Genomic DNA, 57,671 nt, shown 5'->3' with positions numbered 1-57,671 from the left:
GAGCGATCGCAGTTTACAAAACTCATTAATTTAGAGCCTGTAGCTTCATCAAGCCCTCTGCTTTAAATCCGTATTCTGTGCATGGATTTAGCCATAAATCATATTCCGCTCCCGGTATGCAGAGCGATTATAGAAGGAGAGAATCTCGTTTTTGCAAATATTAGGAAAAACCCGGAATTGGGGGGTCTCCCCCCAAACCCCCCGTTGGGGGACGGGTGCGTCCCCCAAACCCCCTCCACATAAAATTCGCGTTTTGTAGTCAGGATTTTCAGGGGTATATCGGTAATGCTAAGTCTTTTAGAATTTATGAGATTACAAAAGTGAGATGCACCCCCTTATAAAAATTACGATTGAACTCCGCAGGTGAAATTTTTAAGGAATATCCTTTATCAAAAATATTATTTTTATTCAAAATAATATCTTAGCTTAAAAAATAAAATAGACCGCTATACAATTTTGCTTAAACATCCGCAAAATATTAATGGTTAAAACCCTACCTGTTAAGGTGTATGTTCCGCACTGAATATGGCTTATAAGTCATTGTTGCAGACGTTAAAATAAAGATAAGTCAACAAAGAAACATCAAGCTTAATGAAGATACAATCATCCGTGCTGGTACATCTCGGATTCGGCAAATATGTTCGCTCCGATCAGGTGACAGCGGTGGTACCGATTGAGGAAGATCGCGGGCCAGGACGACGGACTTTTGTGCATCTAGAAGGACAAACAAATCCCGTCATTGCTTCGCGGGCTGAAGACACTATTGTGCGCGACTTGGTGCAAGAGCCGCGAGAGGTTACGCAGGCGCGTCAGCAGCAGGAAATCCTGCAAGATTTATTGACAGATCTAAACAACGTCAACGCGACTGTACGCCGTATCAGCCGCGATGAAGGAGGCTTGGATCTAGAACGTTTAGAACGGCGCATCCGCCACGTTTTAGAAGCGTAAGTTAGAGATAGGGTTTAGCATTCCTACCTAGACCCTTTTTTTTTAGGCGATCGCTATCCTAGCTCTCTTTGAAAAACCTCTTCTACACTTGGTAAAGTAAGAGCGAATATCACTTCTGCTTTCCGCTGTTTTTCGTCAAGGTCAGCAAGATCGTTGACACAATAAAACGGCGACAAGCGGGCTATGACTTCAGGGGGGAAATCTCGGCTAAAGTATTTCGTTTTAAAATCGTATCTATTCGGTCGGTGCAGCATTCCCAACAGTTCAATTAAAGGTTGAAGAGTATAGTTGTGGTAGTTAGCGCTCGCTTCTATCAACCGCCCCCGATTTATCTCCTTTTTAACAAATACTTGCAAAAAATCAAAGTTGTTCTTTAGAGTCTCAAATCTGGCTTTCATTTCCTCAAAATGTTGGCGCCGATTCAGAGCTTTTGGAATTACAAGATTAGCTTTATCAAATGCGATCGCGGCTGTTCCATGTCGCTCCACCTCTAAGAAATTATTAGGGCTGCTTCGCTTCATAACGACAAAATCAATCATCAAAAAGGGACTCGCTTCCTCTAATTGATAAAAGCATTGCGAATGGCCGTGCCAAGTCGGTTCAGGAATTCGCCATCTGAATTGAATACGAGAAATAGTTTCAAGAGATTTTTCAACTATATCGAATGTCTCTTGAACGCAATTATCCTCAGCGATCGCTACAATGTCGATATCTGACCACTCATCTGTATATCCATGTGCGGCAGAGCCTCCTTGCCATAGCGCTAAAATAAAATCTAATGGCTGTAAATTATTGATGAGCGTTTCAATAATTATTGCTCTCATGGCGTTACCAGTTTAATGAGGTACGATTGATACTTCGTTATATATATCGCTACTAAAGCGTTTATGATATCTTACTTTTCGTTTTAACGCACTGACCCTATTATTGTTAAGGTGTAAGTTTCCCTGATGCTGTTAATTTCGCAATAAATAAAATTGATATTACCTATTTTTTATTCTGCTTACAAAAGTAGATTCAAGGAAAAAACTGAATAATTTTTTACATTTGATTGCAGGCAAAGAATATTTAAACATCAGATAAATACTAAAGTTGGCTGCCGAAATTAATTGGCTTGCACTCATCGAATAAAGGGAAAATATTAAGGTTAGGCAACAGCAAAATGCGATAATAGCAGTGCATGCAAACACCGTTACCTATGGTTAGTCCCTCACCGCAATTATCGGATATTCAACATCATTGGGCACGCCCTTTTATTCAAGGCTTGCTGACAAAAAACGTCGTCAACGGATTTCCCGATGGCACGTTTCGACCGGATCGAGCCATGACTAGGGCTGAATTTGCAGCTATATTGCAAAAAGCATTTAGCCAACCAAAAGTGCGCCAGTATGTCCCCTTGGTGGATGTTCCCTCTAACTTTTGGGCAACGAGTGCGATTCAAAAAGCTTTTGAAACTGGGTTTATATCGGGTTTCCCCAACAAACGCTTTCTGCCAAACGACAACATTAGCAGGGTGCAAGTTTTGGTTTCCTTGGCAAGTGGCTTAGGAATAGCAGCGCCAGCAGGGATAACTCTTAAAGCACTTTTTTTACCAGAGATTTATCAAGATGCAAGTGAAATTCCTGGGTATGCAATAGATGCGATCGCCCTTGCTACTCGTGCTAAATTTGTTATTAACTACCCCAGGATTAAAATACTCAATCCTAACCGAGGGGCGACGCGAGGCGAGGTAGCAGCTTTTATATATCAAGCCTTAGTTTTTCTAGAGCAATTACCAGCGATCGCGTCCGATCATATAGTAGAAATTTCTACCCCTAAAATCGTTCGTCAAGGAACAAATCTTTCTTTAAATGGTAAATCTATAACCGCCCCTTGGATTCAGTGGGTTTCTGGCTTGTCTTTACGCACAGCGATCGCTGATGCAGTTAAGCAAATTATAGGAATAGAGCTACTCAATACCAACGATGCAACTAAACAACCTGTAGAATGGTTTTCCCTATCTGCTAACCCCCCAATATTAGCAACACGGCGGGAGGGTGCATATCGCTATTTGGATATCAGCGATTTAGCTAATGCTGCTGATTGGAAAATCGAGTTTAAAGACAACATTCTCAGTCTTGTCACAGGCGATGCGCTAGTACAAAACGTCACCTTTATAGAGCAATCTCCAGGCTCTAAAATTGTAGTTGACTTGAATCGTGCTACTCCCTGGCAAATACGTCAAGAAAAGCAGCAATGGATAGCCACAATCGATGCTCTGCCCGCTCCAGCTATTCTAGAACGTTTTAAACCTCGTCCGGTCGAACCGCAACCAAATCCAGTCAATATAAATCACCAGCCAACTGGTGATAAGAATGAGGGAGAAACAGGGATTAGCAAAGACCAATCATTACCTCCAACTGTTGAAAGCGATCGGAATAAAACCATTATTCGAGGAAATCTTCCGGATGGTTTGGGAGTTCGCACTTCAATTTTAGATAACCCGAATCGTGCAGTTATAGAGTTGCGATCTGATGCTTTGGTAGAACGAGATATTTTGTGGAGTTCTGGGCTGCGTTGGCGACAGCAGTATCTCACATTAGGGAAAGATCGCTTTCCTGTATTTTGGCTAAGTCTGAATTTGCGCTCTTCTGGAATTACCCTCAGACCAATTTGGCTCGCTCAAAATAGCGTGACGGGAACTGCTCCGTTAATCCAGATTGCAAATAAATCTCAGGTATCAGCAGCAATCAATGGAGGATTTTTCGATAGGAATAGTTTATTACCTTTGGGAGCAATTCGTAGCGAGGGGCGGTGGTTATCCAGCCCAATTCTCAACCGAGGCGCGATCGCGTGGGATGATTCAGGCATTGTTAAAATGGGTCGTCTTACTGTTCAAGAAACTCTAATTACTTCATCTGCACAGCGCTTGCCCGTTGTGTTGTTTAATAGTGGCTACGTTCAGCGTGGAATTGCTCGTTATACGCCTGATTGGGGAGCTACTTACACGCCATTGAACGCGAATGAAATTTTAATAGTTGTCCAGAACAACCAAGTTACCAATCAGATACCAGGAGGCGCAGAAAATCGAACTGCGATCGCCATTCCCCGCGACGGTTACTTACTGACTCTGCGTTCCACTCCTGAAACAGCAAATCCTTTAGCTGCGGGTACAAAATTGCAAATAGAAAGCAGCGCTGTACCTGCTGATTTTAATCAGTTTCCTAACATTCTAGGTGCAGGGCCATTGCTAATGCTTGGGGGTCAAATTATTCTAGATGCTAAGGCTGAAAATTTTAGCGATGCTTTTGTAAAACAAGCTGCTATTCGCAGCGCTGTCGGTACTACAGCAGCAGGTGAATTGCTCGTCGTTACCGTTCACAACCGCATCGGCGGGGCTGGCCCAAACTTAACAGAAACTGCCCAACTCATGCATCAACTAGGGGCTGTTGATGCCCTAAATTTAGACGGTGGTAGTTCTACAAGTTTGTACTTGGGGGGTCAACTTTTAAATCGTTCTCCTGATACGGCGGCGAAGGTTCATAATGGCCTCGGCATCTTTTTGGCTTAATGGTTATAGTGAAGATTGAGGGTGGCGATCGCTACTCCAGTAGCTCTCTATAATACTCTTCTTGCTTGTCAGGAAGATAGACCGTAGTTTGCAAAGCTTTATGTTTAATTTTAAAAGCCTTAGTTATTTGAACTTTGCTCAAGAAATCTAGGTCGTGTGAGATAACTAAAATAGCCCCCTCATACTCAGATAAAGCTTCGACAATTTGAGCAACTGTTTCTAAATCCAGGTTGTTTGTAGGTTCATCCAAAACGAGCAAATCAGTTTCTGAGATACTAATCGTAGCCAGCGCCAGCCTAGCTAACTCACCCCCGCTCAACAGGTCAGCCTTTTTATTTACTTCATCGTTGAAAAATAGAAAGTGACCCAACTGTTGTCTTAAAAGCTGATATTCCAGATTTGAGTTAGCTGTTTGCATATTACCCAAAACCGTTAAATTTCTGTCTACCAAATCATAAGTTTGGTCAAGATATACAACTTTTATATCTTTTGACATTAAAACTTTACCCGCCTCAAGGGTAGCTGGGCAATTTCCCTTACCACTACTTAGAATTGCTTTAACCAAACTTGACTTTCCCGAACCATTAGCGCCGGAAACTGCAATTCGTTCTCCCGATGAGATGTGAAACTGTATATCTTTAAGCAAAAACTCGTCGCCAATTTTGAGATCTGCACCTTGAATATCAATCAAGCTTTTTCCCTTTTTACTACTTCCTTCTTCCAGATGGACAAGAGTGGCTTTATTGGTTTGAATTTTCGACTCTATTAAGCTTTGGGTAGCTTTAGCTACTGCTGCTTCATGTTTTTTTGATGCACTTCCAGCAGTAGCTGATGCTCTTGATTCAAAGTAACGTTTTGCGCTTTTACCCATACTTCTGTCATGAGCTTGCAAGCGTCCTTCTCTTTTAGAGCGTGCAGCACGTTTCTGTTCTTCTAAGGCTGATTCTCTGGCACGTTTGAGTTCTTTTTTGGCTAGTTCGTGCGTCCTTAAGGCTACTTCTAATTCTGTTTCTTTTTGAGTTTTGTATGCAGAATAGTTACCGCCGTAAACCTTAAGTCCAGATTCGCTTAATTCCCAGGTTGTATTTACAACTTGGTCTAGAAAAAAAGGTTTGTGCGAGACGATTACGAAAGCTCCGCTGAATTCAATAAGAAACTTTTTTAAAGTCTCTAGAGCCGCGAAATCCATGTGGTTGGTTGGTTCATCCAACAATAGCAGGCTAGGCTTTGTGGATAGACCAATCGCTAAAAATAGCTTAGTTAGCTCTCCGCTGCTTAAACTTCCGACAGGTAGGGACATATCAAGCGATGTTCCTAACTTCGCCTCTAATATATTCCCGATTTCCCACCATTCTTCTGATAAGGAGCTGAGAAAGTTTAAGACGCTATTTTCTTTGATATTTTGTGCAATTGTACTGATTTGAGGAAGGTAATAAACAGCGCGATCGCGAACTATTTCGCCAGAAGTGGGTAGAATTTGACCAGCCAAAATTTTTATAAAAGTTGACTTTCCTACACCATTAGAGCCAATAAGCGCAACCTTATCCCCAGAAGCGATCGCGGCTCTGATTCCTTTAAATAGCGTTCTTCCTGAAGCGAATTCGTAAGTTATGTTATCAGCTGATAACAAAAATTTTCTATCCATACTAAAAACCTCTAACTAGCAGTATTAGGGTGGGCGGCGCCACCTCTGATTCTAATAGGGGGCGCTACCTACACTACGAGTTAACTAAACTTAGATGTGGCAGTCCTCAATTCTTTATTTAGAAAGTCAACTTTTAAATCATTTTTCTAACACTGCTCTAAAGCTTCATCACGGATGCTATATCTTTTTGCCCTAATTTTTTCTTATCCTAACAGGCTGTGATGCGACATTTTCGGGTATAGCCTGCGGGAGAAATTACCGTTTTATAAACATCCTTAAAAAAATGAAATTTTCTACCATAATGTCTAAAGCCGAGGGAGGGAATCGAACCCCCGCCCGCGAATTACATTACGCGGTTGCCCCTTGGCAACAAATAAAGCCCTCGCACAGTTCCCACCCATGCTTTAAGAGCTGGGAATTTTAATTCGGGATAAGCGGCTTGCACTTCAAGTGTCGAGATCCTCGGCATTCACAATCTCTATACTACACTATACTACGAAATACTAAAAGCGTCAAGTTTGGTTCGTCGTTCTTTTAGCGGCGCAACTTTCAATAAAATAACGCTCTAAACGTTTAGTGCTTGATTTTTAAACATTTTTGCAGCCTGGAAGACCCAAGGAATAATTTTATATAAATAGGACAGCTTTCTGCAAAGCAACATTCCTGCGCTAGTTTTGGCTGGAAGGTTGCACCAGAAAAACTGTCCCCAATCTGGCAACGAAAATTGTTTTCACTCCTCGTACCCTACACTAATTTCCATCCAGATAGTTTTGCAGTTGTGATTGCAATTTAGCTCTAGCTCTCGCAATTCTCGACTTGACGGTTCCTAAAGAAACGCCCGTAATTTGAGCAATTTCCTCATAAGCCATCCCCTCGATTTCCCGCAGAACTATAGTCGTGCGGAACGCATGCGGCAAAGTGGCTATAGCTTCGCGCAACTGCTCGTAAAATTCCCGCCTTGTCAAATCTTCGTTTGGGGTGGTATCTTTGGAGGCAATTTCCCATCCTATATCGCCGTCCTCCGTGATGTGCGGCGCATCCAGGGATAGGGGATGAGACAGCCGTTTTCGTTTACGCAGTTCATCGTAAAACAGGTTTGTGGCAATGCGACTCAACCAACCGCGAAATTTTTCGGGTTCGTTTAAGCGATTGACGTTGCGATAAACTCGAATCCAGACTTCTTGCGCTAAATCTGCCCGATCCTGCCAGTCAGGAGCCAAGTGATATAAAATTTTATCGACGTGGGACTGGTATCGGCGCATAAGTTCGCTAAAGATTGCGCGATCGGGACGTATACCCTCTCTAGCTCGCAAAATCAAGTCATAGTTAGAGATTTTGTCGGTTTGCAGTAATGTTTGAGGCAATTGTTCCTCAACTGGTGACTCATATACAGAAATTGATTGGCTCATAGATGTAATGGGAGTTTCCGTAAGGATGGTTTAGCAGAACTAACAGCAGTGTTGAGCTGGGTCTGCCATTTGCTTAATACTGGCCAACTACACTGATTTCAGTTAAATAAAAATAGCTTTCTTGGTGTGGTGAGAAGTTACCAGTTTGAGGATTCGTCCGCGTGCAATCTGCTAAGACCTGGTTTTTTGGTTGGTGGTAGTAATTAAAGTAGTGGTCGCTTGAGAAATTGGCTGATTTGGCGGGGGTGATTAATTTTTTCACGGCTTGCGATCGCGCTTTTGTGGGATATTCTCGCTAGAGAAAGTTAAGCGATCGCGCTCTTAATTAATCAGCCAAATGCCGCTTGACTAAGAAACTATCGCGGGCGATCGCTCCCCATAAGGCAAAACAGGGTTTCCTAGACCGATAGAGAGCGATCGCTCAAAACTAGCAAAACGCAATCAACCACCCCCCACAAAGCAACCCCAACAATCGTTTCTATGCGCTCATCCCTCAAAACGGTAAACTCAGATGTTGCAGCATATTGTTTTACCTAATGTTCGGAGATCAAAATCTTGGGTATCGAACTACGCAGTTATGTATTTTTAGACAGCTTGCAGCCTCAGCACGCAGCATACATGGGCACAGTCGCGCTGGGGTTCTTACCCTTACCCGGTGATACATCGCTGTGGATTGAAATCTCACCGGGCATAGAAATTAACCGAATTACTGATGTAGCCCTTAAATCCGCCTCTGTAAGACCGGGCGTGCAGGTTGTCGAACGCCTTTACGGGCTTCTAGAAGTTCATTCCAGCAGACAGGGAGAGACGCGGGCAGCAGGAAAAGCAATACTCGAGGCGCTGGGAGTCCGTAAAGAGGAATGTCTCAAACCGCGTGTCGTTTCTAGCCAAATTATCCGCAACATTGATGCCCACCAAACACAGCTGATCAACCGCACTCGGCGCGGGCAGCTACTTTTGGCAGGGCAAACGCTTTACGTGTTAGAAGTTCAGCCTGCCGCTTACGCAGCACTGGCAGCAAACGAAGCGGAGAAAGCCGCTTTAATTAACATACTTGAGGTTCAGGCTGTCGGAAGTTTCGGACGCCTTTACTTGGGTGGAGCAGAACAGGATATTTTAGCGGGTTCTAGTGCGGCACTCGTAGCAATTGAAAACGTGGCTGGTCGAGAAGAAACTGTCGGCGGGCGTAAAGAATAGCCGTTTCAATCGCTTATTTTCAATTGCTTATAAAGATTTTCAAGCCGCACTTTACCCCAAGCTGCGTACATTCTAAAACAATCACCAAGCCAGCATATGTCTAAAGAACATCTTGCCCTACTTAATTTGGGTGCAGTTAGATGGGTTGAGTGGAGAATTAACAACCCGCAGATAGAACCAGACCTTAGCGAAGCTAACCTCAGAGGAGCTAATCTCAGAGGAGCTAACCTCAGCAGTGCTAACCTAAGAATGGCGGATCTAGGCCAAGCTTTACTTATTGCCGCTAACCTCAGCCTTGCTAACCTCAGTCTTGCTAACCTCCACCAAGCTGAACTCATCGAAGCTAACCTGATCGAAGCTAATTTGATCGGGACTAACCTGATCGAAGCTAACCTTAGAGGGGCGGATCTAACTGATGCTAATTTGATGGGAGCCGATCTTAGAGGGGCTAATCTTAGAGGAGTCGATCTGGGTAATGCTAGCCTGGTGGGGACTGGCTTGATTGCCGCTAATCTTATTGGCGCTAATCTTAGCAATACTAACCTTAGCAATGCCAACCTCCATGAAGCTGAATTGGTTGAGGTTTATTTTTATCAAGCTGACCTGCACAAAGCTAATTTGAGCAAGGCTCACCTCAACGGCGCTTACATTTTTAGGGCTAACTTAAGCGAAGCTGAACTTTTTGGGGTTGACTTCAGATGGGCTAATCTCAGCAAAGCTAACCTCAGCAAAGCTAACTTGACAGGGGCTAATCTTAGAGGGGCTAACCTGACAGGGGCTAATCTTAGAGGTGCTAACCTGACCGATGCTAATCTCAGGGGCACTAATTTAACAGGTACTAACCTTCAAGGGGCAACTATGCCTGATGGCACAGTTCACCATTAGTTTGGGTTAGGTGCAACTGCATTAGAAGGACTATCCAATGTAGTTGCATTCAGGTTGATTTGTTGCAAAAAATTTTAAGGGCATAGGCTGGGCGATCGCGCTCTTGATAGTCAGTTCTAAATGTGCGTTGAATTGGGGAAATATGCCTATAATTTCTCCTAATCATATTTGCCTTTACCCAAATTTCATTAGAGAAAACCAGGACTTGGGGGGTCTCCCCCAAAAAAACCTCTTCATAAAACTCGCGGCTGTCAGTAAGTGTTTGGAGGGATTTAGAAATGATGCTAATTTTTTAGTGCATTTCAGTTTTGTAAAAACTCAGATGAACTGGAAAATATAACTGCTATTGGTATTTTGTATTCCCATTAACAGATTAATTTAACATGAGAGTGTGCCGCAAGTAAGATGAGCGGACGAAATAGCAGAGCTAGCCTTAATAAAGGATTTGTTCAAGTATAGGAATCTTAAATTATTTGTAAAACTCTCTTTGCCGCTCTTTCCTTCGCGCTCTAACGCGCTGACGCGCTTCGCTCCGCTGGTGCGTCTTTGCGGTTCCACAAATCCGCATAAAAGTACGGGATTAGATTGCAAGATATGAGTTACAGCGATTTTACACAAAATAAAAATCAAAGCTTATAAAACTTGATATTAAGACTCTTCTCAATGCTTAAGAAGAATAGAATTATGTCAGATGCAAAAAATACGAAGTTAATCGATGCAGTGCGCGATCGCGCTCATCCACTCACAGGCAATCCTCAAGACTACGATCCATTAATGGATTTAATCGGCGATTCCCGCTTTGTTCTAATCGGTGAAGCATCGCACGGCACCCATGAATTTTATCGAGAACGAGCTGAAATCACCAAACGGCTGATTCAAGAAAAAGGCTTTACCGCTGTTGCAATTGAAGCAGACTGGCCTGATGCTTACCGCGTTAATAATTACGTTCGGGGTATGAATGATGATGCTACCAGCGAACAAGCACTAGCTGGCTTCCAAGGCTTCCCAACTTGGATGTGGCGCAATACTGATGTAGTTAACTTCATTGACTGGCTGCGTCAATACAATGATGCACTTCCTGAAAATGCTACAAAAGTTGGCTTTTATGGTCTTGACCTCTACAGCATGTATGCATCAATGCAAGCTGTACTCGATTACCTGGGCAAGATCGATCCAGAAGCAGCTAAACAAGCAGGGGAACGGTACTCGTGCTTTGAGCATTTTGGCGAAGATACTCAAGCGTATGGGTATGTAACCAGTTCCGGACTGAGTGACTCGTGCGAAGAGGAAGCGATCGCTCAACTGTTGGAACTGCAACGTCGCACTGGCGAGTATGCTAAACGGGATGGTCGTCGGGCGGAGGAGGAATTCTTCGACGCCGAGCAAAATGCACTTCTGGTGAAGAACGCTGAGGAATACTACCGTTCGATGTTTCGGGGTCGGGTTTCGTCGTGGAATTTGCGCGATCGCCACATGGCTGAAACCCTCGATCGAATTGTTGCCCATTTAGACAAACAAGGCGATCGCGCTAAGGTTGTCGTCTGGGAACACAACTCGCATTTGGGTGATGCGCGAGCAACGGATATGGCTGACGCGGGGGAAATTAATGTCGGTCAGCTTGTGCGCGAACGCCACCAGGGCGACACGTTCATCATCGGTTTTACGACCTACAGCGGTACTGTCACGGCGGCTTCCAAGTGGGATGCGCCAGCCGAACTTAAGCGGGTTCAACCAGCATTGTCTGGGAGTTACGAAGCGCTATTCCACGATACGGGGTTGCCCAGTTTTATGCTTAATTTACGCGATCGCGAAGGGGCGATCGCATCTCTGCGCGAGGGTCGATTGGAACGGGCGATTGGTGTGATCTATCGGCCTAAAACAGAACGTACCAGCCACTACTTCTATGCCCGCTTACCCGACCAATTCGATGCCGTACTCCATTTTGACCAAACGCGGGCTGTAGAACCCCTAGAACGCACTCCCCGCTGGCAATCAGAGGAAGCACCAGAGACATTCCCCTCTGGTTTGTGAATCAACTATAGAATTTTCCAAGATTAACATTGGCTTCCAAACGCAGCCGATGAATCTAATCTTGCTTTGGCTGCGTACTTTTTTATAAGCAGGTTTTCAATAAAGCGTCTCCCCCAGTCAGGCAACTTACAAGTTTTGTTGACTGTTTGTACCTTAGTATTTTTGATAATGTGAGGTTAGCAGGGTTTTAACAAAGCGTTGTTGCTGCTGGCAATGCCCTGGTAAGCTTGACCTTCGGTTACAATTTTCATCTTCTTAAAAGTGACATAATGATTAATCTTGAATCAATTCCTTCAACCCTAACGCCATTTAAAGATAAACTTGGTCAGCCTTTAACTAAAAGCCAAATTAAGGTTTTACAAATTAATCTAGGAAAACGCTGTAACCTCGCCTGTACTCACTGCCATGTAGAGGCTAGCCCAAAACGCACTGAAGAACTCAGCCCAGAAGTTTGCGAGCAATTAATTGAGGTTATCTATAAATTTCCGGAAATCAAAATAGTTGATCTCACTGGCGGCGCACCGGAAATGCTCTACGGGTTCAAGCGAATTGTAGAAGCATCGCGAAATGTTGGCAAACAAGTAATAGTGCGTTCTAACCTCACAATTTATTTTGAGAAGGGGTTTGAAGATATTCCGGAATATTGTGCTAAATATCAGACGAGGATTGTTGCTTCCCTTCCATGCTACTTAGAAGACAATGTAGATAAAATGCGAGGAAATGGCGTTTATGAGGCTTCGATTCGGGGATTGCAAATCTTGAACAAACTTGGTTATGCACAAGATCCCAATTTAATACTAGACTTGGTTTTCAATCCGCCAATTCCCACAACGGAGAAATTTTCCCTAACTCCAGATCAGATAAAATTAGAACAGGATTATAAAAGCTTTTTGCACGAAAAGTTTGGTATTTGCTTTAACAATTTATTCACCATTACAAATCTTCCGGTTGGTCGCACTAAGTTTCAGCTGGAACACAGAAAATTACACAAACCTTATTTGCACTTTTTAGAGTCTAACTTTAATGCAGGTACGGTTGAACATTTAATGTGTCGGGATGAACTTTCAATTGACTATCTGGGTAATATCTATGATTGCGACTTTAACCAGATGTCGAACCTACCTGCAAAAACTCGCGACGGCGAAAAGCTGACGGTTGCAAAGTTACTCGCCGCCGGAACTTTAGACTTGATTGACGAGATACAGACTGCACCATATTGCTACGGCTGTACGGCTGGTTGTGGTTCTAGTTGTGGTGGCGCTTTAGTTTAAAGTGGTGGATAATTGGCTAACTCGAAGGAATACTCAGCCAATGTCGAAATGGATGCGACTGTTTATTGGGGCAGTTATTTTGGTAACTGCTTTAATTATCTTTAAGTTCACACCAATTAGTTCTTGGCTGCAACCGCAAAACTTACAAGCCTGGAAAGAACAAGCTGGTGTTTTTGCACCGCTGGGGTACATTGTCATTTACTTTGTAGCAACCATTTTGGTTTTTCCGGCTACAATTTTGACGCTTTCAGCTGGTGCTTTGTTTGGGCTTTTCTGGGGTACGCTGTGGACAATAATTGGGGCAACTTTGGGAGCAACGGGGGCATTTTTAATCTCACGCTTCGTTGCTGGAGATTGGGCGAAGCAGCAGTTTGAAAAGGGCGATCGCTTGCGTAATCTTAGTCGAGGAATTGAACAAGATGGGTTTTGGTTTGCCTTATCTCTTCGCCTTGCACCAGTTTTTCCCTTCACTGCGGTTAACTATTTATTAGGTCTGACACCGATTTCCCTAGCTGCTTATTTTCTGGCAACTTTTGTAGGGATTATACCGGGAAGCTTTGCATATTGTTGGCTGGGACGCGGTGGGCTGGAAGCAGCTACGGGTGGCCCTCCTTTACAGCTATTGGGTGCTTTGGCTGTGCTAGCGGCACTTTCTGCTATGCCTATTATTCTTAAGCGATTTAAGGGCGATCGCGCCAAGAATTAATAATGCTAATTGATTCCTAATTTGGATTCTAAACAATAGCTAATAATCGTAGGATGGGCGCTAACCCACCCTACAAAACATTTGCGTAAATTTACCCCTTGATGCACACAACTTGCTTCAGTGTTGCCACAACTTCAACCAAATCTGATTGGTTAGCCATGACTTCCTCTATTGGCTTGTAAGCACCGGGAATTTCGTCTAAAACTCCCTCATCTTTGCGACACTCCACGCCTTTAGTTTGTTGAATTAAATCATCCAGCGTGTAGACATTTTTCGCCTTATTCCGAGACATCAAACGCCCTGCGCCGTGAGAGCAAGAACAATAACTATCATGGTTTCCCTTACCTTTAACGATGTAAGATTTTGCTCCCATCGAGCCAGGAATAATGCCATAATCTTCCTCACGCGCCCTTACTGCACCTTTGCGAGTGACGTAGACTTCTTCCCCGAAATGCACCTCTTTTTCGGCGTAATTGTGATGGCAATTTACCGACAATAAAGGCTTAGTTGCCTTACCTCCTGCAATATGTTTTTCTACAACTCGCTTGAAACGATTCATCATCACATCGCGATTGAAACGAGCATAATCCTGCGCCCACTGCAAGTCGCGCCAGTATGCCTGGAATTCTGGAGTACCAGCAACAAAGTAGGCTAAATCTTTATCTGGTAGGGGAGTTTCTGCCAGCTTTGCTAATTCTTTAGCCGTGTCAATGTGGCACTGCGCTAGCATATTGCCAATGTTGCGCGAACCAGAGTGCAACATCAGCCAAACTTGCTCGTTAGTATCGACGCAAACTTCAATAAAGTGATTTCCGCCGCCTAGCGAACCTAGTTGTTTCATTGCTTTATTCTCAAGGCGCTGCACTCCTTGATGCAGTTCCTTGAAATCTTCCCAAGCCTGCCAGTTTGCTACAGTTTTTTCAATATCTTTGTTCTCATTAAATCCAACTGGAATAGCTGCTTCAAGATCCAGACGAATTTTCTTTAACTTACCCTCTAATTTGTCAGCATTAAATGGGGTTTTGATTGCCATCATGCCGCAACCAATGTCTACGCCAACAGCAGCGGGCATAATAGCTTCTTTAGTGGCAATTACAGACCCCACTAATGCACCTTTCCCCAAGTGAACGTCTGGCATTAAGGCTACGTGCTTGAATACAAATGGTAGCGATGCAACGTTCCGCGCCATCTTGGTTTCGTCTGCGCCAAGTGGGTGTCCTGCCCAAGATAGCACTGGCTTTGGGGTTGAGATTTCTAGCTGTTCGTGAGGCATACGGATGTTTGGTTATTTATAATACTTTTATACTACAACATAATACTTGCAATTCCAGAATTTGCTCGCATGAGGCAACATCAGGGAGAAATATATTAAGATTTGTGAAGATAGTACAAAATTGCTTGATAAAAGCCGCCTCTAGAGGATAGTCATATGGCAGTTGGTAAAGACACGATTTGGGAACGTTTTTTACAGCCAGTTGTGCGACTGTTTATAGATGAGCCAGCGTTGCGGCGTTTCTATGAAAGCGTGGATTGGGAGAAGGAGAGCGATCGCTTCCGCAACCCGACTCTTACAATCCCCTCTTACTACAGTAGCCAAAACTTTCATGGCATCCAGAACGGATATTTCAACCCCAGCGCAGCGGTTTCCTACGATCCGATTACTCAGTATGTCTTAGCTCCCAACGAAACCTGGGTGCGTCAAAGCTTGATTGACGCCATCCGCTGCAAGCCTAAAAGGATTCTCGACTTAGGCTGCGGTACCGCAACGACGACGCTAATGTTAAAACAAGCTTTCCCGGAAGCGGAAGTCATTGGCTTGGACTTATCGCCATATATGCTAGTTATGGCTGAACACAAGGCCAATAAAGCGCAGCGAAACATCCAGTTTAAACATGGCAATGCGGAACAAACCGGGTTTCCTGATGGCTATTTTGACCTAGTGACAGCTTCGTTGTTATTTCACGAGACACCGCCAGCAGTATCGCAAGCCATTCTGCGGGAAAGCTTTCGATTGCTGAAGACTGGGGGAGAAGTTTTAATCCTGGATGGTAATCAGAAAACTTTGCGCCAGACGGATTGGCTGAATGAGATTTTTGAGGAGCCGTATATTAAAGCTTACGCCTCTGGTAATCTGGATGCATGGATGGGATCGGCGGGATTTGAAGCGGTGCAGACGACTGATGTATGGTTAATTCATCAGGTAACGCAGGGTGTCAAACCCATTGCAGGGGAAGCAACGCGAAACTCCGCCGCGCGATCGCGTTTCCACGCGCCCGATACTACTGATATGGGTGAAGATTTGCAGGGTTTCCCAGCCCCAGCTTTTGGCATAACGGCATGACTTTAAAGGCAGTTTTGTTTGATTTCAACGGCGTCATCATCAACGATGAACCGCTACACCGCGAACTGATTAATGAAATTCTGATTGCGGAAAATCTGCGCTTTAACCCAGCGGAATATCAGCAATTTTGTCTGGGAAGGAGCGATCGCGCCTGTCTGAGAGATTTACTCGCCAATCGCGGTAGAGTTGTCAGCGATTCCTACCTAACCCAGCTAATTAGCCGCAAGGCGCAAGCATACGAACAAAAGCTGGAAAGCGTAGAAAAATTGCCAATTTATCCAGGGTTGGACGACTTGATTTTTAAGATCCGCGCCGCCCAAGTTAAAATTGCTGTTGTGAGCGGCGCTCTGCGCTCGGAAGTGGAACTGGTGTTAAATCGTGCCAAACTTGCTCAGTACTTCAGTGCGATCGTTGGCGGTGACGACATAACAGCTAGCAAGCCAGAACCCGATGGCTATCTGCTAGCCGTAGAGCGTTTGAATCAACAGTATCCCAGTCTTAACCTCAAACCCGCAGAGTGTTTGGCGATAGAAGATACCCTGGTGGGGATTCAAGCAGCGAAACGAGCGGGTGTTAAAGTTGTTGGTGTAGCGCATACCTACCCGTTTCATATGCTCCAACGCTGGGCTAATTGGGCGGTAGATTATCTTTATGATTTAGAAATCGAGCGCGTGCAGCAAGTATTTTCCCGAACCGCGCCGCCCCAGCCAGTTAAATAGGCCAAGAGGCTTGATGGTATAATGTTTAGGCTTAAATTTCGGGCGGGGAATTAGCTCAGTTGGTAGAGCGCTGCGATCGCACCGCAGAGGCCAGGGATTCGAGTTCCCTATTCTCCATATATTTCTGTCGATTGACTAATTATTTGTCATCGTTGTCCAATCGCGATCGCTCAAAGCAATTGAACCAGTTGATACCCTTGTGGTTGGATAAGATTCATCAAGGTTTAAGCGCGATCGCATCTTTGGGCAAAGGTAACTTTATCGGCGTCGGTTGGCTGCAATTTAGCTGCTATTTGTGGCAAGACTAAAAGAGTTGGTAGCTGATAACTAATTAGACAAAACGCCCCTAGCCATCGGCTACCAAAACATTACTCACGCAGCGCTTATCTCGAAAAACGCTCCACCATTCCCAAAACTGGCGTTACTTCCGACTCTGCAACTTTAGGAGTTAAAAATCTCTGAGCAAAAATCTGGGGATTTACTTCAGCGATTTGGGTATAAGATTCGCGAACCTGAGCATTCACCGCAACAGTTTTTGCATCGTACATCTGCATAGCCATCTTGGGGTATACGCCAATGCCGATAATCAGCGCTAGAAAACAAGCAGCAATAAACACCTCACGAGGTCTAGCATCCGTAAATTCGGCATCGATAGGTAAGGTACAGTTTGTACCGAAGCAAACCGCTTCTTGATTTCCCTGATTCTGCAAGTCTGCATCTGTAAGGTCGCATGTAGGTGCAATGTCACAGGTAGGTACTTCACCAGAATTGTAAAATACCTGTCGCAGCATGGAAAGCAGATAAATCGGCGTGAGGATGACACCCACAGCAGCTAGGAAGACTGTAACGGTACGGAAGGTTGAGCTGTAGATGTCGCTAGTCGTCACGCCCACAAAAACAGACAGTTCGCTAGCAAAGCCGCTCATCCCCGGCAAAGCCAACGAAGCCATCACACCCATTGTAAACAGGGCAAATACTGTGGGCATTGCCTGAGCAATACCGCCCATTTCTTTCATCGACATCGTGTGAGTGCGATCGTAAGTCACTCCGGCTAAAAAGAATAGTAATGATGCAATTAAACCGTGAGAAATCATTTGCAGCATTGCGCCGTTTATGCCCAAGTCGGTAAAAGACGCAATCCCCAACAGAACAAATCCCATGTGAGAAACCGACGAATACGCTAGGCGACGTTTCATATTCGTCTGAGCAAACGAGTTAAACGCACCGTAGATAATATTGACAACGCCCAGAATCGCTAGAACGGGTGCAAAGTAAACGTGTGCATCAGGAAGAAGTCCTAAATTTAGGCGAATCAACCCGTATCCGCCCATCTTCAGCAGTACGCCCGCTAATATCATCGATACGGGAGAGGAGGCCTCGCCGTGTGCATCTGGCAGCCACGTGTGCAGGGGGAAAACAGCTAGCTTGACGCCAAATGCAACCAACAATCCTGCATAAAGCAGCAGTTCTAACGCAAGCGGGTAATCCTTCAAGCCGAGTTCGACCATATCGAAGGTCACGTTGTCGCCGTAGAATGCCATTGCCAGACCAGCAACCAAAATAAATATAGAAGCAGCAGCGGTATATAGTAGGAACTTCATCGCGGCGTACTGGCGCTTCTGACCACCCCAAATCGAGACGAGTAGGTATACAGGAATGAGTTCGACTTCCCACATAATGAACAGCAGCAGCACGTCTTGCGCGACGAATACGCCTACCTGTGCTGAATACAGCACAAGCATCAGGAAATAAAAGAGGCGGGGTTTGAGATCGACTTGCCACGCTGCAAACATTGAGAGTGTCGTCACTAATCCTGCGAGAAGCACCAGCGGGGCTGAAACTCCATCGACGGAAACTGACCATTTCAGTCCTAACTCAGGCACCCACGCATATTGCTCTACCATTTGGAAACCAGTGTTGCTGGGATCGTAATGCTTCCAAAAGCAGTAGCACATCAAGACCAAATCTGCGATACCCACTCCTAGTGCATACCACCGCACGCGCTTGCCATCTTTATCAGGCACAAAAGGGATAAGCAGTGCAGCAACGAGTGGCAGCAGGATAATCGCGCTAAGCCAGGGAAATTGATCCGCTATCATGGCGTTAGGAAAAAATACTTATTTGTGTATGTGATTATCTTATTCAACTTTGTTAACACTTATTCATAAATATTTCTTGTAGCTCGCTATAGACGGATCTATAGGCACAGGTTAAGAACCTTAAGCGTATGGTATGAGGCGGCAGCAGATTCAAGGCGATCGCTTCGATGTCAGCGTGAGGGAAGGCGAGAATTTCCAGCAAGTCATAATTAGCGATCGCCTTCATCCGCCATCAAACGCATCAACTTCAATGACAACGGCAACTCTTGGCTTGATGATTCCCAAGTAAATGCAGCAGTCAGCCCAGTCAGCTAGACCTTCTGTAGATTGCGTATCGTCCGTTACCCCAAAATTACCAGGATGAACTATAAATTTTGTAAAGGGCGATCGGCGTCTGGCAACTTTTATTATTGCTTGAGGTCAAGTTACTCTGCGTTTTGTTAAATATTTGGTAACTGTTGTTGCAACTTGTGCGATCCCGGATTTTAGTCTATCTAAATCGGTTATGGTGGAAAACTAAAGGAATACTTAAGGATAGGCAGCCTGCCTACCTGCCCACCTGCTCTCACCCCATGAGTAAGATCAGTTGTCATCCACTCTGCTAGACCGCCCAGGTATCCGCAAGACGGAGGTTTTATGACTCCCACAATGCTACGTCAGCTTTGGTTTTTAATTGAAACTACTCAGGCCAATATGCTGTTGAAGTTAGACGATGCCAGCTTAGTACAGTGGCTTCTCAAGCAAATAAAACAAGAGCGATCGCTCTCGGGTCACGAAATAGACATTCTGAGCGACTACATTCTCTCAAAGACCTCCCTGATTCGGGACTTGGCTCACGATCGCGCCTGAAGGGGGGAGGGGGGCGCTAGAATCTTCTTCAGCCGGACGAATCGGGCACTCAACTAAAAAGTCAAAAGGCAAAATTAAAAACAACAGATTCCTTATAAATGCCTTTTGACTTTTCAATTTCCGCAAGTGCCATCGCCTATGAGTTATCAGCATTATCAAAACCCCTGACCGAGAAAAGGGTGCGATCGCGATCGCCTCAATACTCTCCCGATGGAAGTTTCGGCGATTGCTCTGGTGGTGACTGCTGCTTAAGAGTTGGCGCAGGTGTTGTATTGCGATCGTTGGCAAGCATCGCCGTCACCAAGGAATAGCCAATGACAGCCGGAAGAAATATAGCGATCGCAGCCGCGAATCCGAGCAACCATGTACGCCGCGTCACCCCTGGCCCGTAATGGCAGCGGTAGGCATCGAAAGAAATTGATTCGGGTTGAAGAAGCTCGCGCATGGCAAGCGGTCGCTTGAACCGGACGCGACTATCGTCAAGTTTTTCTAACATAATCCACCCAGCTTGCGCCTCTTCTTCACACAGGTGTTGAAATACAGCTGGGTTGCGAAACAGAGTGCTGTTCGCTCGCACGATCTTAAATTCCCAACCAACTAAGCGCGGATCTTTTGACCCCAGTGGAACTGAACCGTTGGACTGCGGTTCGGCTGCAACAGGGTCATCTTTTGATTCATAACGGGTCAAAGTTTCTTCCTCCTCCTCATCTAGCTGGCTGCTAATGGCCTGCCACCAACGCATCCATCCACTTAGTATTAACGCCTCGACGCCAATACTGCCAACCAGCACCATCCTCAACATCATCACTTCGAGCATATTCTTGCTTTATGCCTCAATCAAGTAGCTAGGGGGGTTGGGAATGCAAGGATGCCGGGATTTTCGATTTTCAATTTTGGATTTTAGCGAGAGTGGGTTTTCTCGAACAGCCTTTAGCGAGTACCATGACTCAATCTAAAATCTAAAATCTAAAATCGCCTATTGCCGCAAATAACCTTCCACCACACAATCCGATCCGACGGTTCGCCAGACGACTCGTTCCAAGGTAAGTGCTTCCGTCATTGTTGCAAACCCCAAATCCCCCACTGGTGAAGGAGCTGCTTTACCGCCGACAATTTTGGGAGCAATAAAGGCGAGAATTTTTTGCACCGCGCCTTCTGCGATCGCACTTGCTGCTAAAGTACCCCCACATTCCCACAGGACGGAGAGTAACCCTCGGTCGTACAAGTACGCCATTGCTTTCTTAGGTGTCAGCGGATTAAGCTCTACTACTTCAACCCCCTTTTTCGCCAACATCTGCTGAAAATCCGGAGAAGAACCAGGCTCGGTAAGCACTAAGGTACTCGCCTCATCTGTCTCCCATAGATGCGCTTCAGATGGCAAATTCAAGCTACGACTCATTACTACGCGCAGAGGATTGCGAGCATCTTTTTGATGACTTGTCAGATGGGGGTTATCCAGCAGTACGGTGTTACCACCCACAATTACAGCATCGCAGGCACTCCGCAGACTGTGTACTTCATTGCGAGCTTCGAGGCTGGATATCCAAGCGCTGTGACCCGTAGTTGTGGCAATTTTGCCGTCTAGGGTCATAGCGTATTTTAAAATCCCAAACGGCTGTTTGTAGAGAATGCGATGGATAAAAGCTTCATTGAGTTGCTTGCAGGCGTCTTCTTCCACTCCCACCACTACTTCGATACCCGCCTGCTTCAACCGCTCAATGCCTCCCCCAGCAACTAGGGGATTTGGATCAACCATGCCCACTACTACTTTAGCGACGCCAGCGGCTACTAAGGCTTCGGAACATGGTGGAGTCCGCCCGTAGTGATTGCAGGGTTCTAGATTAACGTAGATAGTAGCTCCAAGAGCGCGATCGCCAGCGTCTCTAAGGGCAAAAACTTCTGCATGCGGATTACCAGCGCCGGGATGGAAGCCTTCGCCCACAATCTTCCCATCTTGGACAATTACAGAACCAACGAGCGGGTTGGGCGCTGTACGCCCCAAAGCACGCTTGGCGAGTTCGATGCACCGCTGCATCATAGCGCGGTCGAAGGCTGTCACGGTTGATTCTGGCTGAGATGCGTGCGGTTGAGCGTCTGGGGAAATGTTGTCCATTATTTTGCTGCTGTCGTGCCTAACCCTGAGTTTAATGAATTAGGACGCAGCAAGCATACTGTAGTGGGAGTTTTGGTGTTTGCAGCTTAAGCGCGATCGCTCCTATAAAAAAATTAAGCTGCCCTCAGAATGTAATTCTGGCGCTATACAAATAAAGCCTGCCTGCACAGACTAAAATCATAACTCCGCGCACCCGAACACATATTTTTGTAGCCGCGATTTCCCATCGCCAAAGCAACATATCTCCCCTATTTCTTACCCCGCCCTCCCCTATTTCTTACCCCCCTCTCCTCCCAGGAGAGGGGCTGGGGGTGAGGTTCAACGCGGCATCCGCCAAATCTTGATGGTATTGTCCCTACGTCCTCCACTAACTAAAGTCTGCCCATCCGCGCTTATTGCGACAGACAGAACCCCGGAAGAATGACCTTTGAGGGTGCGGATTGAATTGCCACTTGCCAAATTCCAAATCTTGATAGTTTTGTCCCCACTATCACTACCACTAACTAAAGTCTGCCCATCCGGGCTTATTGCGACAGTCTCAACATCGTCGGAATGACCTTGAAGGGTGCTGATTAATTTGCCACTTGCCAAATTCCAAATTTTGATGGTATCGTCCCCACTACCACTAACTAAAGTCTGCCCATCCGGGCTTATTGCTACAGATGTAACATAGGCGGAATGACCTTCTAGGGTGCGGATTAATTTGCCACTTGCCAAATTCCAAATCTTGATGGTATTGTCCAAACTACCACTAACTAAAGTCTGCCCATCCGGACTTATTGCGACAGTCTCAACCGAAAAGGAACGACTTTTGAGGGTGCGGATTAATTTGCCACTTGCCAAATTCCAAATCTTGATAGTTTTGTCCCCACTACCACTAACTAAAGTCTGCCCATCCGGGCTTATTGCGACAGTCTCAACATCGTCGGAATGACCTTGAAGGGTGCGGATTAATTTGCCACTTGCCAAATTCCAAATTTTGATTTTATAGTCATCACTACCACTAACTAAAGTCTGCCCATCCGGGCTTATTGCGACAGAATTAATCTGGTGGGAATTACCTTGGAGGGTGCGGATTAATTTGCCACTAGCCAAATTCCAAATCTTGATGGTCTTGTCATCGCTCCCACTAACTAAAGTCTGCCCATCCGGGCTTATTGCGACAGAATAAACAAATCCGGAATGACCTTGTAGGGTGTTTTTTAGGTATGATTGAGAGATGACTAAGGAAATCGGATCGCTATTAAACGTAAGTTGACCATACATCAGTACTCCTAATAATCCTCCCAACCCCGTTAAGATTACACCACCCACCAATAATTTATTTCGCGCAGCTAAAGGAAAAGATGGAGTTTTAGGAATACTTGAGGTTGTCGCCATTTGTGGCGTTTTAAGAAAAAGTGGACTTGTAAAAATACCTAAGGTTGTCGCCATTTGTGGCGTTTTAACAGGTTGAATTAGCTTGCGTTCAATTTCCCCTATCTGCTGTAAAAGCACCTCAGTATTGGGGGGTCTATCCCCAGGTCTGGGCGCCATCAACTTATCGATAAAATCAGCCAATAACGTTGAAATATTAGCCGCCTCTTGCCAGCGCAAAACATCATTATTGGCATCGTAAAAGTCCGAAGGATTCTTTGCAGTTAGCAAATACACAAACGTGCGTCCCAAAGCAAAAAAATCCGATTGCGGTACAGCTTGACCATTGGCTTGTTCTGGTGGCGTATAACCTGGTGAATCCACACGTGTGATTGAGTGTCCTCCACCTAGTTTGGCGATATAAGTAATTGTCGCCTCCCGCGCCGTCCCAAAGTCAATTAACACCAACCGCCCATCGGGTCTTAGCATGATATTTGGCGGCTTAATATCCCGATGGAACCACTGATTTTGATGCACGAGATGCAAAATTTCAGTCAGTTGTTTTAACCACCCTATTGCTTGCTGTTCGGATATGGGATTATTCCCATGTTGTTGCAGCCATTCTTCTAAGTTGTGGCCATCAATTTTTTCCATTATAATGCAGTGCAATGTTAGGCTATTTTTTGCCTGAAATCGGAAGTAGCCATCAACATCAACTTTGGGAACGCCGGGATGATTAAGCTTTTTCAATACTGCTGCTTCTTGTTGGAATAGTTCTACTACTTTGCTGTTATTGTTGAAATATTCTTTCAGAACTTTGAGAATTTTTGGCGTTCCGCCTTCGTCGGCTTCATAGATTTTGCCAAAACCGCTTTTATCACTTAGCAAGCGCATCACTTGATAACGCCCTTGCAGCAGCAAGTCAGATCCGCAACTTTGACAGAAACGGTTATTATCATTGTTAGGGTGGTCTAGTTTAGCGCAATGGGGATTTATGCACAGGCGCATAGTTCGCAGCCGGAGAGATTTATCTGTAGTATAGGCGCGATCGCCCTTTCCCTACCCTATGCCAGATGCATGCTTACTCTTATGTTCGATAAGCTTTGAGCAGCTTTCTTATAGTTAATAGACTCCAACAGCAAAGTGCTGTAAAACCTAACTTCGGCGGGCGTCTAAATCTCTATCAAAGATTGCAATAATAAAAGGCACGCCAGCGTTGCTGTAAGCAATAGCGATCGCTAACCCTCTTCAAATCAACCCCAATAATTTAATTTTTTACCTGTTCCAGGTGACTTTTTTTTCTAAACCCCTAGACTTCCACCGCATTTTTTTGGTATGATGATTTCGACGAGGAAGAACTAGGCTGCAATAATTATTTTGAATAAATTTCAATTATTTAATAATACCCCCTAGAGCGCAACTATAGAGTAATAAGTAATACAAGTTTGTGAGTTTTTGGGCAACACCTGAAACAAGTTATCTGTTTATATAAGTTGAGCGAATGAATTAAGTAAAATAAATTGCACTAAAACTTATGATACAGATGCTAATGTAAAGAAACTTATTAAAAAGCCTATCCCCCACCTTTTATGAAAGGCAATACTGTCTTAAACTCGCAACCCCCGCAGTGGTACCAAGATCAAAACAGCGGTTACTCTAGGCAACAGATGACGGTCTTCTGTGACTTTGACGGGCCTATAGTGGATGTTTCCAGCCGTTACTACAGCACCTACGAATTGGCGCTAGCCGATACGTTTGCAATCTACAAGGAGGATGGAGAAACTCTGCCGATCCAGATGTTAACTAAACAGCAATTCTGGCAAATGAAGCAGGATAGAGTTCCCGATATTGAAATTGCCATGCGGTCGGGCTTGCAGGGCGAGCAAATTGACGTTTTTTTAGAGCGCGTCGTAAAAATTGTCAATCACCCAGCGCTGTTAGCAAAAGACAAAATGCAGCCAGGGGTAAACTGGGCGATCGCGTTGATGCATTCTAAGGACGTGCGGTTGGTATTAGTGACGTTGCGGTGTCAAAGCCAAGCCACTCAAATATTACAAAATTATGGTTTAGCTCGTCTGTTTAGTGGAATATATGGGACTGCTGACAAAAATGCTGCTTATAAAAACTACGCTGAAGTGAAAACGCAGCTATTGGAAAAAGCGATCGCAGAACAACAAGAGCAAGGTAAGCCTTTATCATCAGCTTGGATGGTGGGCGATACTGAAGCAGATATAACAGCAGGGAAAGCAATGGGGATTCCCACAATTGCTCTCACCTGCGGCATTCGCAGTAGCTTGTATCTTAAGCAGTTTCAGCCCACCCGCATTGCTTGCGACTTACTTTCAGTTGCTCATTACCTGCTAGATATTAAGAAGCTAGTTCGAGTCTGAAACCAATTGGCAATTTAAGATTGCTCTAATAAATTCATCTTTTGCCACCAGCGGTTTAGGGGATAGTAAACAACAGGCGCCCAAAGGCTGCTGAGAATAGCGCTAGAAAGCGCGATACGCTGGTGGTCAGACCAAATTTCTGCCAAAGCGCGATTGCCCTCTAGAAGAAACTGAAGTGCGCTAACCGTCTCAGCAAGCACTGCCATACCAAATACAATTAACGCAACAGAGATAAAATCTTCCTGAATATAACGCTGCTTTTGAATGCGAGCCGTCAAGTATCCAACTATGCCAAGGCTAATAGCATGAGAGGGATGAGGGGCCGTCATACCATCTTGAATCAGCCCTAAAGCCATACCTGCGATCGCTCCCTGGAAAGGCGTGCGCTTCAAACTCCAGGCGACAACCCAAACCAACAGCCAATTAGGGCCTATACCCAACAATTCCATCCCCGGTAAGCGAGTCTGTAAGACCAGCGTACACACAACGACAGAACTAACAGTGACAGCAGCGTTAACAATTTGACGTGCCCAAGGTGACAGGTGAGAAAGGTTAATCAAAAATTAGTTCTCCCATTTAGCTGTGTAAGAGGACGCTTTCGGCCTTTTAAACACTAGGGTTATTGGCAAGGTCGTTGATGATTTTAGTCCGTAATTGCTAATTTTTAGACTCTACCTCGTTTGTAGACCCTAGCTGCTTGCTCTCAAACGGATACGACATCACCCACTCCAGGTACATAATCGGTGCCGTAAGCTCAATGACAGCTTCAGGAGCAGGGCTTTTTTGTAGATTCACTGACTCCACACGACCTACTGGCAAGCCTGCTGGGAAGAGATCGCTAATGGGTGAGGTGGAAACCAAATCCCCTTTACGAACATCCGGTACTTTATCAAAGAACTGCATTACGGCTCGGTTCGATCCCTGACCCCGAATATAACCCATGTAGCGACTGCGGCTGATGGTAACACCGACCCTACTGTTTGCGTCGCTAATCAGCAATATTCTACTGGTATGGGGCGTGACGCTAACCACCCTGCCTACTACGCCACCGGAACCGACAATGATATGGCCAACTTTAATACCGTCAGCACTCCCACGTCCCAGCGTCACCTGTTGCCACCAGTGGTCGGCGCTACGTCCCACTATTGGAGCAACTATTCCTTTTTGTTTGGTCTTGTCAACGTAACCCAACAGGTCTTTTAACTTTCGGTTTTGGTTTTCCAGTTCAACTAACCGGCCTTGTAGCTCCTGAACCTTGGCATTTTCTATCCGCTCTTGTGAAGTAAGACCAGTTTGAAATGGGCGGGTCATATATTGATAAAGCTCAATAAGTGCTTCTCCCTGAGTCTGCCGGACTAACCAGCCAGTTCCCAGAGTCAGCCCCACCAAGATCATTTGTACCCCGTGCCGGTCCCACCAGCGACGCATTGTATACATAGATTGTTAATTGTTATGAGTTTTGAATTTAGTTATGAGGTGAGGAAGTTATAAGTCTTGAGGCAAGTTTTTTTATTCAACACTCAACGCCAATCCTCATACCCCCTCTGTGTGTTGGCAATGGGACAGCCAATATCTAAGGGGGTTGTTCTTTTGCTTCGCTTTTACACAACCAATCAAAACTGATTACATATTGCGCGATCGCCCGCTGAACACCCGTTCGAGCTGTTTGAAATTCTCCAAAACACGGCCTGTTCCGAGTACAACGCAGCTCAAGGGATCTGCCGCAACGTGCGTAACAATTCCGGTTTCGTGGCTGATCAGGGTATCAAGTCCCTTCAACAAAGCACCACCGCCTGCCAGCATGATGCCCCTATCGATAATGTCAGCCGCCAATTCTGGAGGGGTACGCTCTAAGGTTCGCTTAACCGCATCTATAATCACAGAAAGTGGTTCTGACATACTTTCCCGAATTTCTGGCCCCTTGATAGTGACCGTTCTCGGTAAGCCAGAGAGCAAGTGTAACCCCCGGACTTCCATCGTCGCATCGCTATCGAAATCAGTAGGATAGGCCGAACCAATCTGAATCTTAATTTCTTCAGATGTCCGCTCCCCGATCACTAGATTGTGTACTTTTTTCATGTACTGAGTGATAGATTCGCTCAGTTCATCCCCAGCTACGCGCACCGATTCGCTGATCACCGTACCTTGCAAACTCAGGACGGCTACTTCGGTCGTACCCCCACCGATATCGATAATCATGTTTCCGGTCGGTTCTGCGACTGGTAGCCCAGCACCGATTGCTGCTGCTACTGGCTCATCAATTAGGTAGACATCTCTGGCACCTGCTTGAGAGGCGGCTTCCATAACCGCTCGTCGTTCTACGCCCGTGACACCTGAAGGAATGCCTATGACAATCCGAGGCGATACCAGGGTTCTCCCTTCGTGTACCCGCCGGATAAAATGCTTGAGCATTAGCTCTGCTGTGTCAAAGTCTGCAATCACACCATCGCGTAGGGGGCGAAGGGCGATTACATTGCCCGGTGTCCGACCCAGCATTTTTTTTGCATCTTCCCCCACGGCCAGCGGGATTTTAGTGTCTTGGTCAATAGCAACCACAGAAGGTTCTTGCAGAACAATGCCTTTGCCTGATACATAGACCAAGGTGTTAGCTGTGCCCAGGTCTATACCCATGTCCCGCGACAAGGAAAAGCGACTGAAAAGACCCACTCGTTTCTACGCCCCCAAAGTGAAATTCTGCTGTGTGTGACGGAAATGTAACTGAAGTGTAACCGAGGTGGATTTTATTACGTTTTCTATCCTGCGTCTAGTGAGTTGATATTTTCTGTTGCTAACTCCCAGGGAGTATGGCGTCAGATTATCAATTTTTGGGCTTGACATTGCCTGCGACTCAAGCTCGGACTTTAAAACTCCAAGTTGCCTTCGAGTTGTAGACCTTCGGTTTTGTCCCAGACCTGTTAATTTTATATACCCCAATTTACTCACGCATCATATTTGTTAAGCTGGATTTACTCCAGAGTGGAGCTTTCCTTGCTTTGCACCGTAGAAGGCGATAACTGTATCGCTTCAGTATTTATATATACTTCAGCTTTGGCAATTCAGCCTATCTTTACTCTAAGGGTGGAGTTTAGCACAAGCTCTGCCTAGATCTACCGCTAAACGCTTATTGTTCAATGCAGTATTGCTAGTGGCGGAACTTGGGTCTACACGCCTCGTTAGAGTGGAAGTGCCCAACACTCAGTCTGCAAGCATCATTCTGGCGATCGCTTGCTCCATCAGGATAAACTTCAAGTGAATCTCTACTCGTCAACACTCACTCAAAAGTTTATATCCTTGGGTGGGTGGCTCCCACTATATTTTTGGCCGATCGGGGCAGCTAGGATTTGTTTATTTTGAATGGACGATAAAAAACAATTATTTTGCCCCTGACAGTACAATTTCTAGTTTATTCGGCTAAACTTATTAAACTGCGCGCAAGTACAAGTGTACTATAAGAAGTTTATGAGTTTGAATGTTGTGAATTTGGTAGGCCGTGTAGGTGGAGAGCCTGATGTCAAATTTTTTGACTCAGGTAGCACTAAGTGTAAACTGACGTTGGCAGTAAAGCGTCCCACTAAAGATAGCGACCAGCCTGATTGGTTCAATTTAGAACTTTGGGGAAATGAAGCGCGAATTGCTGCCGACTACGTGCATAAGGGAAGCTTGATTGGGGTTCAAGGCTTCTTGAAGTTTGAGACTTGGAGCGATCGCGCTACAGGAGCCGAGCGTTCTTCACCCGTTATTCAAGTGAATCGCCTCCATCTATTGGGTTCCAAACAGGATAACAATGCCAGCACAGGCGCAGAGTATAGGGAAGACGAGTTCTAATTAGTTATTAGCGATCGCACTTAGAGCTTTTAGCCATCAGCAAAAGCGGATTTCGCTGAAAACTGATGGCTAGTTACTAGCTATTATTCAGGCTGTCAATCCCTAATATTGCTTCATATCGGCAATTATTTTCACTAGATTCAATCTATACCCTATACTTAGGCATTTCTCCCCCCTCAATAAATAATTTGTATTAGTGTATTGTGTTTTTAATGGGTTGTGTAATTTTTGACTGTCCCACTACATATGCAAGGCAATCGAAACACTTTCCCCATTTCTGCCAAAAACTTGCCCCTACCAGGGAACCCTCTTCCTCCTATCTAGCGTCATCTTGAGGACTTAGGCATTTAAGGATGGCAACACTCTGAAAAATTGTGTTTCAAATAACAGAATTCCCTTGCCAGACCTCGCTGCATTGTGTAAAGAAACTTGTACAGTATAAAGAATGATTTCTGCACAACCATTGGATTTAGATGCAACTGCCTTTTTTGACTTTCCTCACCCCACCAAACTGGTTCCCATCTTTGTGCAAAACCCTCCTCTTGCAAGCACCAACAACACAAGCAGAAAGTGGTTCGCTGGTAATGGCAGGAGTGCTGCTAAGTTTAGTCATCATCTACTTTGCAAGTAAAGTTGGCGGCGAGTTGTCTAACTCTCTCGGCTTTCCGGCGGTCTTAGGCGAACTGGTTGGTGGTGTTATAGTTGGCATTTCTGCACTGCACCTGCTGGTGTTTCCCGAAAGCGGAGCAGAAAGTTCTAACTCAATTATCATCACCTTGCTGCAATCGACTGCGGGGTTGAGTCCTGACTCAGCAAACGCAACCTTCAGCTCTATGGGCGAAGTCATTTCGGTTTTGGCCGAACTGGGTGCAATCGTATTGCTATTTGAAATTGGTCTGGAATCCAACTTAAAAGAACTGCTCGCAGTTGGCCCGCAAGCCGCTATTGTAGCCATTGTTGGGGTAGTTGTTCCGTTTGCAGGTGGAACTGTAGGTCTAATTTACCTGTTTGGTGTGCCAGCGGTTCCTGCCATATTCGGTGGTGCAGCTTTGACAGCAACCAGTATTGGCATTACTTCCAAAGTTCTATCAGAAATAGGGCGTCTGACTTCTAAAGAAGGCCAGATTATTCTTGGCGCTGCGGTTATAGATGATGTCCTGGGTATTATCGTCCTAGCTGTAGTCGCCAGTCTTGCCAAAACTGGCTCCGTAGATGTAGGCAATGTACTTTATCCCGTCATCAGCGCCAGTGTTTTTTTAATCGGTGCGATTCTGCTAGGCAATGTTTTAAACACATCCTTTGTGGCGATCGCCAATCAACTCAAGACACGCGGAGGCGTGATAATACCAGCTCTTATCTTTGCCTTCGTTCTTTCATACATTGCAGCCGCAATCCATTTAGAAGCTATTCTGGGAGCTTTTGCTGCTGGGTTAGTCTTCGACGAGACAGATAAGCGTAAAGAGCTGGACAAGCAGATCGTGCCCATTGCTGATATGCTAGTGCCAATTTTCTTCGTAACAGTTGGTGCAAAGACAGACTTTGGCGTGCTAAACCCCGCTGTTCCCAGCAACCGCGAAGGACTAATAATGGCGACTTTCCTGATCGCAGTTGCCATTGCGGGTAAGGTTGTTACGGGTCTGGCAGTGTTTGGACAACCCGGTATCAACCGACTAGCGATCGGCGTCGGGATGATTCCTAGAGGTGAAGTGGGGCTGGTTTTTGCTGGTGTTGGTTCTGCCAGCGGTGTTTTGTCGGAAGCGACAGAGGCGGCCATTATTATGATGGTGATTCTGACGACTTTTATTGCCCCTCCGTTGTTAAGGCTAGTGTTTCAAGAGCCAGCGATCGCCAAACCTGAAAAAAGCGATGCTTCGATTAGCGATTAACCCCTAACTACTAACAATTAGGGCTTTGCTGAAACTTGATACCGCCTCTCTACGTCCTCTGTGGTTTGCCTGCTTGAATTATCGTGGTGTCCGCACAACTACAAAATCATGGTATTTTAACCCCGTTCGTAATTGTGTATTTATGTGTGGGGGAAACATATCCCCACATCTTCTTATGCCCGCGCCTGAGAGGCATTGAACCGAACCTTTCTACTGCCACGAGAGTAGTAGTTCGTTGTTGATTAGGATAAACAATACACAATCAACAATGAACGATAAACCATACTGCGTTTATTTGGAGCAACGATTGTGAGATATTACTGGCTACTACCCAGTTTTTTGAGCCTTTTTCTGTTTTCATCCCCTGCATTCGCTGGGAAACTGGTATTTTGGCGCTTCGATAACAATCAGAACCGCCTGGAATTTAGGACAGACGATGGGGTTCAGCCAACAGCACAACTGCTTGCTAACCCCACGAGGCTGATAATCGATCTGCCAGGGACAACGCTGGGACGCCCGACCGTGACTCAGCAGCTCAACGGTGCAATGCGATCGCTGCGGGTCGGGCAGTTTGACGACCGAACCACTCGTCTAGTACTTGAATTAAATCCTGGCTACACCCTAAATCCAGAACAAGTTCGCTTCCGAGGTCTCAATCCGAGCCAGTGGTCGGTACAATTACCAGCGCCGGAACGAGTATCTTATGTACCTAGCGTTACGCCTGAAGAACCGCTACCGCAAAACCGCCCAAGCGATCGCTCGAACCAGCCAGGGCCATCTATTATCGCTTCCGCTGGTTCGGCAGTTCAAGTGCAAGCTTTACAAGTAACGCGGGATGGGTTTTTCATCCGCACGAGTGGCGGAGAACCCCAACTGAAGGTAAAGCGGAATGGCGATCGCAACACGATCGCCATAGACATAGAGAACGCCACCCTCTCCAACACGCTATCCCCTTCTGACATACCAGTTAATCGCTTCGGCGTCAGTCGCGTAAAATTTTCCCAAGAATCTCCCGGCTTCGTGCGGATGACGCTTAACGTCAGCCAAGACGGCCCCGATTGGCAGCCCAGTTTCAGCAGGCTGGGGGGAGGCATAGTTGTTTTGCCAAATGGCACGCTCGGGCAAACTATAGGCACCCCTTCCTCCAATCCTAGCGACCCTAACTCTTCCCCAACATCGCCTCGGCTAGCTACCATTCAGTCAATTGACATCGCCAGTAGTGGCACTATGCTGTTAATTCGGGCTGACCGTTCGGTATCGCCCACCAGCCGCTGGGACAGTGCCGCAGGTGCGTATCGAATTACAATTCCTTCCGCACAGTTGGCTGACAGAGTAAAAGGCCCGCAACTGGATGCTAACAGTGCCGTTTTGCGGGTGCGTCTACAGCAGCAAGACTCGAATACTGTGGCGATTCTAGTGCAACCAGCTGCTGGCGTGCAGATTGGTGAACTCAATCAAGTTAATGACCAGATGGTAGCGCTCCAGTTATTACGGACGACGCGACCTAGCAACGAACCAATTAGCAGCACGATTGTTGTCCCGGCGCCTGAAAGGCCTAATCCGCCTCCGGTAGAGCAAAGCCGTCCTACACCTACACCTATACGCCGTCCCTCTAATGGCAGAGTGCTTGTGATCGTAGATCCGGGTCACGGCGGGAAAGATTCTGGTGCCCCAGGTAGGGGGGGAGTTCTGGAAAAAGACATCGTTCTGTCAATTTCCCAAAAGTTAGCGGCGCTGCTGGAGCAACAAGGTCTCCAAGTGAAGATGACGCGAAACTCTGATTACTTCGTAGATCTGGCACCGCGAGTTGATATGGCACAACGGGCAGGTGCAGATTTGTTTGTCAGCATCCATGCCAATTCCATCAGCGGGCGTCCCGATGTGCGCGGTCTTGAGACTTACCATTACGGGAAAGGGGAAGGTCTGGCTCGCACTATCCACAGCAACATTTTGCAGAGCATGGATATCCCAGACCGAAGGGTGCGTAGTGCAAGATTCTTTGTGCTGAGGAAGAATTCCATGCCTGCTGTTTTGGTGGAAACAGGGTATGTAAGCAACTCCTATGAAGCTAGCAGACTGTCGGACCCTGATTACCAGAACCAAATGGCTCGGGCGATCGCGAGGGGCATCATGCAGTACATTCAGCAAAATCTTTAGACTTACAAAAGTGTAAACTCCGCGTACTCGTTGAAGGAACTCTTAAGAGCATTCCCAGCCAGCAGGAAGCGAATTTTGTAAACACTAAGAAGTCAAAAGTCAGAATTTAGGTAGTGTGAGGAGCAACTGTGGATTTAACTGAAGATTCCCTATTGGCTGAGAAGCCAGAGCAAAACAATGACAGCAAAGATAGTTTGACGAGCATTACCCCCCCTACAACTCAAAATTTTTCCTCTCAATCCTCATTGAAAATTGGGATATTTGACAGCGGTGTGGGGGGGCTGACTGTTTTGAGAGAAGTTTACCGCCAGTTGCCTAATGAATCGATTCTCTACTTTGGAGACACGGCGCGGCTGCCCTACGGTACTCGCTCTCAGGCAGAAATTTTGCAGTTCTGCTTAGAAATTCTCAACTGGATGACAGAGCAGGGGGTGAAAATGGCGATCGTAGCCTGCAACACCAGTTCTGCTCTGGCAATCGAGAAGGTGCGTTCTGAGTTTAATTTACCAATTCTGGGGACTATCCTGCCGGGGGCACGCGCCGCTGTTGGCATAGGAAAACGGATTGGCGTCATCGCTACCCCAGCTACTGCCGCCAGCAATGCTTTCCGTCGCGCTATTTTAGAAATTGATAGTTCGTGTCATGTCTGGCAAGTGGGATGTCCGGAGTTTGTGCCCTTAATTGAGCAAAATCGCATTAGCGACCCCTATACTGCTGAGGTGGCTAAGGAGTATCTCTCACCTTTGCTAGAGCAAGAGATCGATACGCTCGTCTATGGCTGCACCCACTATCCTCATTTAGCACCCGTATTAAAGACTATTCTTCCTCCATCGGTTAAGGTTGTTGACCCAGCAGTACATGTTGTTGCCGCCGCCGCCCAAGAACTAGACTTGCTAGGACTGCGAAATACCCGTCCCGCTCTACCGACACGATTTGCGGTAAGCGGTTGTCCTCAACAGTTTGCTACTGTTTCAGTACAGTGGTTGGGGTGTACTCCCGTTGTTGAAAAAGTTTATCTCCCAGCAATGTCGCACCCAGGCACGCAGTTTGGTCGCAAGCCATGAGGTACTGCGTCTAATTTAAAATGTATAAATTGATGACTGGCGTTAGCGCACGCTAGTCGCTTCGCCTACGCTGCGCGTCTGCGATCGCGTATTACTTCCACCCGCCGGAAACCCTACTGGTAGTCCTTCTACTTGCTTTCCGTAGGGTAGGGCTGTCTCTTGCCCAGATACCCCCCCAGCGGCTGATACCCTCTGGGTAGCAACGTATCGCGCTCCTTTAGCAGTTCGGCTGGCCAGCATCAACAGCAGATAAATTGTTAGCAAATAACCTGTGGCCAAAACGGGAATAATCAGAGGCATTTCACTGTAATTCATAGTGTAGATACAAGTAGAGTAGGTTATTTTTCATACAAAATCTTTCACCAGCCAGAGCTAGGGTGTAACTCTTAATGCTGGTAAACATAGCAATCTAGGAGAGAAATTTTTGCTCCCCCAAATTTCATATTCATTACCCGCAATTCCCACGCTAAGGCTTGGGGCGGGCTTGTTTTTCCTAGAAAGTTAACGGCTATTGTCCGTTTGTCTATGAGGATGATTGATAAAATCACTATCTGGCTGCGGTACCTAGCGGATGCTTAGTTCGTTATAAGCTATCCACTCTGCCGAACCCAGTATTTACGCCCATCCCTCTTGTTTCCCCACCATCTGTAACTCAGTTAGCGATCGCCACTTCCACGACTAAGGATTGTGCCTTTAAAATAAACGCACTACCAGTAATTTAGTCGCAGCATTAATTAAAGTAAAGTTGCTAATATGTCTAAAAACCAATTAGCTACGTTCCTTCCTGTGTCATATGCCACTGCGGCTGTTCCTCTATGTGTAGTTTTCAGCCGTAGCTCTCAGGCTAATTTTATATGGCCTTGAGCAACGCCGGAATGCCCCACATTAGTTAGGTTTTACTGGCGAGGAGTGTTATGAATTTTTCTTAATTCCTTACTACTAAGATTAACACAATATCCCCCGCTCTTAACGCTGATTTTTGAGATACTTAACAAGTCGATACAATTACTGAAACAGGCTTGCAGCGCATCTTTTAACCAATACAACTTCCCACTTAAGCCGAATTTGCTTAAAATAAGGTACAAGAATGTAAAATTTCGTAACTAACGCAGCCGTTGGCTAATCCATGACCTCAGTCACCTCCCTGTTTGCCCCTGTTGAAGCAGATCTGCAAGTTCTCACCGAGAACTTAAAAAAACTTGTGGGTGCGCGTCACCCTATTTTGTATGCGGCGGCAGAACATTTATTCGGGGCTGGAGGAAAACGAGTTAGACCAGCCATTGTCCTGCTGGTATCGCGGGCGATAATGTTGGATCGTGACATAACCCCTCGTCACCGTCGTCTTGCGGAAATTACCGAGATGATTCACACCGCCAGTTTGGTGCATGACGATGTGGTGGATGAATCTTCCATGCGTCGCGGTCTCCCTACCGTTCACAGTCGTTTTGGCAACGCCGTTGCTGTCTTGGCGGGGGATTTCTTATTTGCTCAATCCTCTTGGTACTTAGCCAACCTGGATAACCTAGAGGTTGTCAAGTTACTCTCAGAAGTGATCAAGGATTTTGCGGAAGGAGAAATTCAACAAGGGCTAAATCGATTTGATACTAGCTTGTCGATTGAGGCTTACCTGGAGAAGAGTTACTACAAAACGGCATCATTAATCGCCAACAGTGGCAAGGCGGCTGGCGTATTAAGTGGTGTAGATAGGACTCTGGTCGATAATTTATATGGGTATGGTCGTCATATTGGTCTAGCCTTCCAAATCGTCGATGACATTTTAGACTTCACGGGTTCTACTGAAGAGTTGGGCAAACCCGCAGGTTCAGATCTAAAAAGCGGTAATCTTACAGCACCGACGCTATTTGCCTTGGAAGAAAATCCATTACTAGAAGCACTGATAGAGGGAGAGTTCAGCGAGGATGGGGATTTAGAGGAGGCGATCGCTATCATCAACCAAAGTCAGGGTATACCGCGATCGCGCGAACTAGCAACACACCATGCTCACCTAGCTGTCGAACACCTCGCTTCTTTACAACCGTCCGACTCCCGTCAAGCCCTAATTGATATGGCTGACTATGTACTCAAGCGTCTTTATTAGGGATTTTAGATTTTAGCCTGCAACTAATCTAAAATCCCCAACTCATTAAGCTATATCACTGGGTAGTTGCCTGGGTTTAGCTTTGGGTTTTGACTTGAGACGGCGCAGATGGGTCTGGACTAAAGAGAGCAAACGGGCGCGGCTAACCTCCTCGCCTGCTGTATTATTCCCCGGAGTTTCCAAAAAAATCGTGCTATCCACGATGTCCATTGCAAACATTTGGAACAAAATGTGAGTTACCAGCATTGCCTTGGGGATAACTTGAGGATCTGGCACTTGCTGGAAATCAACAGCGTCTTTAAAAGTGGGAAAGGCGTAAAGAACCTTTTTTTGTAAATCGGGTTGAGCGCGATTGCTGAGGGTGGTTAAAATCCAACCCTGCTCGGGGTTTTCAAGAATATAGTATTCTAAATGTCGCAGCGAGTCTGCTAGTTGCTTGAGAACGGGTGCTACGCCTGCAACTATTGCGGGAGTAATACCATCTTGCGGGGCATCGTCAACTAGGACTTGAATCTGTCGATCTAAATCCATCTGTGTATGTTATTAGCTAGGTGCAGTGTCACCCTCTTAGTCTATTTCAATCGCTGATAGGGATTTACACAGCAGGACACAGACCACCACGATAGAGAGAGTACCACTCCCTAGCAAGGCGTGCGTTCAGCCCAAATAATAAGCGTTATAGCTCGGGGAGACCCTAAGAAAGTTGTAGCCGTTGCGTGCTATTTTTGTCCGGGTATATGCGATCGCAAATAGAACGGGTAGCATCGAAGCCAAGGTTTTCTTATGAGAATTTCGGTTAAAGCTGGGAAAGAAGTAAAGTTCTTAACATCACTTATACTTTCTGTTTACTCTCAAAACTAAATCGATGCTTTAACCTAAAAAAGTGACAAAAAGGCGAAAGCAATAGGGGGCATTCTAGCTAAAACGGTTTCGTTGAGTCTATTAGCGTGTTTTTAGCGGTCAAGGTATATGAGGGAAATCTGCCCAGGGGGGGACGACATTTTTGAGTTCCTATTTAGCGAACTTCGCAGGTCAACCAAAGGTGATGAGCAGAACTGTCGGGATGTGGCCGCCCGCATAGCCAACGAAGTGCTGCGGATCTGCAAAGAGAGTAAGCGCATCCAGGATTCTGGAGAGGTGGAAAGCTGGGCGACAACGCTAGCTCGTCATCGCCTCAACCAATGTCTGCGTTATTACCAACTGGGGCGACGGCGCGGAGGAGTAGAATTACACAGTACTCTTAGTGCTATTGTTTACCGCTACATTACGCCGCCTTCTACTCCGCTGAACTATCAGGCGCGGCTGACGTTGATTGAAGATTTTTTACAGGGATTTTATGCAGAAGCTTTGAACGCATTTCGGCGCGAAAGCCAAGTAGGCGCGTCATATCGTCCGCAGACCCTGTTGGATCTGGCGGAGTATATGGCGTTTACCGAACGATACGGCAAGCGACGCATTCCCTTGCCAAGCCGCCGCAGCCAGCAATTGATTGTTCTGCGGGCGCAAACTTTTTCGCAGCAACAACCCCCGGAACTTTCAGTTGATATGGAGCAGGCAGCAGAGGGGGCGATGTCTGAGTCAGACTCGGCTTGGAATGATGCCGCCGTGCAGCAGGTAAGATCTGCGATGGTAGCCCTTGAGCCTGAACCTGCCGAATCAAGTCTTCGCCAGACAGTGGTTAAGGAATTAATTCAATATCTGGAGGATCGCCAACAAAAAGATTGTGCAGACTATTTTGTTTTGCGGCTAAAAGATTTATCAGCTAGTGAAATTGAGACAATTTTGCGGCTGAGTCCGCGCGATCGCGACTACTTACAGCAGCGATTCAAATACCATTTGATCCGGTTTGCCCTTTCTCATAAATGGGAACTCGTGCATCAGTGGTTGGAAGCTGATTTGGAAAAGAATTTGGGTCTTACCCCCCAAGATTGGCAGGAGTTTATTAAAAAAATTGGCTCCCAGCAGGCGGAATTAATACGATTAAAACAACAAGGACTAGCGAATGCAGCGATCGCTACTACCCTGGGTTGCACTGTAACTCAAGTTGAAAAGCGATGGTTTAAGCTGCTAGAACTTGCCTGGGATATTCGCAATCGTTCAGTATCCGGACAAGGTGCATCCAAAGATGAATAGTGACGTAGATAACAATTCAGACGCCATCTACCGCAGCTTATTGGCCTGGTTGCAACACGATTCTGGTCAACCACCAGCACACTATAGCGAAGGCGAGTTTACAGCCGCGGATCTGGAAATGGATGAGTTAGACGTATTGGATTTTGAAGACTTGGACTTTGCCCCCGACCGTACAGGTGAAGCGGCGACCTGCCCTCAACCACTCTCTTTGGGAGACATACCGACCGTGCAAAATCGTTTCCAGGCGCTCCTCAAGCGCCGGTTGCAAGATGAGATTGAACTTCACCCACCCCGGTTTCCTTGGGAGACGGAAATCGGGAACTATGAATCTGACAATTCTGTAGAAAGCACAGATATCTGGGGTTCCGACCTTGGTTTGTCGATGTCCCTGCTGCCAAACTTTAGTTTGCCAGTCTTTCTCCCGAAAGATGTTTTAGTACAGCTCTTAGAAGCTTGCCAGCAAGCGGTGCAATCTCCGCAGCAACTGGGGGCGAAAATGGTGCGAGCGGTACTATCTTTGTTTCCACAGCAGCCCCAGTTCCTCAACGAATTAGCTGGAATGGTACTGCTGTATCCCACCCGTAGCCCTCAAGAGCAGCAACTGTTTACAGACAGTTACGAAGCAGCATCAGACAAGCAACAGATGGCTTTGTCATTATTAGCAGCTAGAGAAATGCTCAAGGGGCTGACCTTGATGGTGTCGCGGAGCCAGCCGTCTGTACAGCGAGAATGGCAGACAGCGGTTGGACTTGTCACTTTACAAGCAGAATATGAATTAGAGAACAAAGTTCCTAAACTCAGGGTGCAGTGCAGATTGCCGCGCGGTGGCAGCATAACTCTGCGGACTGGTCAGGCAGAAGCAACTGCACAGCGCATATATCCAGGTTACTTGAGTGTAGAATCTTTCGATTTGCCACCCAACCAAAGCTATTCGCTGGAAATCCGGTTCCAAGAGCTGGAGCAGCAACCGCTAATTTTTGCAATAGCTCTTACTGCATAGTGGCTAATAGTTGGTGGATAGTAGGTAATAGGTAATGGGGAATTAGGAATGGGGCACTAAAGTCAGAAGTAATTACTTTATTGCTTTTACTGTCCCGATGGCCAATCCCCAATGACCCGTTGACCAATTACCAACGACCAACTAAGAAATGTCTAACTCTTCGGGGACTCGGCAACTACAGCGTCTACCGGGTTTAAATCAACTGTGGCAACGGCTAGAATCTATACCTCGGCCAGAGCCAGAAAACTCAATACTGCTACGAGCGCTGGTGCAGGCGCTTGTAGTGGTGGGTATTGTAGCTACAGATATAGCAGCAGGCGTAGGGGAAGGGGAGATACCGCTATCCCTTTGGGCAGTCCCCTTTAGTATTGCTGGGGCTACTTGGAGCTGGTTTCATCGGCGCGATCGCAACGTGCCTATGAAGTTTTTGCTAGCCATTGGCATGATAGGTGCAATGGTTTTTTTCTTTGTCAGAGGTTTGGGCAGCCTCAATGACATGCGATTGGTTCTGGCTGAGTTGTTAATTCAGCTGCAAGTCCTCCATAGCTTCGACTTACCCCGCCGCAAGGATTTAGGGTATTCGATGGTGATCGGGCTGATTTTGTTGGGTGTCGCCGCTACTCTCAGCCAAACTTTAGCTTTTGCACCCCTGTTGCTGCTATTTTTAGCGATCGGCCTCCCGGTTTTGGTTCTCGACTACCGTTCGCGGCTGGGCATAGGAACAAAACCTAAAACCCATCTACGGGGGGTTCCTCAGACTTGGCAGGCGCGGCTTGCAGCTTATGGGCTAGCGCCAAAACGTCTGGGTGTAATGTTTTTGGCGATTGTGGCATTAGGGCTAGCAATTTTTGCTCTGGTGCCGCGTTTTCCAGGCTATCAGCTGCAAACAATGTTGCCAGTCAGCGCCCCCAATAGTCTGAAAGACCAAGATTTTCCTGGTAATAACCTGGGAATTGTCAGACCTGGGCGCAGGAACGGGCAAGGTTCAGGTACGGGGGCAGGTCAAGGCCAGGGGGAAGATGGCAAGACGGAGGAAACCTCCTACTATGGCTTTAGCAGCAAGATGAACCAGAACCAGACCGGAGAGCTAAAGCCCAAGGTGGTGATGCGGGTGCGATCGCAGTCCGAGGGATTTTGGCGGGTGCTGGCGTTTGACAACTATACGGGTCAGGGGTGGGAAATTTCCCGCGATACCCAAACCCGAACTCTGGAAAGGCCGAGTTGGTCTTATAGGTTTTTTCTCTATCTTGGTGGAGGCGGGAATAGAACCAAGTCGGTGATTCAGACTTATAGCGTAGTGTCTGAGTTGCCGAACTTAATTCCAGCATTGGCACTACCTAGAGAACTGTATTTTCCTACGCTGAAAGTGGCGGTAGATACAGAAGGCGGTTTGCGATCGCCCCAAATATTGCCCGAAGGACTGACATATACTGTTATTTCAGATGTGCCTTACCGCGATCGCGATGTATTAGGGCAAGCGTCTACTCGCTATCCTAAAAACATTCAGAAATACTACCTACAAGTTCCGGATGCGATCGCTGCCAAAGTGCGTGCCCGCACTCAAGAAATTTTAGCAAAGTACAATCAGCAACAAATAGATAGGAAGCAAAAACCTATAACTTCGCCATACGAGCAATCGCTGTACTTAGCTCAGTATCTCAAGCAAAATTATAAAGTCCCAAAAGGCGGGATGGGGTTGCCCCTTTTGGGTGAAAACGAAGATTTAGTGGAGGCGTTTCTCTTCAAAAACCAAGGTGGCTATCCAGACCACTTTTCGACCGTTTTAACTATTATGTTGCGTTCGATTGGCATTCCCTCGCGGCTAGTGGGGGGTTTTGCTCCAGGGCAATTTAATCCGTTTACGGGTTTATATATTGTTAGCAACACCGATGCTTATGCGATGACGGAGGTGTATTTTCCCAGGTATGGTTGGTTTTCCTTCGATCCAATTCCGGGACACGATTTGATTCCACCATCTATTGAGGAGAACCAGGCGTTTAGCGTATTGCAGCAGTTTTGGAAGTGGGTTGCAGGATGGTTGCCCTCGCCGCTGACAGGATGGTTGAATGGATTATTTGAGGCGATCGCATCCTTCCTTGGTATGGCGATATCCCTCTTGTGGGGGATGTTGTCTAACGGCTGGGTAGGATTTTTTACTGCTTGCGTTCTTGGTATTGTCCTCGGCTTTTTGGGCTGGTTGGGTTGGACGCAGTGGAAGGCGTGGCGACGCCGTGCGTGGCTTGCTAAGTTACCGCCGATGGAGAGTTTATATCAGCAAATGCTTGATGATTTAGCGTCCCAGGGTTTTCGCAAGCATCCAGCGCAGACGCCTTTGGAGTATGCAAAAGCATCGCATCAGCATCATCCACAGCCAATTTCCGAGGCGATTGAGGAAGTTTCTCACGCTTATGTTGGTTGGCGTTATGGGAAGATTACCCCAGCTAATTTGCAACTGCTGCAACAGCGAGTGCAACAGTTGAGAAAGCTTGCAGCAAAACAACGCTCTAGAACTTAGTTTTTAGTAACCTAAGTTGTCGGTTTCAAGAATATAGCAATCCTAAATCAGTTGTGAAATCTCTCTTCCGCTCTTTCCTTCGCGCTCTAACGGCTAACGCCTTCGCTTCGCTAATGCGTCTAACGCGCTGACGCGCTTCGCTCCGCTGACGCGGTTCGTTAAAAAAATATTTCACAAATCAAATAGGACTGCTATATAAGTTGAAAAATAAAGCTCCTTTTATTTAAAAAAGGAGCTTTATTTTTTGGGCAATATTTCCAAAAACTTGCAATTCAACTATCTGCTAAGTAGATGGATCTAATTATTTGTAGGATGGTTAGAGCGCCAGCAGACCCCATCAAAACCATATCAATGTTGGGTTTCGTTCCTCAAGTCAACCTACATGAGATGTTTAGTTTAATTATGTCTACCTACTTAGTAGGGAGCAAACCTGTAGAATATGCTTGGTAGCATTCCTTCTAGAAAAAGCTGTTAGAGAATATTAAAAGTAGATACTAAAACAGCGCCCATCTAATAAGTAACAGGAGTGTTGAGTTCAGTTTGGGCGATTGCATCTCCTCATCCTCCAAAGTGCGTGAAGCGTAGCTATCCCATAGGGAATCGCGCCAACAGCAGCTACATCAGCAAATTGTGGTGTGGGAAGCGAAGCAGCAATTAGTTAGTTGAAATCGAAACTTAAGGCGGTGCTTGGTGAGTCTTTGTGACGAAACTCAAACGCTTCACACCAGAAGTTGCCAATTTAACTTAGATTAACTTAGATTAATAGGGAAAATACCTTGCTTCTTTGACAAGTTGCGTAAAGCACGAGAGAAAATCCTAATCCTACTCCCTAACTCAATATGAGCCACTGGGCACCACGGCAACAGCTTAAAGGCGGCAAATACATCGTTGAAGAACTCTTAGGCTTTGGTGGCTTCGGCGTTACCTATAGAGCTAGAGAGCAGCCATCCGGTCAATTCGTTGCTATTAAAACCCTCAACGCCTTACAGCAAAGTAAACCGGATTTTGCGGCAATTCAAGAAAATTTTGTTAACGAGGCGATGTGTTTAGCCAGTTGCCGCCATGTCCATATTGTTAAAGTATTGCCCCAATTGTTTCAACAGGATGGGCTGTGGTGCATGGTGATGGAATATATCGAGGGGCAGGATTTAGCTTCTTATTTAGACGAGCGAGGTGTTTTGTCGGAGCAAGAAGCGTTAAGGATTATCCGGCAAGTTGGGGATGCGCTAACCTTTATCCACAACCAGGGATTTTTACACCGCGATGTCAAGCCACTTAATATTATGCTGCGTCGAGGGAGTTTGGATGCCGTTTTAATTGATTTTGGTCTGGCTCGTGAGTTTATCTCTGGCAAGGAGCAAAGTCATACCAACTACATAACAGAGAGATTTGCACCGATTGAGCAGTACCAAAGACGTGCTGAACGGGGTGCTTATACTGATGTTTATGCGTTAGCGGCGACACTTTACAATTTGCTAACTTACCAATTGCCGCCTGCTGCGGACATAAGGAAAGAGTTCAGCATTCCTTTAGTACCGCCTAAGCAACACAATCCCAAAATTAGTGACAGGGTGAATGATGCCATTATTAAGGGCATGGCACTGGAACCAAAAGACCGTCCGCAGTCGGTGCAAGAGTGGTTGGCGCTGTTTACCGAAGCTGAAGCTGACGATTTGAGTTCCGAGAGGGGGATAGATTACCGCAATCTGCGGGATTTACTCAAGGCGGGAAAGTGGAAAGAGGCTGATGAGGAAACTTACCGGGTGATGCTCAAGGCAGCTAGAAGGGAAAGCGAAGGCTGGCTCGATGTGGATTCCATCAACAGTTTTCCTTGCAAAGACCTACGCACTATCGACCAACTCTGGGTAAAATACAGCAATGGGCGCTTCGGCTTTTCTGTGCAGAAGCGCATCTGGGAAAGCGTTGGGGGGAACCATAACGCGGATTGCGCCTATGAAAAGTTTGGCGATCGCGTCGGCTGGAGAGTGGAAGGCAACTGGATAAGCTGCCAATACTATCGGTTAACCCTATATGATGCCCCTTTTGGACATCTTCCAAGTTTTTGGGAAGTTGTGGGATGGGAATACTTGCGGAAGCAGCGGAGGTTTTCCTTGATGAAATTTTTTGTTAGGGCTAATAAGTCACTTGACTTTCTTCTCTCGCGTAGAGACTTGTAAAGTGTAACATATAAAGGCTTGAGCAATTTGTGAAAAATTGCTAAGGTCATCGTTTCCACGAAGCCTTGAGCTGTCTAGCTTTCCGATACCTGGTACTGCGACGAGTCAGAGAGCATGGTCGCCGCTCCTGCTGGGTTGTAACAATTAGCTAAGACGAACTTTTCTGCCACCCTGAAGACCTCCGGATCTAATGGCTCCCACTCTGCCCAAGGAAGACAAATTTGACCCGGTGACTTTTTGCTGGGTTTCCCCTTCAGCCTCATTCCTGCCAACAGGCGACTACCCCAATGGTTTTTTACCTCTGGCTTAGTCTGGGGTCGATACTTTTTACAAAACTTGCGATACTTAGCCGCGCATTCATCCAAATCCTTACCAAGTTTCAAAAAGGCAGGATGCCACTGAGTTAAACCATCATCACTCAGTCTGTCGTGTATCCCGTAGTTGCTGAAATCATAAAAAAAGCCGTACTGCATCCCAGCCGCCTTGGGATTAGCATGAATGTATCGCAAGGTATTTAATGCTCTACGCCTATCTGTATTAGCAAAACCCGTGCTGTGGTATCGCTTTTCCCAAAAATGCCCCGTGCGATTCAACATCCGGTTAAAGCACATGGCAGTATACCAGTTCAGCCAGTGCATAATTTTGGGTAAATCCTCTGGTTGTTGAGGTTCAAGCAAATAATAGGCCTCTTGCAAAAGTCGAAATTACCCCCCTTAATCCCCCCTTACTAAGGGGGGAAAAACTTGAAGTCTTGCCCCTCCCCGAACTCGCGGGGAGGGCTGGGGAGGGGTGATTCATGGATTTTTGCAAGAGGTCTAATGAACATGGTTGCTCATAATACACAAAGCATATAGCTTGAACCCATACTTATCCCTGGCTTTCTTGATAGCGTAGATTAACATCTGGCGGCATTCTAAGCGTGTGAGGCGAAATTCACGACTATTGCAGCGAGTAGTGATGTGATAGCAGTATTCGGGTTTGAGTTCGCGGGGTTGTCGAGGCACGATCCTTACCATTATGTTGATGACAGGGAAGAGTTGGCTCTTCAATACTCAGACAGGCAGCTTAAACCTATTGGCAATGCCAAAGGCAATACCCAAAATTTAAACCATCCACCGATGCCAACCCAAGTCACCCTCACCATCACCCAAGGTAATCTCAACGGTCAAGAATTTACCTTCGACTCCCGCACCACCTGCCTCATCGGTCGCGCCAATGAATGCAATCCCCAACTACCGGATGACGAAGCCCATCGTACCATCTCCCGCTATCACTGCCTCCTCGACATCAACCCCCCAGATATCCGCGTGCGCGATTTCGGCAGTAAAAACGGCACCTACGTCAACAGCAAGAAAATCGGACAGCGCCAACCCCACCAAACTCCCTCACAAGGCGCAGAGTCGAAATTCCCAGAGTACGACTTACACGAAGGCGATGTCATCGAGTTAGGTAACACCATCTTCCGAGTCAGCATCCACGTTGAACCGGAAGAATCGCAGACTATAGACGTTTTCAAAGCCAAGCTGCACAAGCCTAACATTGCACCGGAAAAGCCCAACTTTTGGGAAATTATCAAAGGTCTACTTCAAAAAGCCGCAGGCGGTGACCAAAAGCTAACGGCAATTCAGGGTTACAAACTCGTGAGAAAGGTAGGTGAGGGAGGCTTTGGTGAAGTTTACCTCGCCCTCAATCAGCAAAATGGCCAGTCGGTAGCGCTGAAAGTAATGCTACCCAAAATCGCCGCCAATCAACGCGCTATTGATAAATTCCTGCGGGAGATGGACAACACCAAAGCCTTGAACCATCCCCATGTCGTCAAACTGCTGGATTATGGTTACTCGGATGGCACGTTCTTCTTTACCCTAGAGTATTGCAACGGCGGCAGCATAGGGGATTTAATGGAACAACGGGGCGGGCGCTTGTCGATTAAAGAAGCCCTTCCAATTATCCTGCAAACCTTAGATGGTTTGGAATACGCCCACAACGCCGAAATTCCCTCTGTTAGACGCGCTGACGGCACGATTGGCAAAGGGAGGGGTTTGGTACACCGCGACATCAAACCAAACAACATCTTCCTCACCAAAGTTGGTAACTCCTACATTGCCAAAGTCGGCGACTACGGGTTAGCCAAAGCCTTTGACCAAGCGGGTTTAAGCGGTCACACAATGAGTGGCAGCGAAGTAGCAGGCACGTTGCCCTTTATGCCGCGACAGCAGGTGATTGATTTCAAATACGCCAAGCCAGAGGTAGATGTTTGGGCTACAGCCGCGACACTCTACACCATGTTAACGGGTACTTGGCCGCGCGACTTCATGGACAAAGACCCGTTGCTGGTGGTATTGCAAACCGATGCCGTACCCATTCGTCAACGCGATGCCTCAATTCCGCAACGATTGGCGGAAGTTATTGATTTGGCACTGGTGGATAAGCCAGAAATTTACTTTAAAACGGCTCTTGAGTTCAAACGGGCGCTGGAAAGCGTGGTGTAAGTCACTAGGAAGTAATTTCTTGGCAATCTACAGGGTTATAAAAAATTAGAAGCATAAGTTTTCCGTGATGAAAACCTTATGCTTCGAGTTAGATATATATCAAGGCATTTAGCTTTGTCTTATGCGGATGAAAGGACTTGAACCTTCACTTCTTGCGAAACTAGAACCTAAATCTAGCGCGTCTGCCAATTCCGCCACATCCGCATGGATTCCCTAGTATAGCATAGCTAATGCTGATGTCTAGTAGTTGGCAATGCTAATTTGCCTAGATGCCGATGCTTTATGGAAATTTGCCCCGGTTTAGCGTCAGCGTCAGCGTAGCGAAGTGGGCTAGCACGTTAGCGAAGTGCGTTAGCGCGTTAGCGGCTCTTTACAGAGCATCGCCCCCCTCAATCCAAAATCGATTAACCCACCAGCAACGATTGGGCACCATCAATCCAAATCTCCGTCCCGCTGATGTGGCTGGAGTTTTCTGATGCTAAAAATAACACCAACTGCGCCACTTGCTCTGATGTTCCAGATTTGCCATCTGTTAAAGGAATTTCTCCTTCAGGATACTCGACAGGTTCGCGAACCTTATCTAAATCCCGGTGTTCGGTGTTTTGGTCAATATTTGTGTCAATTGCCCCCGGACAAATTACGTTGACGCGGATGCGGTGTTCGGCAAGTTCCAGCGCCACCATTTTGGTAAACGCTACCTGAGCGGCTTTGCTGCAAGCATAGGCTGTTGCGCCAGTGTTGCTGAACATCCGTGTGCCGTTGACGGAAGAAGTGATAATTACGGAACCACCTTGTTTTTTAAGATGGGGTACCGCATATTTGACGGTGAGGAACGTACCTTTAAGATTGACGTTCATGGTTTTGTCCCACTCGTCAGGATCTAGATCTTCCAGGGATGCCCAAACACCATTAATTCCGGCGTTAGCGAAAACTATATCAAGCCGTCCCCATTTATCAATTATTTGGTTTACGGCTTGTTGCATTGGTTCGGTTTGGGAGATATCAGCGATCGCGGCTATGGCTTCTCCACCACTGTCTTGTATCGTAGCAATGGTTTCTTTGATTTCGTCCTCGCTCCGACCTAATGCTGCTACTTTCGCCCCTTCTTTAGCCAGCAGTATAGCAGCAGCCTTCCCAATACCCGAACCCGCACCAGTGATCAGTGCAACTTTACCTGCCAATTGCATCGCCGTATTCTCCTGTGAGTCACTTAGATGGTCGAACAAAGGTTATTGCTTAACATCCCCCTTGTGGAAGACAGGCTTTTTGGTAGCAAGCAGCACTGAGGCTGCAATTCATGTTTTTTTGGGATTAGCTAAGTAACTTCCAGCCTAATAGCACAACGGGATGAAAATTAAGGATAACTAAAATAGAAACTCAGATAACAATAGGAGTTGATGATGACAACTGGACTGCTCAGACGGTTATTTACTGTAAAAGAATACAATCGCATGGTAGAGGCAGGTATTCTCACAGAAGATGACAGGGTGGAATTAATCCGAGGAGAAATTGTTCAAATGTCCCCAATTGGCAGAAGACACGCAGCCCATGTGAGGCGCTTAGATACATTACTATCTGAAAAATTAGGCAGACGCGCTTTAGTCGATACTCAAAATCCCATTGAATTGGATGATGCTTCTCAACCTCAGCCAGATGTGGCGTTGCTGCAACCCCGTGCAGATTTCTACGAGTCTGCTCATCCGCAAGCACATGATATTTTATTAATAATTGAAGTTGCCGATACAACAGTAGAGACGGATAGAGATGTAAAAATTCCCCTCTACGCTGAACAAGGCATTATTGAAGTTTGGCTGGTGGATATCAATGGGCAATGTCTGGAAGTATACAGACAACCTTCAACAGAAGGTTATCAAGAAAGGCAGAAGTTTTATCGCGGTCAAACATTATTTATCCAAGCGTTTCCTGATGTAGAGATTGCGGTTGCGGATGTGCTGGGGTAGCAAATGAATAACAATAGCAGGACTATCGCCTCTGAATAATGTGTGGTGAAAATTTCCTCACATTACAGGAAAGCAAAATTTTGAATGGCAAACAAGTATGATTGATGCTTTCCTTGTTGGTATTGATATCGCAAGCAGATGAATGGTATTCAGCCACTATTTGCATAATGTGGCAATTCAAAGGCGCTGGTGGGAAATACTTAGATAACTAATTACAATTTTGCCAGAAGCTTTTCCGCTCTCGATCGGGAACAGGCAATGCTCTGTAAAGAGCAGCGAACGCGCTAACGCACTTCGCTAACGTGCTAGCGCACTTCGCTACGCTGACGCTGACGCTAAGCCCAGCATATCTAGTAAAAAGAAATTAGATCAACCCTAACCCTAGCAAATAAGCACGCGATAACATAGGAGCGATACTGCTATGTTATCGCGTGCTAACGGCTAACGCTTTGGTTACGCACAACATCCCACAACAGTCAAAAGGATGATAATACATACGGGGAAGTGCTAATCTATGCGGGCTGGCATAGTTACACCCCCATTCCGAGCAACATTCACAGCTCCGTCCATGAATAACACCATTCTGGCACGACGGGTTAAGAACCCCAGAATTACCCTCTATGCCTTTCATAGGCGTCACAGTCTTGCTGAAGGCCCCCAGCAGGTTGTAGAAAATGCTGCGTATCTGTGGGAAAAATTGGCCGCTGTCGGCGAAAAGTACCTCCCGTTTCCAGAATTGCAATCTCTGCGAGACAAACTCAGTTGTTATCAGAACGGTGAATATAATCCCGATGGTGAGAAAAGGCAAAGGGGCGATCGCATTGAGCTAATCCAGCCAACTGGTTGTCTGCTTTTTGAGCCTGTTCCTTTAGAAAATGGCTCCAACCTTAGTGGTTTAATTTATCCTTTCAAGCTACATGATACTTACGCAGCCGAACTGACGCTGCAATACAAAACTACTACCGTCCCAATTGCCGATTTAAGCCGCTTCAATCCTCATGGGTGTCTGCTACCACAGCACATTGGGGCTTCTTTGGGTCAGACGCTATTGTTATTTGCGGAACTGGGGGACGATGCATCAGGCGATCGCAATGTGGCAGATGCCTGCGTGGAAGCGCTGTTACCAGATTCAACCGGGGCTGGGATAGAATGTATTGCCCAAGGCAGGCTCTTTGCTAGCCCTATTTTTGAGTATGATGTTCTCTCTAAAAGTGAAGTTCAGAGTCCAAATGAGCAGTGTCACATCCTAGTGTGGCTAAATCACGGTCAGCCTAAAACATTGGTGATGGCTCAGAAAGCTTACTTCCCGTTGTTGAATTTGTTATGCTGCCGCCATAAAATTCTTTACGCTTATCACGAATCTCGCCAAAGGAATCGCGAAGCTCGTCAGCGTTACTATGAACTAGAGCAGCAGGTGCATAACTTCCAGACGTTACTGGGGGAAACGTCACAGTTATATGGAGTTGGCAAAGAATTGCTGAGTCAAATGCCTGCGAGGGCATTTCAATATGCTTGCGATTTGCGGGACTTGGAAGATGACGGTACTGCGATCGCGAATAACGCCAAGAACTATGAAGCAAGACTTGGGGAAATTCAGGAGCTAAGTCAGGCAGGGGATGACGTGCGCTTCTTGCAAAATTTCCACGACCGCACCTGCAATCAGTTTCAGACCCAAATTCAAGTAGATTTATCTTACCTTGTTCCTGGCCGCAACTTATTTGAGCAGATGATCGCCTCTATCCGAGGCATTGTAGAAATTGAACGCGCTGAGTGCGATCTGCATCGCGATCGCCAGCGTCAACAGGATGAAAAAGCAAGCGAATTTTCTGACACACAACAGAGCGATCGCCCATTATTAGAAGGGGTGCCAAGTAAGAACATTGATGAGCAACAAGAACTTACCCACCAGTTGCACAGCTACCAAAAAGAACTGGAACGCAACCTGGTTCATACCATTGAAGCTGTTGGTGCTGGTCTTGCCGCAGGTCTAATTGTAGCCTCTAGCTTTAGCCAAATAATAGCAACATGGCGATCGCCTTTTTCTAACCCTTCCCCACATCTACCTTTCTTACTGCTATCTCCAATCCTCAGCACTTTTGCTGCTGTGGGAATGTGGTGGAGCCTTAAGCTATGGCAGCAGAGGAACCGAGAAGAGTTGTAGAGGCTAAGATACACGGTCCATAGGTTCGCAAAACTTATTTACGCCCTGCTGAAACACATACATTAGAACGGGTGTTACCAACAGCGCAGGGCAAAGTTTTGTTGCTGCCAAGTGTCCCATCATCCCTGAAAAGTTTCCATTTACCAAATCGTTTCTAAATTCTTCCTGGCAGATAACAGCACGGCATTTTTTGGCTAGACTATCCAACCATACTGAATTGGCTATATCTGGTTGCTGTCCTACTCTAATTGCCAGCACCATCGCCGCATCTTCTAAATCTCCTTCGCAGTCCTCAATCACATCTAAAGATATTAAGGCATCGGGATAATCTGCTAATTGAGAGCGAAACTGTGCAATTTCTGCCGATGTAACTTGGGTCATGGGGTTATTCTGGCAATAAGGCGCCGCTAGTAACTAGGCCGTGCGGGCAATTACAACCATTTTGCCAGAAGCTCGTCGTTTTAAGGATAAAACTGTAAAATTGCGAAGCGGCAGGCGCTTCGCAACTCACAAAAAAGCGGGCAGAGGTTCGCGGGTGCAGGAGTTATGAGTTTTATAGAGAGCCAGATTTTCTCCGTTCCTAGACTTATGAGTATAAATTTTTAACTCAAAACTCATAACTCAAACTGTCCCCTTTAACGGAACATACTACTTACAGAACTATCTTCGTGAACCCGCCAAATCGTTTCCCCCAGCACATTTGCAACAGAAAGCATCGTCAGTTGTTTAAAGCGATCTTGTTCCGCTACTGGGATTGTATTGGTTACAATCACCTCCTCTAACACGCCGCTGGACAAGCGTTCAATTGCTGGTGGCGAGAAAACCGCATGAGTAGCACAGGCGTAAACCTGACGCGCTCCCTCTTTGCGTAATATTTTGGCTGCTTCTGATATGGTGCCTGCGGTATCGATCATGTCGTCTACCAGCACCGCCGTTTTGCCTTTGACATCGCCAATCACATTCATCACTTCCGCGACATTATGGGCTTGGCGACGTTTATCAATAATTGCTAGGGGTGCATCATCCAGTTTTTTGGCAAATGCTCTAGCTCTAGCCACACCTCCCACATCTGGTGAAACTACAACAATGTCGGATAGTTGCTTGCTAGCCAGATAATCCAAGATCACAGGTGAGCCGTAAACATGATCGAATGGAATATCAAAATAGCCCTGGATTTGGGCTGAGTGTAAATCCATTGCTAAAATGCGACTGGCTCCAGCCTTCACGATCAGGTTCGCAACCAACTTGGCAGTAATTGACTCCCGCCCAGCTGTCTTGCGGTCTGCCCTGGCATAGCCATAATAAGGTATCACTGCCGTAATCTGGCGTGCCGAAGCACGACGACAGGCATCAATCATAATCAGCAACTCCATCAAGTTATCGTTCACTGGATGGCACGTTGGCTGAATTAGATATACATCACAACCCCGAATGGATTCCTGGATTTGAATGTACAGCTCACCATCGGCAAACCGTTTGCGGACCATTGGCCCCAAGTCCATACCAAGATATCGAGCTACTTCCTGAGATAGCGGCACGTTGGCAGAACCCGAAAACAGCCGCAGACGGTTATTGTCGGCAATCGGAGACAGCGTATGCTGAAGCGTTAAAGTTGCAGAATGGATCACACCAGACCCTCTAGAGCTACTCGATTGCAATCTTATCATTCCTGCTCATATACGCCACATATACTTGATTTATAAAGTTTGTATGAAGGCTAGGATAAGCTTTTAAGTTAATACAAGAAATTTAATTTTTAAGATAGAATATTCAACTTGTTTTTACCTAGCTTCAGCCATTTGGCGGATGGCCGATCCATTTTTTAATCCCGACCTTAAGCCATTTGGCGGATAAGTCATACCTAGAACAGCTTGAAGGTTAGAAAAATATAGGTTTTTTAACAATTGGCAACTCACCTTTAAATTAGAAGTCTACAAACCTTATTAATGAAAAAATACGGCGTAAGTTAATTTACCTAAGAGGTTGGGGAGGAACAAAAAGACCGAAAGTAGCAGACTTGGAACTGTAGATATAGGAAAAACTAGCTAATAGTGTCTCCTAGACTCTACTCACCTTGATTAGATCAAACGCCTTTGTTTATGCAACCCCTCCTGCCAATCGGAACCATATTGCAAAACCGCTACCGCTTGCTGAGCGTCCTCGGACAGGGAGGGTTTGGGCGGATGTATTTGGCAGAAGACCAGGGGCGTTTTAAGGAATATTGTGCTTTAAAGGAATTGATTTTGCAGACTACACAGGGTTTGGCGCTGGATAAGGCGAGGGAACTGTTCCAACGAGAGGCGGCAATTCTTTACCAAATTCAGCATCCGCAGATTCCTCAGTTCCGAGCTACCTTTGAGCAATATCTGCGCCTGTTCTTGGTGCAAGAGTACGTGCAAGGCAAGACATATCGTACTCTGCTCGATGAGCGTCAAAGTCAGGGAAATGTTTTTTCGCAAGCAGAAGTGTTGGAATTTTTGCGGCAGTTGTTGCCTGTGTTAGCGTATGTCCACAGCAAGGGGATAGTTCACCGAGATATTGCACCAGACAACATCATTTTGCGCGATCGCGATCGCCTCCCCGTTTTAATCGATTTTGGTGTTGTCAAGGAACTGGCTAGCCGCATTCAATTGCCAGATCCAATGAAACCAGTGACAACAGCGGGCAAACTGGGGTATGCCCCCAGCGAACAACTCCAAAGCGGACGAGCCTATCCTAGCAGCGACCTCTATGCTTTAGCGGTGACAGTTATAGTGCTGCTTACTGGCAAAGAGCCTCAAGAATTATTTGACGACATCCAGCTTAGTTGGCAATGGCAGGGTTGGGTTAATGTTAGCGATGGGTTTGCTGGTGTTTTAAATCGGATGTTGAGTTATAAACCTAGCGATCGCTTCCAATCAGCTGGAGAAATACTGCAAGCTCTCAATAGGGAGCAAGAGAGCGGGCAAAAGGCGCTGGGGGCAATGAATTCTCCCTATCCGATTCCTAACCCCCCTTCCCCGCTCTCCAATTCCTCGCCCTCATCACAGGTCCAAACTATTGCTGTGGTAGGCAAACAGACGCCACTCAAGCCAAATCTCGCTGATACCAATAGACCAGATCCAGTAATTCCTCAACCGACTAACCGCTCTATCGGGGAAAACCCTGCGTTTATCGTCGCTCTGGGTACGTGCGTCGCTGTAGTAGCTGGGTTTGGCTCCTGGGCGGCAGTTAGAGCGTTTATTACCAGCCAGGAAGCTCAAATATCTCCAACACCAATTTTTGTTGCGACACCAACTCCCACACCCCTCCCCTCAGAAACACCAACGCCTTTACCGACACCAACACCAACGCCTTTACCGACACTAACACCTAGCGCCTCCCCTGAAACTTACAGTCAGCGCCTAGACTTACGATTGGGAACAACTATTTCTAAACAGGGTAATCTTAAAGAAAACGCAACGGTTAATTACATTATTACCGGAGAACAGAATCAACAGCTTACAGCCACCCTAAACGGTCAAGGCGTTTTGATGACTGTATTGGGGCCAGATAAAAACCCAGTGGGTGACAAGGCGAACCGCGTCTTGGACTGGAAAGGCACGCTTCCCTTTACTGGCGAGTACACCATTGAGTTGAGGCCCATTAGGGGACTGCCTGAAAGCAACTACAAGTTGGCTATTAGTTTGGAAAAATTTGTCACTCCGACGCCAGCCCCAATTGAAACTCCTACGACTCCGCCAACTGACACTTCTACACCGTTGCCAACTGAAACTCCTACCCCAACGCCGAGTATAAGTCCCGCCGTCCCAGAATTTGACATCGCACAGCTCGAATTGCCGCCTAGTGGTGAGCCAGTGCAAGTTTCGGGTATAACAAGTCCGCAGAAGATTAAGCGTTATTTGGTTAACCTCAGTGAGGAGGATCAGGTACTTGCAGTTGAAGTTCTACAGAGCGCGGTAACTTTAAATATTCGTTATCCTAATGGACAGCTGGTGGAAGATGCTTCGGGAGTTGTGTCTTGGAATAAGCCGCTGCCCACTGCTGGCCTATATCAAATTGATGTTATTGCGACTGAGGAGACGAACTTTACTCTAGATGTGAGCGTTCGCAACTAAGAAGAAGATTGTTCCCAGGCAGTAGCGGTTAAGGGCGAGATACGAAAAGCAAAAGTTGCTTTAATGTTTCATAATAAATAGTCCATACTTATGGCTGAGTTTTAACCCTTAGCCCCTATTAAATGAACGCGCTACTAATTGCGGGAACTGATACGGATGCTGGAAAAACAGTTTTGACAACTGCTTTGGCTGCATATTGGCAGATCTATAGTCCATCCCGCAGCTTGGGGATTATGAAACCGATTCAGGCGGGAGCAGGCGATCGCGAGTTATATGCTAGGCTGTTTTCACTTAATCAATCTCCTGATGAACTTAACCCACTATATTTTGAGGCTCCCCTAGCTCCTCCCATAGCTGCTGAACGAGAAGGAGTTAGTGTTGACTTGGGACGAGTATGGCAGGCATTTAACAAGTTGCGGGCATCGAGGGATTGGGTTTTGGTGGAAGCAGCCGGGGGATTAGGTTCGCCTGTGACTTATGAAATGACGGTCGCGGATTTGGCTAGGGATTGGCGATTCCCAACTGTATTGGTGGTGCCAGTTAGATTGGGAGCGATCGCCCAAGCAGTGGCTAATGTTGCCCTAGCTCGGCAGTCGGGCGTCCGCCTTAAAGGAATTGTACTTAATTGCGTTCAGTCTCGTTGCGATCAAGAAATTGGCGATTTGGCTCCAGCCGATTTAATCCAATCTTTAACAAATACATCAGTATTAGGTGTTATGCCGCATCTAGCTGACCCAACCGATTTAGATAAACTAGCTAAAGTTGCATCAGATTTAGATATAGAACAATTGATGCCGCTTTAACTGTAGATTTTGGTTACTTGTTATTAACCAAAATCTACACTAATGCATGGAAATGCACCAATCAGTTTAGCTAAAAGCTAATCGCTAATATATAGTCGCTAAATAAATGTTTGCCACTTCTTTAAACCCCCTTCCTGTTGACTTATCTCGCATTCGGCCGACAATTCAAGCATTACAGCCAGCTCTTGTGGAGCTGCGTAGGCGGCTGCATCAGCGACCTGAATTAGGCTTTCGAGAGCATTTGACCTCTGAACTGGTTGCCCAAAATTTGCACGAATGGGGAATCGAGCATGAAACAGGTATAGCAAAAACTGGAATTGTTGCCACAATTAGAGGCAGCAAGCCTGGGCCTGTATTGGCAATTCGGGCTGATATGGATGCTCTGCCAATTCAGGAAGAAAACGATGTGCCTTATCGGTCGCAGCACGATGGTGTAATGCATGCTTGCGGTCACGACGGACATACAGCGATCGCACTTTTTACCGCCTACTATCTAGCTAACCATCCAGAAGACTTCGCAGGAACTGTGAAGATTATCTTCCAACCAGCTGAGGAGGGGCCAGGAGGTGCCAAGCCTATGATTGAAGCTGGGGTGTTAAAAAATCCTGATGTAGATGCAATTATTGGTCTGCACCTGTGGAATAACCTACCCCTTGGCACAGTTGGCGTCCGCAGTGGCGCTTTGATGGCAGCTTCAGAGGGTTTTCGCTGTACCATTCAGGGCAAAGGTGGGCACGGGGCTATTCCCCAACAAACTGTTGATTCAATTTTAGTCAGCGCTCATGTTGTCAATGCCTTGCAGACTATTGTGGCTCGTAATGTTTCTCCTCTAGAGTCAGCCGTAGTTACAGTTGGGGAACTTCATGCTGGTAAGGCGTTGAATGTAATTGCCGATACAGCGAAAATGAGCGGCACTGTTAGATATTTCAACCCCGAGCTGGGAGAAATCATCCCTCGCCGACTTGAGCAGATAATCTCTGGTGTTTGCCAAAGTCACGGTGCAAGCTATGAGTTAGACTACTGGCGACTTTATCCAGCTGTGATTAATGATGCTGGCATAGCTGAACTGGTGCGTTCTGTAGCGTCAAATTTTGTGGAAACCCCTGCGGGTGTAGTTCCAGAATGTCAAACAATGGGTGGTGAAGATATGTCATTTTTTCTTCAGGCTGTACCTGGTTGTTATTTCTTTCTAGGATCTGCGAATCCAATCAAAGATTTAGCTTATCCACACCATCATCCCCGGTTTGATTTTGATGAAACTGCGCTAGGTATAGGCATAGAGATTTTTGTTAGATGCGTCGAAAATTTCTGTCGTTAAGGTCTATAGCCCTCTTGCTCCTCTAGCAGAGTACAATCGAAAATCAAGCTCAAAAGCAGCTTTTTGAATAGGACTAGAAAAGAAACTTAGTAAAGCAATAAGCCGGGGAAATCCTAAAAATAGTTGAGGAATTGTGAAACACTTTAAGCTGTTGTGCATTTAAATTGTGATAACGCTCTTCCATCACTCTGGTATAAATAGTAGGGGAAAATGTCCACGCCCTACGCCCTTTGCTGGAGTAGGGTTGAGAAAAGATAACCTGCATCGACAATTAAATTGGTGTACGATTACTTACTGCCAAGGGTAGAGAACGCTATTTCCATAGCAAAAAGCCCCCTAGAGGAGGCTTTTTGGATTATATGTAACCTGGCACGGAGCTATTTTCCCGTAGGGTCGCCCCCAAAGTATCTTTGCCGCTGCGGCGTTTCACCTCCGAGTTCGGGATGGAGTCGGTGTGGAGCCACCGCGCTAAACGCAC

47 protein-coding genes, 2 tRNA genes and 1 rRNA gene (1 of these 50 running past the window's edge) are annotated in these 57,671 nt (G+C 46.3%); 29 read left to right on the top strand and 21 right to left on the bottom strand.

What is annotated here, in order from left to right; translation table 11 throughout:
• Positions 1-26, bottom strand: the beginning of a protein-coding gene (locus tag H6F77_RS09805) for a hypothetical protein (protein ID WP_190487814.1). Its footprint begins 142 nt before the window's first position; the window shows 26 of its 168 coding nt (coding positions 1-26); the start codon lies at positions 24-26; its stop codon lies beyond the left edge, outside the window.
• Between the two features lie 565 nt (positions 27-591).
• On the opposite strand from H6F77_RS09805, the gene H6F77_RS09800 reads away from it, so the two are divergent.
• Positions 592-948, top strand: coding sequence for a hypothetical protein (locus tag H6F77_RS09800; protein ID WP_190487812.1), 357 nt, complete (start codon positions 592-594; stop codon positions 946-948).
• 53 nt (positions 949-1,001) lie between these two features.
• Here the strand turns inward: H6F77_RS09800 and H6F77_RS09795 are convergent, their stop codons facing one another.
• Entirely contained in the window at positions 1,002-1,772 is a 771-nt protein-coding gene (locus H6F77_RS09795) for a nucleotidyltransferase domain-containing protein (protein ID WP_190487810.1), read from the bottom strand.
• A gap of 356 nt (positions 1,773-2,128) precedes the next feature.
• Between H6F77_RS09795 and H6F77_RS09790 the strand changes: the two genes are divergently transcribed.
• Positions 2,129-4,498, top strand: coding sequence for a phosphodiester glycosidase family protein (locus tag H6F77_RS09790; protein ID WP_242022030.1), 2,370 nt, complete (start codon positions 2,129-2,131; stop codon positions 4,496-4,498).
• Between the two features lie 31 nt (positions 4,499-4,529).
• Here the strand turns inward: H6F77_RS09790 and abc-f are convergent, their stop codons facing one another.
• Both abc-f and H6F77_RS09780 read right to left on the bottom strand, forming a co-directional pair.
• Positions 4,530-6,143 (bottom strand): ribosomal protection-like ABC-F family protein, encoded by a 1,614-nt coding sequence (gene abc-f / locus H6F77_RS09785; protein WP_190487808.1) that lies wholly within the window; start codon positions 6,141-6,143, stop codon positions 4,530-4,532.
• Positions 6,144-6,892: 749 nt separating this feature from the next.
• Positions 6,893-7,552 carry a sigma-70 family RNA polymerase sigma factor gene (locus H6F77_RS09780; RefSeq protein ID WP_190487806.1) on the bottom strand — a complete coding sequence of 220 codons (660 nt, stop codon included), beginning with the start codon at positions 7,550-7,552 and terminating at the stop codon, positions 6,893-6,895.
• 555 nt (positions 7,553-8,107) lie between these two features.
• On the opposite strand from H6F77_RS09780, the gene ccmP reads away from it, so the two are divergent.
• The 5 genes from ccmP to H6F77_RS09755 all read left to right on the top strand — a co-directional run bounded on the left by ccmP (position 8,108) and on the right by H6F77_RS09755 (position 13,642).
• Positions 8,108-8,749, top strand: coding sequence for a beta-carboxysome protein CcmP (gene ccmP, locus H6F77_RS09775; protein WP_190487804.1), 642 nt, complete (start codon positions 8,108-8,110; stop codon positions 8,747-8,749).
• A 96-nt stretch (positions 8,750-8,845) separates the two neighbouring features.
• Positions 8,846-9,634 (top strand): pentapeptide repeat-containing protein, encoded by a 789-nt coding sequence (locus H6F77_RS09770; RefSeq protein ID WP_190487802.1) that lies wholly within the window; start codon positions 8,846-8,848, stop codon positions 9,632-9,634.
• Positions 9,635-10,318: 684 nt separating this feature from the next.
• Entirely contained in the window at positions 10,319-11,665 is a 1,347-nt protein-coding gene (locus H6F77_RS09765; protein ID WP_190487800.1) for an erythromycin esterase family protein, read from the top strand.
• A gap of 269 nt (positions 11,666-11,934) precedes the next feature.
• Entirely contained in the window at positions 11,935-12,936 is a 1,002-nt protein-coding gene (gene arsS / locus H6F77_RS09760; protein ID WP_190487798.1) for an arsenosugar biosynthesis radical SAM (seleno)protein ArsS, read from the top strand.
• A gap of 40 nt (positions 12,937-12,976) precedes the next feature.
• A complete protein-coding gene (locus H6F77_RS09755; RefSeq protein WP_190487796.1) occupies positions 12,977-13,642 on the top strand; it encodes a TVP38/TMEM64 family protein in 666 nt (221 codons plus the stop codon).
• A gap of 91 nt (positions 13,643-13,733) precedes the next feature.
• Here H6F77_RS09755 and H6F77_RS09750 read toward each other — a convergent pair whose 3' ends face one another.
• On the bottom strand, positions 13,734-14,915 hold the full coding sequence (locus H6F77_RS09750; RefSeq protein WP_190487794.1) for an RtcB family protein: 1,182 nt from the start codon (positions 14,913-14,915) through the stop codon (positions 13,734-13,736).
• Between the two features lie 156 nt (positions 14,916-15,071).
• Between H6F77_RS09750 and H6F77_RS09745 the strand changes: the two genes are divergently transcribed.
• The 4 genes from H6F77_RS09745 (at position 15,072) to H6F77_RS09730 (ending at position 17,010) form a co-directional block, all read left to right on the top strand.
• Entirely contained in the window at positions 15,072-15,983 is a 912-nt protein-coding gene (locus tag H6F77_RS09745; RefSeq protein WP_190487792.1) for a class I SAM-dependent methyltransferase, read from the top strand.
• Entirely contained in the window at positions 15,980-16,702 is a 723-nt protein-coding gene (locus H6F77_RS09740) for an HAD family hydrolase (RefSeq protein ID WP_190487790.1), read from the top strand. The genes H6F77_RS09745 and H6F77_RS09740 overlap by 4 nt, the downstream gene beginning before the upstream one ends.
• Before the next feature lie 44 nt (positions 16,703-16,746).
• Positions 16,747-16,819: transfer RNA gene (locus H6F77_RS09735), tRNA-Ala, on the top strand.
• Between the two features lie 26 nt (positions 16,820-16,845).
• A complete protein-coding gene (locus tag H6F77_RS09730; RefSeq protein ID WP_190487788.1) occupies positions 16,846-17,010 on the top strand; it encodes a hypothetical protein in 165 nt (54 codons plus the stop codon).
• Between the two features lie 75 nt (positions 17,011-17,085).
• Here H6F77_RS09730 and H6F77_RS09725 read toward each other — a convergent pair whose 3' ends face one another.
• Positions 17,086-18,801, bottom strand: coding sequence for an NAD(P)H-quinone oxidoreductase subunit 4 (locus tag H6F77_RS09725; protein WP_190487786.1), 1,716 nt, complete (start codon positions 18,799-18,801; stop codon positions 17,086-17,088).
• A gap of 133 nt (positions 18,802-18,934) precedes the next feature.
• On the opposite strand from H6F77_RS09725, the gene H6F77_RS09720 reads away from it, so the two are divergent.
• Positions 18,935-19,090: a hypothetical protein gene (locus tag H6F77_RS09720; RefSeq protein ID WP_190487784.1), complete on the top strand. Its 156-nt coding sequence runs from the start codon at positions 18,935-18,937 to the stop codon at positions 19,088-19,090.
• 347 nt (positions 19,091-19,437) lie between these two features.
• Positions 19,438-19,650: a hypothetical protein gene (locus tag H6F77_RS09715; protein ID WP_190487783.1), complete on the top strand. Its 213-nt coding sequence runs from the start codon at positions 19,438-19,440 to the stop codon at positions 19,648-19,650.
• Between the two features lie 196 nt (positions 19,651-19,846).
• Here H6F77_RS09715 and H6F77_RS09710 read toward each other — a convergent pair whose 3' ends face one another.
• From H6F77_RS09710 to H6F77_RS09700, 3 genes are all read right to left on the bottom strand, one after another.
• Entirely contained in the window at positions 19,847-20,467 is a 621-nt protein-coding gene (locus tag H6F77_RS09710) for a hypothetical protein (RefSeq protein WP_190487781.1), read from the bottom strand.
• 159 nt (positions 20,468-20,626) lie between these two features.
• Positions 20,627-21,763, bottom strand: coding sequence for a bifunctional diaminohydroxyphosphoribosylaminopyrimidine deaminase/5-amino-6-(5-phosphoribosylamino)uracil reductase RibD (ribD, locus tag H6F77_RS09705; protein ID WP_190487779.1), 1,137 nt, complete (start codon positions 21,761-21,763; stop codon positions 20,627-20,629).
• 318 nt (positions 21,764-22,081) lie between these two features.
• Complete coding sequence (locus H6F77_RS09700; protein ID WP_190487778.1) at positions 22,082-24,127, bottom strand: WD40 repeat domain-containing serine/threonine-protein kinase; 2,046 nt, start codon at positions 24,125-24,127, stop codon at positions 22,082-22,084.
• A gap of 581 nt (positions 24,128-24,708) precedes the next feature.
• Here H6F77_RS09700 and H6F77_RS09695 point away from each other — a divergent pair.
• Positions 24,709-25,509: an HAD family hydrolase gene (locus tag H6F77_RS09695; RefSeq protein ID WP_190487776.1), complete on the top strand. Its 801-nt coding sequence runs from the start codon at positions 24,709-24,711 to the stop codon at positions 25,507-25,509.
• A gap of 14 nt (positions 25,510-25,523) precedes the next feature.
• Here H6F77_RS09695 and mreD read toward each other — a convergent pair whose 3' ends face one another.
• From mreD to H6F77_RS09680, 3 genes are all read right to left on the bottom strand, one after another.
• Positions 25,524-26,069, bottom strand: coding sequence for a rod shape-determining protein MreD (gene mreD / locus H6F77_RS09690; RefSeq protein WP_190487774.1), 546 nt, complete (start codon positions 26,067-26,069; stop codon positions 25,524-25,526).
• Between the two features lie 97 nt (positions 26,070-26,166).
• Entirely contained in the window at positions 26,167-26,937 is a 771-nt protein-coding gene (mreC, locus tag H6F77_RS09685) for a rod shape-determining protein MreC (RefSeq protein WP_375335930.1), read from the bottom strand.
• Between the two features lie 195 nt (positions 26,938-27,132).
• Positions 27,133-28,140: a rod shape-determining protein gene (locus tag H6F77_RS09680; protein WP_190487771.1), complete on the bottom strand. Its 1,008-nt coding sequence runs from the start codon at positions 28,138-28,140 to the stop codon at positions 27,133-27,135.
• An 828-nt stretch (positions 28,141-28,968) separates the two neighbouring features.
• On the opposite strand from H6F77_RS09680, the gene H6F77_RS09675 reads away from it, so the two are divergent.
• The 4 genes from H6F77_RS09675 to murI all read left to right on the top strand — a co-directional run bounded on the left by H6F77_RS09675 (position 28,969) and on the right by murI (position 34,441).
• Positions 28,969-29,334 carry a single-stranded DNA-binding protein gene (locus H6F77_RS09675; RefSeq protein ID WP_190487769.1) on the top strand — a complete coding sequence of 122 codons (366 nt, stop codon included), beginning with the start codon at positions 28,969-28,971 and terminating at the stop codon, positions 29,332-29,334.
• A 473-nt stretch (positions 29,335-29,807) separates the two neighbouring features.
• Positions 29,808-31,220, top strand: coding sequence for a cation:proton antiporter (locus tag H6F77_RS09670; RefSeq protein WP_190487767.1), 1,413 nt, complete (start codon positions 29,808-29,810; stop codon positions 31,218-31,220).
• A gap of 309 nt (positions 31,221-31,529) precedes the next feature.
• Positions 31,530-33,377, top strand: a complete 1,848-nt coding sequence (locus H6F77_RS09665) for an N-acetylmuramoyl-L-alanine amidase (protein ID WP_190487765.1) — start codon at positions 31,530-31,532, stop codon at positions 33,375-33,377.
• A gap of 203 nt (positions 33,378-33,580) precedes the next feature.
• Positions 33,581-34,441 (top strand): glutamate racemase, encoded by an 861-nt coding sequence (gene murI, locus H6F77_RS09660; protein WP_309228826.1) that lies wholly within the window; start codon positions 33,581-33,583, stop codon positions 34,439-34,441.
• Positions 34,442-34,483: 42 nt separating this feature from the next.
• Here the strand turns inward: murI and H6F77_RS09655 are convergent, their stop codons facing one another.
• Positions 34,484-34,756, bottom strand: a complete 273-nt coding sequence (locus H6F77_RS09655; protein ID WP_190487951.1) for a hypothetical protein — start codon at positions 34,754-34,756, stop codon at positions 34,484-34,486.
• Positions 34,757-35,567: 811 nt separating this feature from the next.
• Here H6F77_RS09655 and sds point away from each other — a divergent pair.
• Positions 35,568-36,539 carry a solanesyl diphosphate synthase gene (gene sds / locus H6F77_RS09650; RefSeq protein ID WP_190487763.1) on the top strand — a complete coding sequence of 324 codons (972 nt, stop codon included), beginning with the start codon at positions 35,568-35,570 and terminating at the stop codon, positions 36,537-36,539.
• Positions 36,540-36,584: 45 nt separating this feature from the next.
• On the opposite strand, the gene H6F77_RS09645 is transcribed toward sds, so the two are convergent.
• Positions 36,585-37,070, bottom strand: coding sequence for a hypothetical protein (locus H6F77_RS09645; RefSeq protein WP_190487761.1), 486 nt, complete (start codon positions 37,068-37,070; stop codon positions 36,585-36,587).
• A 438-nt stretch (positions 37,071-37,508) separates the two neighbouring features.
• Between H6F77_RS09645 and hetZ the strand changes: the two genes are divergently transcribed.
• From hetZ to H6F77_RS09625, 4 genes are all read left to right on the top strand, one after another.
• Positions 37,509-38,672, top strand: a complete 1,164-nt coding sequence (hetZ, locus tag H6F77_RS09640) for a heterocyst differentiation protein HetZ (RefSeq protein WP_190487759.1) — start codon at positions 37,509-37,511, stop codon at positions 38,670-38,672.
• Positions 38,665-39,672 (top strand): hypothetical protein, encoded by a 1,008-nt coding sequence (locus H6F77_RS09635; RefSeq protein WP_190487751.1) that lies wholly within the window; start codon positions 38,665-38,667, stop codon positions 39,670-39,672. The genes hetZ and H6F77_RS09635 overlap by 8 nt, the downstream gene beginning before the upstream one ends.
• A 148-nt stretch (positions 39,673-39,820) precedes the next feature.
• Positions 39,821-42,187, top strand: coding sequence for a transglutaminase TgpA family protein (locus H6F77_RS09630; RefSeq protein WP_190487749.1), 2,367 nt, complete (start codon positions 39,821-39,823; stop codon positions 42,185-42,187).
• An 839-nt stretch (positions 42,188-43,026) separates the two neighbouring features.
• On the top strand, positions 43,027-44,364 hold the full coding sequence (locus tag H6F77_RS09625; protein ID WP_190487747.1) for a serine/threonine-protein kinase: 1,338 nt from the start codon (positions 43,027-43,029) through the stop codon (positions 44,362-44,364).
• Positions 44,365-44,438: 74 nt separating this feature from the next.
• On the opposite strand, the gene H6F77_RS27835 is transcribed toward H6F77_RS09625, so the two are convergent.
• Together H6F77_RS27835 and H6F77_RS28845 are read right to left on the bottom strand one after the other, a co-directional pair.
• Positions 44,439-45,041, bottom strand: a complete 603-nt coding sequence (locus H6F77_RS27835) for a transposase (protein ID WP_514131587.1) — start codon at positions 45,039-45,041, stop codon at positions 44,439-44,441.
• A 138-nt stretch (positions 45,042-45,179) separates the two neighbouring features.
• Entirely contained in the window at positions 45,180-45,380 is a 201-nt protein-coding gene (locus tag H6F77_RS28845) for a transposase (protein ID WP_375335929.1), read from the bottom strand.
• On the opposite strand from H6F77_RS28845, the gene H6F77_RS09610 reads away from it, so the two are divergent.
• On the top strand, positions 45,324-46,853 hold the full coding sequence (locus H6F77_RS09610; RefSeq protein ID WP_309228824.1) for a protein kinase domain-containing protein: 1,530 nt from the start codon (positions 45,324-45,326) through the stop codon (positions 46,851-46,853). The genes H6F77_RS28845 and H6F77_RS09610 overlap by 57 nt on opposite strands.
• A 122-nt stretch (positions 46,854-46,975) precedes the next feature.
• Here the strand turns inward: H6F77_RS09610 and H6F77_RS09605 are convergent.
• Together H6F77_RS09605 and H6F77_RS09600 are read right to left on the bottom strand one after the other, a co-directional pair.
• A tRNA-Leu gene (locus H6F77_RS09605) sits at positions 46,976-47,057 on the bottom strand.
• Positions 47,058-47,257: 200 nt separating this feature from the next.
• Positions 47,258-48,040, bottom strand: coding sequence for an SDR family oxidoreductase (locus H6F77_RS09600; protein WP_190487745.1), 783 nt, complete (start codon positions 48,038-48,040; stop codon positions 47,258-47,260).
• Between the two features lie 213 nt (positions 48,041-48,253).
• Between H6F77_RS09600 and H6F77_RS09595 the strand changes: the two genes are divergently transcribed.
• Entirely contained in the window at positions 48,254-48,814 is a 561-nt protein-coding gene (locus tag H6F77_RS09595) for a Uma2 family endonuclease (protein WP_190487743.1), read from the top strand.
• 568 nt (positions 48,815-49,382) lie between these two features.
• Positions 49,383-50,975: a hypothetical protein gene (locus tag H6F77_RS09590; protein ID WP_190487741.1), complete on the top strand. Its 1,593-nt coding sequence runs from the start codon at positions 49,383-49,385 to the stop codon at positions 50,973-50,975.
• A 3-nt stretch (positions 50,976-50,978) separates the two neighbouring features.
• Here H6F77_RS09590 and H6F77_RS09585 read toward each other — a convergent pair whose 3' ends face one another.
• Both H6F77_RS09585 and H6F77_RS09580 read right to left on the bottom strand, forming a co-directional pair.
• Positions 50,979-51,356, bottom strand: coding sequence for a hypothetical protein (locus H6F77_RS09585; protein WP_190487740.1), 378 nt, complete (start codon positions 51,354-51,356; stop codon positions 50,979-50,981).
• A gap of 254 nt (positions 51,357-51,610) precedes the next feature.
• Positions 51,611-52,603, bottom strand: a complete 993-nt coding sequence (locus H6F77_RS09580) for a ribose-phosphate pyrophosphokinase (RefSeq protein ID WP_309228823.1) — start codon at positions 52,601-52,603, stop codon at positions 51,611-51,613.
• Between the two features lie 471 nt (positions 52,604-53,074).
• Here H6F77_RS09580 and H6F77_RS09575 point away from each other — a divergent pair, with 471 nt between their 5' ends.
• The 3 genes from H6F77_RS09575 to H6F77_RS09565 all read left to right on the top strand — a co-directional run bounded on the left by H6F77_RS09575 (position 53,075) and on the right by H6F77_RS09565 (position 57,193).
• On the top strand, positions 53,075-55,072 hold the full coding sequence (locus H6F77_RS09575) for a serine/threonine-protein kinase (protein WP_190487736.1): 1,998 nt from the start codon (positions 53,075-53,077) through the stop codon (positions 55,070-55,072).
• Between the two features lie 122 nt (positions 55,073-55,194).
• Complete coding sequence (bioD, locus tag H6F77_RS09570) at positions 55,195-55,875, top strand: dethiobiotin synthase (protein WP_190487734.1); 681 nt, start codon at positions 55,195-55,197, stop codon at positions 55,873-55,875.
• Positions 55,876-55,981: 106 nt separating this feature from the next.
• Positions 55,982-57,193 (top strand): M20 metallopeptidase family protein, encoded by a 1,212-nt coding sequence (locus tag H6F77_RS09565; protein ID WP_190487733.1) that lies wholly within the window; start codon positions 55,982-55,984, stop codon positions 57,191-57,193.
• 364 nt (positions 57,194-57,557) lie between these two features.
• Here the strand turns inward: H6F77_RS09565 and rrf are convergent.
• A 5S ribosomal RNA gene (gene rrf, locus H6F77_RS09560) occupies positions 57,558-57,671 on the bottom strand; the annotation flags it as partial.

This window comes from Microcoleus sp. FACHB-831 (assembly GCF_014695585.1).
Classification (GTDB): domain Bacteria; phylum Cyanobacteriota; class Cyanobacteriia; order Cyanobacteriales; family FACHB-T130; genus FACHB-831.
This window is presented reverse-complemented; position numbering and strand designations above follow the sequence as displayed.

What these genes read in the sequence shown, in the direction of transcription:
- H6F77_RS09800 (WP_190487812.1), top strand. Translation starts at nt 592, where the DNA reads ATGAAGATACAATCATCCGTGCTGGTACATCTCGGATTCGGCAAATAT.
- H6F77_RS09795 (WP_190487810.1), bottom strand. Translation starts at nt 1,772, where the DNA reads ATGAGAGCAATAATTATTGAAACGCTCATCAATAATTTACAGCCATTA.
- H6F77_RS09790 (WP_242022030.1), top strand. Translation starts at nt 2,129, where the DNA reads ATGCAAACACCGTTACCTATGGTTAGTCCCTCACCGCAATTATCGGAT.
- abc-f (WP_190487808.1), bottom strand. Translation starts at nt 6,143, where the DNA reads ATGGATAGAAAATTTTTGTTATCAGCTGATAACATAACTTACGAATTC.
- H6F77_RS09780 (WP_190487806.1), bottom strand. Translation starts at nt 7,552, where the DNA reads ATGAGCCAATCAATTTCTGTATATGAGTCACCAGTTGAGGAACAATTG.
- H6F77_RS09770 (WP_190487802.1), top strand. Translation starts at nt 8,846, where the DNA reads ATGTCTAAAGAACATCTTGCCCTACTTAATTTGGGTGCAGTTAGATGG.
- H6F77_RS09765 (WP_190487800.1), top strand. Translation starts at nt 10,319, where the DNA reads ATGTCAGATGCAAAAAATACGAAGTTAATCGATGCAGTGCGCGATCGC.
- arsS (WP_190487798.1), top strand. Translation starts at nt 11,935, where the DNA reads ATGATTAATCTTGAATCAATTCCTTCAACCCTAACGCCATTTAAAGAT.
- H6F77_RS09755 (WP_190487796.1), top strand. Translation starts at nt 12,977, where the DNA reads ATGTCGAAATGGATGCGACTGTTTATTGGGGCAGTTATTTTGGTAACT.
- H6F77_RS09750 (WP_190487794.1), bottom strand. Translation starts at nt 14,915, where the DNA reads ATGCCTCACGAACAGCTAGAAATCTCAACCCCAAAGCCAGTGCTATCT.
- H6F77_RS09745 (WP_190487792.1), top strand. Translation starts at nt 15,072, where the DNA reads ATGGCAGTTGGTAAAGACACGATTTGGGAACGTTTTTTACAGCCAGTT.
- H6F77_RS09740 (WP_190487790.1), top strand. Translation starts at nt 15,980, where the DNA reads ATGACTTTAAAGGCAGTTTTGTTTGATTTCAACGGCGTCATCATCAAC.
- H6F77_RS09725 (WP_190487786.1), bottom strand. Translation starts at nt 18,801, where the DNA reads ATGATAGCGGATCAATTTCCCTGGCTTAGCGCGATTATCCTGCTGCCA.
- H6F77_RS09720 (WP_190487784.1), top strand. Translation starts at nt 18,935, where the DNA reads ATGAGGCGGCAGCAGATTCAAGGCGATCGCTTCGATGTCAGCGTGAGG.
- H6F77_RS09715 (WP_190487783.1), top strand. Translation starts at nt 19,438, where the DNA reads ATGACTCCCACAATGCTACGTCAGCTTTGGTTTTTAATTGAAACTACT.
- H6F77_RS09710 (WP_190487781.1), bottom strand. Translation starts at nt 20,467, where the DNA reads ATGCTCGAAGTGATGATGTTGAGGATGGTGCTGGTTGGCAGTATTGGC.
- ribD (WP_190487779.1), bottom strand. Translation starts at nt 21,763, where the DNA reads ATGGACAACATTTCCCCAGACGCTCAACCGCACGCATCTCAGCCAGAA.
- H6F77_RS09700 (WP_190487778.1), bottom strand. Translation starts at nt 24,127, where the DNA reads ATGCGCCTGTGCATAAATCCCCATTGCGCTAAACTAGACCACCCTAAC.
- H6F77_RS09695 (WP_190487776.1), top strand. Translation starts at nt 24,709, where the DNA reads ATGAAAGGCAATACTGTCTTAAACTCGCAACCCCCGCAGTGGTACCAA.
- mreC (WP_375335930.1), bottom strand. Translation starts at nt 26,937, where the DNA reads ATGCGTCGCTGGTGGGACCGGCACGGGGTACAAATGATCTTGGTGGGG.
- H6F77_RS09680 (WP_190487771.1), bottom strand. Translation starts at nt 28,140, where the DNA reads ATGGGTATAGACCTGGGCACAGCTAACACCTTGGTCTATGTATCAGGC.
- H6F77_RS09675 (WP_190487769.1), top strand. Translation starts at nt 28,969, where the DNA reads ATGAGTTTGAATGTTGTGAATTTGGTAGGCCGTGTAGGTGGAGAGCCT.
- H6F77_RS09670 (WP_190487767.1), top strand. Translation starts at nt 29,808, where the DNA reads ATGCAACTGCCTTTTTTGACTTTCCTCACCCCACCAAACTGGTTCCCA.
- H6F77_RS09655 (WP_190487951.1), bottom strand. Translation starts at nt 34,756, where the DNA reads ATGAATTACAGTGAAATGCCTCTGATTATTCCCGTTTTGGCCACAGGT.
- sds (WP_190487763.1), top strand. Translation starts at nt 35,568, where the DNA reads ATGACCTCAGTCACCTCCCTGTTTGCCCCTGTTGAAGCAGATCTGCAA.
- H6F77_RS09645 (WP_190487761.1), bottom strand. Translation starts at nt 37,070, where the DNA reads ATGGATTTAGATCGACAGATTCAAGTCCTAGTTGACGATGCCCCGCAA.
- hetZ (WP_190487759.1), top strand. Translation starts at nt 37,509, where the DNA reads ATGAGGGAAATCTGCCCAGGGGGGGACGACATTTTTGAGTTCCTATTT.
- H6F77_RS09635 (WP_190487751.1), top strand. Translation starts at nt 38,665, where the DNA reads ATGAATAGTGACGTAGATAACAATTCAGACGCCATCTACCGCAGCTTA.
- H6F77_RS09630 (WP_190487749.1), top strand. Translation starts at nt 39,821, where the DNA reads ATGTCTAACTCTTCGGGGACTCGGCAACTACAGCGTCTACCGGGTTTA.
- H6F77_RS09625 (WP_190487747.1), top strand. Translation starts at nt 43,027, where the DNA reads ATGAGCCACTGGGCACCACGGCAACAGCTTAAAGGCGGCAAATACATC.
- H6F77_RS28845 (WP_375335929.1), bottom strand. Translation starts at nt 45,380, where the DNA reads ATGGTAAGGATCGTGCCTCGACAACCCCGCGAACTCAAACCCGAATAC.
- H6F77_RS09600 (WP_190487745.1), bottom strand. Translation starts at nt 48,040, where the DNA reads ATGCAATTGGCAGGTAAAGTTGCACTGATCACTGGTGCGGGTTCGGGT.
- H6F77_RS09595 (WP_190487743.1), top strand. Translation starts at nt 48,254, where the DNA reads ATGACAACTGGACTGCTCAGACGGTTATTTACTGTAAAAGAATACAAT.
- H6F77_RS09590 (WP_190487741.1), top strand. Translation starts at nt 49,383, where the DNA reads ATGAATAACACCATTCTGGCACGACGGGTTAAGAACCCCAGAATTACC.
- H6F77_RS09585 (WP_190487740.1), bottom strand. Translation starts at nt 51,356, where the DNA reads ATGACCCAAGTTACATCGGCAGAAATTGCACAGTTTCGCTCTCAATTA.
- H6F77_RS09575 (WP_190487736.1), top strand. Translation starts at nt 53,075, where the DNA reads ATGCAACCCCTCCTGCCAATCGGAACCATATTGCAAAACCGCTACCGC.
- bioD (WP_190487734.1), top strand. Translation starts at nt 55,195, where the DNA reads ATGAACGCGCTACTAATTGCGGGAACTGATACGGATGCTGGAAAAACA.
- H6F77_RS09565 (WP_190487733.1), top strand. Translation starts at nt 55,982, where the DNA reads ATGTTTGCCACTTCTTTAAACCCCCTTCCTGTTGACTTATCTCGCATT.